General features: G+C 38.6%; 47 protein-coding genes and 3 pseudogenes (1 of these 50 running past the window's edge). 28 read left to right on the top strand and 22 right to left on the bottom strand.

Going from position 1 to position 57671, the window contains the following annotated elements; translation table 11 throughout:
• Positions 1–276 (top strand): annotated as a pseudogene (locus NST16_RS00005) (spore coat protein CotH); the annotation flags it as partial.
• Positions 277–339: 63 nt separating this feature from the next.
• Positions 340–1014 carry a DUF2642 domain-containing protein gene (locus tag NST16_RS00010; RefSeq protein WP_326196840.1) on the top strand — a complete coding sequence of 225 codons (675 nt, stop codon included), beginning with the start codon at positions 340–342 and terminating at the stop codon, positions 1012–1014.
• Positions 1015–1082: 68 nt separating this feature from the next.
• On the opposite strand, the gene NST16_RS00015 is transcribed toward NST16_RS00010, so the two are convergent.
• Both NST16_RS00015 and alsR read right to left on the bottom strand, forming a co-directional pair.
• Positions 1083–2411 (bottom strand): arsenic transporter, encoded by a 1329-nt coding sequence (locus tag NST16_RS00015; RefSeq protein WP_268448198.1) that lies wholly within the window; start codon positions 2409–2411, stop codon positions 1083–1085.
• Positions 2412–2622: 211 nt separating this feature from the next.
• The gene (gene alsR / locus NST16_RS00020; RefSeq protein WP_010332129.1) at positions 2623–3531 is read right to left on the bottom strand and encodes an acetoin biosynthesis transcriptional regulator AlsR; all 909 of its coding nucleotides are present in this window, start codon (positions 3529–3531) and stop codon (positions 2623–2625) included.
• Between the two features lie 158 nt (positions 3532–3689).
• Here alsR and alsS point away from each other — a divergent pair, with 158 nt between their 5' ends.
• From alsS to NST16_RS00035, 3 genes are all read left to right on the top strand, one after another.
• A complete protein-coding gene (gene alsS / locus NST16_RS00025) occupies positions 3690–5402 on the top strand; it encodes an acetolactate synthase AlsS (RefSeq protein ID WP_340883335.1) in 1713 nt (570 codons plus the stop codon).
• Between the two features lie 62 nt (positions 5403–5464).
• Positions 5465–6232 (top strand): acetolactate decarboxylase, encoded by a 768-nt coding sequence (budA, locus tag NST16_RS00030; RefSeq protein ID WP_010332127.1) that lies wholly within the window; start codon positions 5465–5467, stop codon positions 6230–6232.
• Positions 6233–6330: 98 nt separating this feature from the next.
• Positions 6331–6858, top strand: coding sequence for an NAD(P)H-dependent oxidoreductase (locus NST16_RS00035; protein WP_168748912.1), 528 nt, complete (start codon positions 6331–6333; stop codon positions 6856–6858).
• A 40-nt stretch (positions 6859–6898) separates the two neighbouring features.
• Here the strand turns inward: NST16_RS00035 and NST16_RS00040 are convergent, their stop codons facing one another.
• The 8 genes from NST16_RS00040 to NST16_RS00075 form a co-directional block, all read right to left on the bottom strand.
• Entirely contained in the window at positions 6899–7195 is a 297-nt protein-coding gene (locus tag NST16_RS00040; protein ID WP_010332125.1) for a DUF3892 domain-containing protein, read from the bottom strand.
• 165 nt (positions 7196–7360) lie between these two features.
• On the bottom strand, positions 7361–7897 hold the full coding sequence (locus NST16_RS00045) for an SH3 domain-containing protein (RefSeq protein ID WP_010332124.1): 537 nt from the start codon (positions 7895–7897) through the stop codon (positions 7361–7363).
• Between the two features lie 107 nt (positions 7898–8004).
• Positions 8005–8922 carry a ribose ABC transporter substrate-binding protein RbsB gene (rbsB, locus tag NST16_RS00050; RefSeq protein WP_340883339.1) on the bottom strand — a complete coding sequence of 306 codons (918 nt, stop codon included), beginning with the start codon at positions 8920–8922 and terminating at the stop codon, positions 8005–8007.
• An 11-nt stretch (positions 8923–8933) separates the two neighbouring features.
• Positions 8934–9905 (bottom strand): ribose ABC transporter permease RbsC, encoded by a 972-nt coding sequence (rbsC, locus tag NST16_RS00055; RefSeq protein WP_010332122.1) that lies wholly within the window; start codon positions 9903–9905, stop codon positions 8934–8936.
• Between the two features lies 1 nt (position 9906).
• On the bottom strand, positions 9907–11388 hold the full coding sequence (locus tag NST16_RS00060; protein ID WP_326218485.1) for a sugar ABC transporter ATP-binding protein: 1482 nt from the start codon (positions 11386–11388) through the stop codon (positions 9907–9909).
• Positions 11389–11402: 14 nt separating this feature from the next.
• Complete coding sequence (gene rbsD / locus NST16_RS00065; RefSeq protein WP_010332120.1) at positions 11403–11798, bottom strand: D-ribose pyranase; 396 nt, start codon at positions 11796–11798, stop codon at positions 11403–11405.
• Complete coding sequence (gene rbsK / locus NST16_RS00070) at positions 11795–12676, bottom strand: ribokinase (protein ID WP_286059550.1); 882 nt, start codon at positions 12674–12676, stop codon at positions 11795–11797. Before rbsK ends, rbsD begins: the two co-directional genes overlap by 4 nt.
• On the bottom strand, positions 12669–13658 hold the full coding sequence (locus NST16_RS00075; protein WP_340883349.1) for a LacI family DNA-binding transcriptional regulator: 990 nt from the start codon (positions 13656–13658) through the stop codon (positions 12669–12671). Before NST16_RS00075 ends, rbsK begins: the two co-directional genes overlap by 8 nt.
• Before the next feature lie 798 nt (positions 13659–14456).
• Here NST16_RS00075 and pgsB point away from each other — a divergent pair.
• The 5 genes from pgsB to NST16_RS00100 all read left to right on the top strand — a co-directional run bounded on the left by pgsB (position 14457) and on the right by NST16_RS00100 (position 18842).
• Positions 14457–15638, top strand: a complete 1182-nt coding sequence (gene pgsB / locus NST16_RS00080; protein WP_010332117.1) for a poly-gamma-glutamate synthase PgsB — start codon at positions 14457–14459, stop codon at positions 15636–15638.
• 14 nt (positions 15639–15652) lie between these two features.
• The gene (gene pgsC / locus NST16_RS00085; RefSeq protein WP_010332116.1) at positions 15653–16102 is read left to right on the top strand and encodes a poly-gamma-glutamate biosynthesis protein PgsC; all 450 of its coding nucleotides are present in this window, start codon (positions 15653–15655) and stop codon (positions 16100–16102) included.
• Positions 16103–16120: 18 nt separating this feature from the next.
• Positions 16121–17263, top strand: a complete 1143-nt coding sequence (pgsA, locus tag NST16_RS00090; protein ID WP_168748903.1) for a capsular polyglutamate synthetase PgsA — start codon at positions 16121–16123, stop codon at positions 17261–17263.
• Positions 17264–17277: 14 nt separating this feature from the next.
• Positions 17278–17445 carry an extrachromosomal elements maintenance protein EdmS gene (gene edmS / locus NST16_RS00095; protein WP_010332114.1) on the top strand — a complete coding sequence of 56 codons (168 nt, stop codon included), beginning with the start codon at positions 17278–17280 and terminating at the stop codon, positions 17443–17445.
• Positions 17446–17600: 155 nt separating this feature from the next.
• The gene (locus tag NST16_RS00100; RefSeq protein ID WP_268471638.1) at positions 17601–18842 is read left to right on the top strand and encodes a C40 family peptidase; all 1242 of its coding nucleotides are present in this window, start codon (positions 17601–17603) and stop codon (positions 18840–18842) included.
• Between the two features lie 31 nt (positions 18843–18873).
• Here the strand turns inward: NST16_RS00100 and NST16_RS00105 are convergent, their stop codons facing one another.
• Together NST16_RS00105 and NST16_RS00110 are read right to left on the bottom strand one after the other, a co-directional pair.
• Entirely contained in the window at positions 18874–19734 is an 861-nt protein-coding gene (locus NST16_RS00105) for a Cof-type HAD-IIB family hydrolase (RefSeq protein ID WP_340883356.1), read from the bottom strand.
• A gap of 157 nt (positions 19735–19891) precedes the next feature.
• Positions 19892–20878, bottom strand: coding sequence for an LCP family protein (locus tag NST16_RS00110; protein WP_339178499.1), 987 nt, complete (start codon positions 20876–20878; stop codon positions 19892–19894).
• 324 nt (positions 20879–21202) lie between these two features.
• On the opposite strand from NST16_RS00110, the gene NST16_RS00115 reads away from it, so the two are divergent.
• The gene (locus NST16_RS00115) at positions 21203–22582 is read left to right on the top strand and encodes a sugar porter family MFS transporter (protein ID WP_256203214.1); all 1380 of its coding nucleotides are present in this window, start codon (positions 21203–21205) and stop codon (positions 22580–22582) included.
• A 36-nt stretch (positions 22583–22618) separates the two neighbouring features.
• On the opposite strand, the gene NST16_RS00120 is transcribed toward NST16_RS00115, so the two are convergent.
• The 3 genes from NST16_RS00120 to NST16_RS00130 are packed head-to-tail and all read right to left on the bottom strand — an operon-like array spanning position 22619 to position 26303.
• Positions 22619–23743: a Ger(x)C family spore germination protein gene (locus tag NST16_RS00120; RefSeq protein WP_268448214.1), complete on the bottom strand. Its 1125-nt coding sequence runs from the start codon at positions 23741–23743 to the stop codon at positions 22619–22621.
• Entirely contained in the window at positions 23740–24846 is a 1107-nt protein-coding gene (locus tag NST16_RS00125) for a spore germination protein (RefSeq protein WP_268448215.1), read from the bottom strand. The genes NST16_RS00120 and NST16_RS00125 overlap by 4 nt, the downstream gene beginning before the upstream one ends.
• Positions 24847–24851: 5 nt before the next feature.
• Positions 24852–26303 (bottom strand): spore germination protein, encoded by a 1452-nt coding sequence (locus NST16_RS00130; RefSeq protein ID WP_010332107.1) that lies wholly within the window; start codon positions 26301–26303, stop codon positions 24852–24854.
• Positions 26304–26568: 265 nt separating this feature from the next.
• On the opposite strand from NST16_RS00130, the gene manA reads away from it, so the two are divergent.
• Both manA and NST16_RS00140 read left to right on the top strand, forming a co-directional pair.
• Entirely contained in the window at positions 26569–27519 is a 951-nt protein-coding gene (gene manA, locus NST16_RS00135) for a mannose-6-phosphate isomerase, class I (protein ID WP_326329944.1), read from the top strand.
• Positions 27520–27650: 131 nt separating this feature from the next.
• The gene (locus NST16_RS00140; RefSeq protein ID WP_340883365.1) at positions 27651–30293 is read left to right on the top strand and encodes an N-acetylglucosaminidase; all 2643 of its coding nucleotides are present in this window, start codon (positions 27651–27653) and stop codon (positions 30291–30293) included.
• Between the two features lie 105 nt (positions 30294–30398).
• Here NST16_RS00140 and NST16_RS00145 read toward each other — a convergent pair whose 3' ends face one another.
• The 3 genes from NST16_RS00145 to NST16_RS00155 all read right to left on the bottom strand — a co-directional run bounded on the left by NST16_RS00145 (position 30399) and on the right by NST16_RS00155 (position 33792).
• Positions 30399–31721: a phage baseplate protein gene (locus NST16_RS00145; RefSeq protein WP_340883367.1), complete on the bottom strand. Its 1323-nt coding sequence runs from the start codon at positions 31719–31721 to the stop codon at positions 30399–30401.
• A gap of 126 nt (positions 31722–31847) precedes the next feature.
• On the bottom strand, positions 31848–32990 hold the full coding sequence (locus NST16_RS00150; RefSeq protein ID WP_340883369.1) for a CDP-glycerol glycerophosphotransferase family protein: 1143 nt from the start codon (positions 32988–32990) through the stop codon (positions 31848–31850).
• Positions 32991–33021: 31 nt separating this feature from the next.
• Entirely contained in the window at positions 33022–33792 is a 771-nt protein-coding gene (locus NST16_RS00155) for a WecB/TagA/CpsF family glycosyltransferase (protein ID WP_340883371.1), read from the bottom strand.
• Positions 33793–34206: 414 nt separating this feature from the next.
• Here NST16_RS00155 and tagD (NST16_RS00160) point away from each other — a divergent pair, with 414 nt between their 5' ends.
• The 5 genes from tagD (NST16_RS00160) to tagH all read left to right on the top strand — a co-directional run bounded on the left by tagD (NST16_RS00160) (position 34207) and on the right by tagH (position 41635).
• Positions 34207–34596 (top strand): glycerol-3-phosphate cytidylyltransferase, encoded by a 390-nt coding sequence (gene tagD, locus NST16_RS00160; protein WP_010332101.1) that lies wholly within the window; start codon positions 34207–34209, stop codon positions 34594–34596.
• Positions 34597–34753: 157 nt separating this feature from the next.
• Positions 34754–36781 (top strand): alpha-glucosyltransferase N-terminal domain-containing protein, encoded by a 2028-nt coding sequence (locus NST16_RS00165; protein ID WP_340883374.1) that lies wholly within the window; start codon positions 34754–34756, stop codon positions 36779–36781.
• Between the two features lie 88 nt (positions 36782–36869).
• Positions 36870–39038 carry a CDP-glycerol glycerophosphotransferase family protein gene (locus NST16_RS00170; protein WP_268504514.1) on the top strand — a complete coding sequence of 723 codons (2169 nt, stop codon included), beginning with the start codon at positions 36870–36872 and terminating at the stop codon, positions 39036–39038.
• Between the two features lie 166 nt (positions 39039–39204).
• Positions 39205–40032 (top strand): teichoic acids export ABC transporter permease subunit TagG, encoded by an 828-nt coding sequence (gene tagG, locus NST16_RS00175; protein ID WP_283912637.1) that lies wholly within the window; start codon positions 39205–39207, stop codon positions 40030–40032.
• A gap of 19 nt (positions 40033–40051) precedes the next feature.
• On the top strand, positions 40052–41635 hold the full coding sequence (tagH, locus tag NST16_RS00180; RefSeq protein ID WP_340883382.1) for a teichoic acids export ABC transporter ATP-binding subunit TagH: 1584 nt from the start codon (positions 40052–40054) through the stop codon (positions 41633–41635).
• Between the two features lie 60 nt (positions 41636–41695).
• Here the strand turns inward: tagH and NST16_RS00185 are convergent.
• Positions 41696–42264: pseudogene (locus NST16_RS00185) on the bottom strand (UTP--glucose-1-phosphate uridylyltransferase); the annotation flags it as partial.
• Positions 42265–42744: 480 nt separating this feature from the next.
• Here NST16_RS00185 and tagD (NST16_RS00190) point away from each other — a divergent pair.
• From tagD (NST16_RS00190) to NST16_RS00220, 7 genes and pseudogenes are all read left to right on the top strand, one after another.
• A pseudogene (gene tagD, locus NST16_RS00190) lies at positions 42745–43134 on the top strand (glycerol-3-phosphate cytidylyltransferase).
• A gap of 974 nt (positions 43135–44108) precedes the next feature.
• On the top strand, positions 44109–44990 hold the full coding sequence (rfbA, locus tag NST16_RS00195; RefSeq protein WP_340883384.1) for a glucose-1-phosphate thymidylyltransferase RfbA: 882 nt from the start codon (positions 44109–44111) through the stop codon (positions 44988–44990).
• 11 nt (positions 44991–45001) lie between these two features.
• The gene (gene rfbB / locus NST16_RS00200) at positions 45002–46036 is read left to right on the top strand and encodes a dTDP-glucose 4,6-dehydratase (protein WP_340883385.1); all 1035 of its coding nucleotides are present in this window, start codon (positions 45002–45004) and stop codon (positions 46034–46036) included.
• Between the two features lie 83 nt (positions 46037–46119).
• On the top strand, positions 46120–48123 hold the full coding sequence (locus tag NST16_RS00205) for a CDP-glycerol glycerophosphotransferase family protein (protein WP_340883387.1): 2004 nt from the start codon (positions 46120–46122) through the stop codon (positions 48121–48123).
• 18 nt (positions 48124–48141) lie between these two features.
• Positions 48142–49425: an ATP-grasp domain-containing protein gene (locus tag NST16_RS00210; RefSeq protein WP_340883389.1), complete on the top strand. Its 1284-nt coding sequence runs from the start codon at positions 48142–48144 to the stop codon at positions 49423–49425.
• 2 nt (positions 49426–49427) lie between these two features.
• Positions 49428–50576: a DegT/DnrJ/EryC1/StrS family aminotransferase gene (locus NST16_RS00215; protein ID WP_340883392.1), complete on the top strand. Its 1149-nt coding sequence runs from the start codon at positions 49428–49430 to the stop codon at positions 50574–50576.
• A 36-nt stretch (positions 50577–50612) separates the two neighbouring features.
• The gene (locus NST16_RS00220) at positions 50613–52466 is read left to right on the top strand and encodes a glycosyltransferase (RefSeq protein WP_340883394.1); all 1854 of its coding nucleotides are present in this window, start codon (positions 50613–50615) and stop codon (positions 52464–52466) included.
• A 184-nt stretch (positions 52467–52650) separates the two neighbouring features.
• On the opposite strand, the gene NST16_RS00225 is transcribed toward NST16_RS00220, so the two are convergent.
• Positions 52651–52806, bottom strand: coding sequence for a hypothetical protein (locus NST16_RS00225; protein WP_340888234.1), 156 nt, complete (start codon positions 52804–52806; stop codon positions 52651–52653).
• Between the two features lie 398 nt (positions 52807–53204).
• Positions 53205–54083 (bottom strand): UTP--glucose-1-phosphate uridylyltransferase GalU, encoded by an 879-nt coding sequence (gene galU, locus NST16_RS00230; RefSeq protein ID WP_010332089.1) that lies wholly within the window; start codon positions 54081–54083, stop codon positions 53205–53207.
• Between the two features lie 238 nt (positions 54084–54321).
• Between galU and wecB the strand changes: the two genes are divergently transcribed.
• A complete protein-coding gene (wecB, locus tag NST16_RS00235) occupies positions 54322–55464 on the top strand; it encodes a non-hydrolyzing UDP-N-acetylglucosamine 2-epimerase (RefSeq protein WP_010332088.1) in 1143 nt (380 codons plus the stop codon).
• 40 nt (positions 55465–55504) lie between these two features.
• On the opposite strand, the gene tagU is transcribed toward wecB, so the two are convergent.
• The gene (gene tagU, locus NST16_RS00240) at positions 55505–56425 is read right to left on the bottom strand and encodes a polyisoprenyl-teichoic acid--peptidoglycan teichoic acid transferase TagU (RefSeq protein ID WP_010332087.1); all 921 of its coding nucleotides are present in this window, start codon (positions 56423–56425) and stop codon (positions 55505–55507) included.
• Between the two features lie 183 nt (positions 56426–56608).
• Between tagU and NST16_RS00245 the strand changes: the two genes are divergently transcribed.
• Together NST16_RS00245 and NST16_RS00250 are read left to right on the top strand one after the other, a co-directional pair.
• On the top strand, positions 56609–56917 hold the full coding sequence (locus tag NST16_RS00245; protein WP_010332086.1) for a membrane protein: 309 nt from the start codon (positions 56609–56611) through the stop codon (positions 56915–56917).
• A gap of 23 nt (positions 56918–56940) precedes the next feature.
• Positions 56941–57671: the 5' end (the start) of a SpoIID/LytB domain-containing protein gene (locus NST16_RS00250; protein ID WP_340883400.1), read on the top strand. Its footprint extends 1387 nt past the window's final position; only the first 731 of its 2118 coding nucleotides appear in the window; it begins with the start codon at positions 56941–56943; its stop codon lies off the right edge, out of view.

Here is a 57671-nt window from a genome sequence, read left to right on the forward strand (position 1 = left end):
TCCAAATCATATCGGTCACCAAGATCTTCAGATTATCAATCGTCAACATATGATCGTTCATCAGATTCCAAAAGTTCGTCCAAATCATATCGATCACCAAGATCTTCAGATTATCAATCGTCAACATATGATCGTTCATCAGACACCAAAAGTTCGTCCAAATCATATCGGTCATCAAGATCTTCTGATTTTCATCGTACCGGAAGCCAAAAGGAAGATTATAGCTATGAAACGATTGTTAAAACAATAGACTATCATTGGAAGCGCAAATTTTAATAGATAATGAAGGTGCATCAGATAAAGTGATGCCCTTTTTCATTCAATTAAAGGGGGAGAATGGTGAAAGGTTTGAATCAATTTCTTGACACAGATGTTGAGGTTGTCATTTCAGGAGATACAAGATTTGTTGGCACACTTATAGATATTGGACAGGATATTTTTGTTATATTTGATGGCTGTAATTATCTTTATATTCCCTTGCTGCATCTTCATCAAATGAACAAAGCAATAAATACGAATACTGAGAAACCAATTTTAATAGATCCGGAAGATACAATGATGCAGGCGGAAAATAATAGTTTTTCTTATAGAAACACATTAAACAAGGTGAAAGGTAAATTTATTGAAATTTATGTAACGGGGGATCGGTCAATACATGGATATGTTACTAGTGTTTTAAATGATTATATTGTATTTTTTTCACCTGTATTTAAAACACTTTTCATATCTATGCATCACTTAAAATGGTTTACCCCTTATTCAACAGAACAAACGCCGTACACTCTTGATAACTCTCAATTGCCCGTCGTTCCTTCCAGTGTTTCACTTGTGCGTAATTTCGAGGAGCAGATCAAAAAATATGTTGGCCAATTGGTTATATTTGATATGGGGGAAGTGCCAGAAAAAGTCGGTCTATTAAAAGATGTGTCTAATAATATCATTGAGCTTATTAACGCAAGCGGAGAGTCAATCATTTGGAAGTTAAATCACCTAAAGACAATGCATCTCCCCTAGCGCAGCCTATACTGAAAATAAACTGCCCTCGAATAGCAGAAGGCAGTTTTTTGTTTCATCATACTCTGCTAAAGAAATAACCAACTGATCCAAAAATATAAACATGTCAGCGTAAAAAGAACAGTCAGCGGAATGATTAATATGGTCGTTTTTAAATATTCACCCCAGGAAATACTTTCATCATGCTGTTTTAATATATGCATCCAAATAAGTGTTGCTAATGTTCCTATAGGTAATAATAAGGAACCAATATCACTCCCAATAATATTTGCCAAGTAGATGATTTTTGCTGTTGAAGGATTCAGGCTCATTTCCGTTAAAGTAAAAGTACTGATCATTAAAGCCGGATGGTTGTTGAATAGATTCGAAAAAACAGAGGTAGAGATACCTGATACGAAAGTAGCGTAGGAGAGGCTTCCAGAAACCATTGGTTCAAAATAATTGACAAGTAATTCAGTAAATCCAATATTGTGCAGCCCATAAATGAGGACATACATAGTAAAAGCGAAAATAAAAATGTGCCAAGGTGATTTGTATAACAAGTCTTTAGGAGAGGTTTTGAAATAAACCCATCTCCATGCCAAAAGGATAATCGATCCGATGACAGCGACAAGAGGAACGGAGATACCGGTATATGACGCGGCAAATAAGCTGATTCTGACGAGAAAAACAAATGCGAGTACAAATAACATTATTTTTGTTTGATTTCGTTTTGGTAATGGAGCTGATGGCGAATAAAGGGGATGGTACCTTCTATGTTGCAGAGACTGAAAATGGTTCGGTATATCCGGCAGGCTTTTAGGAAGACGTTTATAAAAGAAAATAAACAGTAGACAAGCCATAAAAAGGAGTCCCATCATACTAGGGACAAACATCATGGCAGTGTGCAGATATAGATCCATGCCAATCATTTTGAGAGAAATTAAATTTACAATATTACTTACGCCAATCGGTGCGCTGGAGGCTGTAGCTATTAAAACGCCGCTTATTAAATAAGGGGTTTTTTGATGTTTTTTCAAACCTAAATATTTTAAAACCAGCAAAAGGATGGGGGTTGTGATCAAAACGCTCCCATCATTATTTAGGAAAATGGTCATTAAAAAGCAAAGTGAATTGGTTAACCAAAAAAGCTTGATGCCTGATCCCCTGGATTGTTGGAGCAGCTTGGCGGCCACCCAATAAAAGAACCCGAAACTTTCCAATGCAATGGCCATGATCATAGTGGCAAGAATTGTGACCGATGCACCTGTGACTTTTGATCCTATTTCTCCTAAGTCTGTCAATGACACACTTCCGCATAATATCACCATGAAAGCGCCTATTGTTGCGGGGATAGCTTCATTTAACCCTTTCGGTCTCCAGAAAATAAAAAGCATTGTTATGAAAAAAGCGAGCAATGTTAATATACTCGTGAACTGTGTAATATATGTCACCTCTCTATCTATCATTCTTAACATCAAACGATTGTCATGCGCTTACTAGTATCCTTGCCAACTATTTGTACTGTATGTATACGTATACCGATAAGAAGTTGTACTAAGCGATTATATTATATTAATTAAAATTCCATGAGAATCCCAAAAGAAAAAAGAGTTCGCAAGTATCATTTCAGGTACTTGCATCACTCTCTTTAGTTCTTAACTGCTGACAATTTGAAATATTAATAAATTGCTTTAAAAGCGGATTTTGATTGTCTTTGCGATAGGCGATAACCCATTCGGCATTCAGCTGTATTTTATCTATTGTTCGATAAGTCACATCCAAGTTAAATAACTTTTTAGCTGAGGAAGGTACAAATGTAATCCCGATGCCGGCGCTGACTAACCCAATGACCATTTGATATTCAGTCGCTTCCTGTACAATGTTTGGTTTAAAGCCAGCCTGCTCACAAAATTGGATGAAATCAATGTATAAAGTAGGCCATGCTTCCTTGGCTACAGTAATAATCGGTTCATCTCTCAAATCTTCAATTGTAATGGCTTCCTTAGATGTTAACGGGTGTTGTTTAGGCAAAGCTAAAACACAAGGACTGCTTTGGGCGATTTCAGTATGTAATGCTGTATGCTGCAACGGAGGATGAAGTATACCAATATCAATGTTTCCCTTTAGTAGCTCATCCTGCTGCCTAAATGAGGATATTTCCCGTAATTCAATTTTTACTGATGGGAATTTTTTACGGTATTCCCGGACAATCGGCGGCAGAAATTCATATGTAGCTGATCCGACAAAACCGATAACGAGATGGCCGTGCTCGCCGCGAGCCGTACGCTGTGCCAGTTCAATCGCTTGATCAATTTGCATCAAAGCCGTACGGCAGTGAGTTAAAAATATTTCTCCGGCTGCGGTTAGCTCCACAAATCGTTTTGTCCTCTTCAGTAGCGTCACCCCGACTTCTTTTTCCAGCTGTTTAATCTGCTGGCTGAGGGGAGGCTGTGTCATGTTCAGCCGAAGCGCAGCTTTTCCGAAATGAAGCTCTTCGGCAACTGCGATAAAGTATTGAAGGTGGCGAAGCTCCATCAATCATGCATTCCTTTCGTAGGTTAATAATTCGTAATACATATTAATCATAAGTCGAATTGATATTGGAGGTCAATTTCCAAAGAGTGTATAGTGAAACGTATCACAAGATTTATTTAAATTTTTATGTTTAAAATGCATAATAAGGAGTGAGGGTGTTGACAAAAGCAACAAAAGAACAAAAATCCCTTGTGAAAAACAGAGGGGCGGAGCTTGTTGTTGATTGCTTAGCGGAGCAAGGTGTCACACATGTATTTGGCATTCCAGGTGCAAAAATTGATGCGGTATTTGACGCTTTACAAGATAAAGGGCCAGAGATCATTGTTGCACGGCATGAACAAAATGCAGCATTTATGGCGCAGGCTGTAGGCCGTTTAACTGGAAAACCGGGAGTCGTTTTAGTCACATCAGGACCGGGTGCTTCTAACCTGGCAACGGGACTGCTGACTGCAAACACTGAAGGTGACCCTGTCGTTGCGCTTGCTGGGAACGTTATCCGTGCCGATCGTTTAAAACGAACTCATCAATCATTGGATAATGCGGCGTTATTTCAGCCGATTACAAAATACAGTGTAGAGGTTCAAGACGTAAAAAACATACCGGAAGCTGTTACAAATGCATTTAGAGCAGCGTCAGCAGGTCAGGCTGGGGCCGCTTTTGTGAGCTTTCCGCAAGATGTTGTGAATGAAGTCACAAACACCAAAAGCGTACGTGCAGTGGCAGCGCCAAAACTTGGTCCTGCACCTGATGATGCAATCAGTGCTGCTATCGCGAAAATCCAAACAGCAAAACTTCCTGTGGTTCTAGTCGGAATGAAAGGCGGAAGACCTAAAGCGATCAAAGCGGTTCGCAAGCTTTTGAAAAAGGTTCAGCTTCCATTCGTAGAAACATTTCAGGCTGCCGGCACTCTTACGAGAGATTTAGAGGATCAATATTTCGGCCGTATCGGTTTATTCCGCAACCAGCCGGGCGATCTGCTGCTTGAGCAGGCTGATGTTGTTTTGACAATCGGCTATGACCCAATTGAATACGATCCGAAATTCTGGAATGTCAATGGAGACCGGACGATTATCCATCTGGATGAGATTCTGGCTGACATTGATCATGCTTACCAGCCTGAGCTTGAATTGATCGGGGATATCCCATCTACTTTGGATCATATCGAACATGATGCTGTAAAAGTGGATTTTGCGGAACGTGAGCAAAAAATCCTTTCTGATCTAAAAGAATATATGCATGAGGGAGAGCAGGTGCCTGCAGATTGGAAATCAGACAGACTGCATCCTCTTGAAATCGTTAAAGCATTACGAAATGCAGTCGATGATAACGTCACAGTGACATGCGATATCGGTTCACACGCGATTTGGATGTCCCGTTATTTCCGCAGCTATGAGCCGTTAACATTAATGATCAGTAACGGTATGCAAACACTTGGTGTTGCGCTTCCGTGGGCAATCGGTGCTTCATTAGTGAAACCGGGTGAAAAAGTCGTTTCTGTCTCTGGTGACGGCGGTTTCTTATTCTCAGCAATGGAGTTAGAGACAGCGGTGCGCTTAAAAGCTCCAATTGTACACATTGTATGGAACGACAGCACATATGACATGGTTGCATTCCAGCAATTGAAAAAATACAATCGTACATCTGCAGTCGAGTTTGGAAACATTGATATCGTGAAATATGCGGAAAGCTTCGGGGCAACCGGTTTGCGTGTCGAATCACCAGACCAGCTGGAAGGTGTTCTGCGTCAAGCCATGAATGCTGAAGGCCCTGTTATCATTGATGTCCCAGTTGACTACAGTGATAACGTTAATTTAGCGAGTGACAAGCTCCCAAAAGAATTTGGAGAACTGATGAAAACAAAAGCTCTCTAGCACTCTGCGCACCAAGACACTGTTTTCGAAGAACAGCACATTACTAAAGGAGTGAAGGGAATATGAAACACGAAAGCAATATTCAAATGCTGAGCCGCGGCAAAAAAGAACAGCCCGTGAGCCAAATTTATCAAGTATCAACAATGACTTCTCTTTTAGACGGAGTATATGACGGCGATTTTGAACTGTCAGATATTCCGAAATACGGTGACTTCGGTATCGGAACCTTTAACAAGCTTGATGGAGAGCTGATTGGGTTTGACGGCGAATTTTATCGTCTTCGTTCCGACGGCACTGCGACACCGGTGCAAAGCGGAGACCGCTCTCCGTTCTGCTCATTTACGTTCTTTACACCGGACATGACGCATAAAATTGATGCGAAAATGACACGTGAAGAATTTGAAAAAGAAATCAATAGCATTCTGCCAAGTAAAAACCTATTTTATGCCATCCGTATTGATGGATTGTTTAAAAAAGTGCAGACAAGAACGGTAGAACTGCAAGAAAAACCTTATGTGCCAATGGTTGAAGCGGTCAAAACACAACCGATTTTCAACTTTGACAACATCAGAGGGACAATCGTTGGTTTCTTGACTCCTGCTTATGCGAACGGAATCGCTGTTTCTGGCTATCACCTGCACTTCATTGACGAAGGACGAAATACAGGCGGACACGTCTTTGATTATGTGCTTGAGGATTGCACGGTGACGATCTCTCAAAAAATGAACATGAATCTCAGACTTCCAAATACAGCAGATTTCTTTAATGCGAATCTGGATAACCCGGATTTCGCCAAAGATATCGAAACCACTGAAGGAAGCCCGGAATAAAAAAAGAAAGCCCGCACATGTGCAGGGCTTTCTTTTCATTTGGCACTTTACCTGATTTTAGTTAAAATAACATTAAAACGATAAAGGTGTGGGTCTCCTTGAAAGTACTGGTTTTGGCTGTTCATCCGCAAATGGATACCTCAGTCGTCAATAAGGCGTGGGTAGAGGAATTAAGTAAACATGACAATATCACTGTACGGGAGCTTTATAAGGAATATCCGGATGAAGCCATCGATGTTGCCAAAGAGCAGCAGCTGTGCGAGCAATACGATCGGATTGTTTTCCAATTTCCGCTTTATTGGTACAGCTCTCCACCGCTTCTTAAAAAATGGCAGGATCTTGTGCTGACATACGGCTGGGCCTTCGGGTCAGAAGGGAAAGCTCTGCATGGCAAAGAGCTGATGCTGGCTGTTTCCACAGGTAGCGAAGCAGAAAAGTATCAGGCAGGCGGAGGGAACCATTATTCGATCAGTGAGCTCCTGAAGCCGTTTCAGGCGACAAGCAATCTGATTGGCATGACATATCTTCCGCCATATGTGTTTTATGGTGTGAAATACGCAAATGCTGAGGATATTGCAATCAGTGCAAAACGGTTAGCAGATTATATCCAGCAGCCTTTTTCTTAAAAAGAAAAGCCCTGTCCGGTGTGGGACAGGGCTTTCTCTATTAAAAATCGGGTAATTCAGATAGGTTGTTATCCTTAATGCCGTCTGGCTCACTTCGTAAAATGTCACGTCCGTATTTATGAAATACATCAACGTGAGCGAGCTTCCCCGCTTTTGCTTCTGATAGCGCAGTGGGATAGTCCAGTTCTCTTCCTGCGTTCGTTTTCACCGCGATAATATTGTCTTCCTCATTTCTTCTGACCGCGATAATTTCTTCTTTTCCGGACGTATCAACTGGCTGATCGATATTTGTTTGTTTGGATTTATACGAGTCATATGCAGCTTCAAATTGATCCATTTTTCCACCTCCATCCCTTAACGTAAACAAAAATGCTGTTGATCATGTATAGGTTTCGACATAGCAGACGACAATATTTCCTGAGAAATATTTTGAATGCGACAATTCAATCCATAATTAGCGAAGAAAAAAGGGATTCCGTTCTGTAAACGGAATCCCTTTTGGTTATTTTGTCATTTGCAGGTCCTTTGTTTTGATATAACCTGTCTTACCGCCGTAATCTACATAGACCCAATCAAAGTCAAAGCCGCCTTTTTTTGTTTTACTCCAGCCTAAAAAAGATACGCTTGTGTTAGCGGGGAGTGTCTTGATGCTTTTTCCTTCAGCAGATGTATATGCTTTCGTTTTTGTTTTGGTTTTTACCGTTGTTGCTGCCTTTACAATGTAATGAGTGGAGACAAAGCCTGTCTTTCCGTTTTTGTAATGAACCTTTGCCCAATCAGCGTTTGAAAACGAAATGAGCTTTAAGCTGTCGCCCAGGTGAAGTGTATCGGCTTTAGAGCTTGTAGCGGAGGCCTTTGTTCTGACATTCAGAGCCTCTGCTGAAACCAAGTATGAATCAATCGGGTAGCTGTATAAATCATCAATGCTTACGTTTGTTACTGGCTGTTGTGCATGAATTGTGTTTGCACCGCCAGCAGAAGCGGCAGTTATTCCAGCTGCAAGTGCAAGTGTAGACAATATTTTCGTGGATTTGTACATTGCGTTCCTCTCCTCACATAAGAGAAATAATCATTTCTATTATCCCTTTCACGTTTTGGCCGGTTGCTAAACATAAAAAAGGATCAGATAAGATCTGATCCTTTGCATTATTTTTTCGTTTCCAGCTTAAGCGGCGCTGATATTGTTTTCTTTACTTTCTTTCCATGTAAAATCTGATCTGCTGCTTCCGTTGCCAGTTTACCGATTAATTCAGGCTGCTGAGCGACAGTGGCAGAGAGCTTACCGTCTTTAATAGAAGAAATCGCATCCTTATTTCCGTCAAAACCGACGACTAAAATGTCTTTACCGGAGCTGTTAATCGCTTCGAGAGCTCCAAGCGCCATTTCATCATTATGAGCGAAAACCGCTTGGATATCCGGGTGTCCTTGAAGTAAGTTTTCCATGACGGTCAGCCCTTTAGTGCGGTCAAAGTCAGCTGATTGTTTTGTGATAACGTCCAGCTTTTGATCCGCGATTTTGTGAAAGCCTGAACCGCGTTCCCGTGTAGCGGATGCACCTGGGACGCCTTCAAGCTCCGCCACCTTAGCTCCATTTCCAAGCTTGTCTGCGATGAACTCTGCGGCCATTTCTCCGCCTTTTACATTGTCTGAAGCCACGAGGGTTTCCACTTTGCCTTGTTCAGCGGAACGGTCAATTGAGACGACAGGCACACCAATCGAATTTGCAGACTCTACTGCCGTTGAAATAGCTGATGAATCAGTCGGATTAATTAACAGCGCATCGACGCCCTGCTGAATTAAGTCCTCCACATCACTTGTTTGCTTGGAGGAATCATTTTGTGCATCGACGATGATGACCTTCATTCCGCGCTTTTTCGCTTCTTTTTCAATTCCCTTTTTTAAAGAGACAAAAAAGGGATTGTTAAGCGTTGAGATCGACAAGCCGATGGTAAATTCCTTTTTATTATCTGAGTTTGACGGCTTCGCCCATTGGGGAGGCTCAAGCGAACAGGCGCTCAATACAAACAGTGACAGTGCCAAAATGACGGATACAGCCTTTTTCATGTAAAACCCTCCTATGCTGACTTTTTGCGGTCTAATAATACCGCGATTAAAATGACAATCCCTTTAACAACCAGCTGATAAAATGATGAGACGCCAAGCAAGTTGAGACCATTATTGAGTGTGCCGATGATCAGCACCCCAATTAACGTTCCGATAATGCGCCCGCGGCCCCCGGATAGACTCGTTCCGCCTAAGACAACCGCCGCAATGGCATCCAGTTCATATGATTCTCCAGCTGTCGGCTGTGCTGAGTGGAGGCGGGAAGTCAAAATCGCGCCGGCAAGGGCGGATAATAGACCGGCTAAAGCGTAAATCATGACTTTTACACGTGTGACTTTTATGCCTGAAATGAGCGCCGCTTTTTCATTGCCGCCAATTGCGTATGTCCGGCGCCCGAACGGCGTTTTGTGAAGCATCACCCAAAGGATAACAAAGGCGAGAACCATTGTAATCGCCGGTACAGGAATTCCTAAGAAATAACCGCGGCCGAACAGCTGAAAGGCATAATGAGTGCCAAGCCCTGTGATCGGGTTTCCGTCTGTATACACAAGAGTAAGTCCGCGGAACACAGTCATGGTCGCAAGTGTCGCAATGAAAGGGGCCATTTTCCCTTTTGTGATTAACAATCCGTTGATCATCCCGAGCAGAGCGCCAATCAGGCAGCCTATGATGACGGCGAGTATCGGGTCGACACCAGATACAATCATCCCCGCGACTAAGGCACTGGACAGGGCGAGAATAGCCCCGACAGAAAGATCAATGCCCCCAGTTAAAATAACGAAGGTCATGCCGAATGCGATCAAGCCGTTAATCGCCACCTGCCGAAGCAGGTTTAAAATATTTAGAGGCTCTAGGAAGCTCGGGTTTAAAATTGATACGATCATAACGAGAATAAATAAACCGAGAAACGGGCCGAGCTTCTGCATGACGCCATCAAAGTGAATCTGTTTTTTTTCTGATTGCTTCAGTTGTTCCGTTTTCATGTTACCGCCCTCCCGTGGCAAGTGTCATAATTCGTTCTTGTGTCGCTTCACGCGCTTCAATGTTTCCGCTGATTCTGCCTTCATGGACAACGATGATTCTGTCACTCATTCCGAGTATTTCCGGCAGCTCTGATGACACCATAATGATGCCGACACCGCGGTCAGTGAGCTCATTCATCAGCGTATAAATTTCCCGTTTGGCGCCTACATCCACGCCTCTTGTCGGCTCATCCAATATGAGCACTTTTGGGCCGATGCCGATCCATTTTGCAATCACGACCTTTTGCTGGTTGCCGCCGGACAATTGTCGCGCGTGCGTTTCCGGTGAAGCCGTTTTGATGGTCAGGCGTTTTATGAGAAGGTCTACAAACTCTGCTTCCCGCTTGTAATCAATGATGCCCTTTGGAGAAAAACTGGCCAAATTGGGCAGCGCAATATTTTCACGAATGGATGTGTCGAGCAGCAATCCTTCATCTTTGCGGTTTTCCGTAATGAAGCCGAGCCCTTTTTTCACAGCATCATACGGATTCTTAATAGCAGTCTTTTTTCCTGCAATCCAAATTTCTCCCGAATCGAGCCGGTCAATGCCGAACAGCCCTCTCATCATTTCTGTACGTCCGGCTCCCATTAAACCGGAAACGCCGACAATTTCACCGGAACGGACATAAAAGCTGATATCTTCAAAGCGCCCTTTTGAGGAGGCGTTTTTCACCTCGAATATTTTGTCTCCGAGTGAAGGGACGCGTTTAGGGTATCGTTCCGTCAGCTCACGTCCGACCATTTTTTTCACGACCTCGTCAAAATTGGTTTCTGAAATGTTTGTTGTATCGACCGTTTTACCGTCACGCATGATGGTGATCCTGTCGCAAATCGTGAAAATTTCTTCCATTCGATGTGAAATGTATACAATGGAAACACCGTTCTTTTTTAAAGCCGTAATGACGTCAAACAGCTTGCTGATTTCCCGTTCAGTCAAAGCCGCGGTAGGTTCATCCATTATGATTACCTCCGCATTTGTCATGAGCGCTTTTGCAATTTCAATCATCTGCTGCTGTCCGACGGAGCATTCACCTGCTTCTTGATCAAGAGAAAGAGAGACGGATAGTTTATCAAATTGCTCTTTTGCTAGCGCTTTCATTTTTCTTGTTTGTAAAATACCAAATTTCGTTGACATTTCTTTTCCGATAAATAGATTCTCAAGAACGGACATGTCCGGCCAAATATTCAGTTCCTGATGGATGAAGGCGATTCCGTGCTGCTCGGCTTCCTTTGGGTTGGAGAAATACGTCTCGTTGCCATTTATGGTGATCCGACCTTTGTCCAGTTTGTGCAGACCAGTCAGGATGTTCATCAGGGTGGACTTGCCGGCACCGTTTTCTCCCATCAATGCATGAACTTCGCCAGGCTTGAGCTGGAAGGATACACCTGAAAGCACCTGGTTTTTCGCGAATGCTTTATGAATGTCATTCATTTCGATTTGCATATCGATCCTCCTTTCTAGAAAAGCACACCCGCCTGCAGGATGCAGTTGGCGTATGGTGTGAATTCTCCTGTTCGTATGACAGCTTTAGCTTCTTTGGTCAGCTCCTTAAATTCCTCGTGGGGAAGGCAGTCGACTGCCTCTTCAGAAAAAAGGGTTTCTATAAAACTCGCATTCTCTGGATTGGACACCTTTATTTCGGATGCGACAATCACCTTTTCAACGGCCATTTCATCTGCCAGCACTGCGGCTACATCCCGGAAAGCCGGGAAACCCGGCTTCAGTGAGAGATCAATTTTCAGAACGCTGTCAGGAACGGGCAGCCCTGCATCAGCGATAACAATTTTGTCAGTATGGCCAAGGTCAGCCAATAGCTTGGCAAGATGACTGTTCAAAATACCGTGTTTTTTCATGACAGCAGCTCCTCTACTTCTTTTCTGGATGGCATTCCGCCTTGAGCGCCGAAGGAACATACAGATAGGGAAGCGGCGCGGTTTGCGAACCGTAATGAAGCTTCAATATCTTTACCCTCCGCCAGAGCCACTGCAAGAGCCGCGTTAAACGTATCACCTGCTCCGGTCGTATCGACAGGCTCAACAGGGAAGGAAGGGATGATCCGCTCTTTGCTGCCGGCTGAATAGCGCACGCCTTGTTTGCCTTCAGTGATAAAGAGCTTCGCCGGATAAAGCGCCAATGCTTCAGAAACCGTCAGCTCCGGGAATAAGATCTCCGCCTCGTGTTCATTCGGCGTAAGATAGGTGGCATGGTCAATGGTTTCCTGCTTCAGCGGGCGGGCCGGTGCCGGGTTAAGCATGATCGGGATGTCGTGAGAATGGCAGTATCTGCACACCTCATCAACTGTTTCTTCCGGGATTTCCTGCTGAATCAGGACCATATCGATATTTTCAAGCTTTTCGAGAGCGTCTATCGCATAAGATGGGGTGATCTCATCATTTGCGCCTTTAACGACGACGATGCTGTTATCACCTTCGGCAAGCACGATGTGGGCGGTGCCGCTTTCTTTATGTGTAACCGGTTCCATATAGTCGGTGTGAACACCGTTTGCTTTTAAATTATTCATGATGGCTGTTCCATAATGATCGTCACCGACCTTGCCAATCATAAAAACATTTGCGCCAAGTCTGGCAGCGGCAACAGCCTGATTCGCCCCTTTACCGCCCGGCACAGTTTGAAATGAAGTACCCAGTACAGTTTCGCCCGCGTTTGGGCGTTTGTCTGAGGTGACCACTAAATCCATAGAACAGCTTCCAATCACACAAATATTACGCATCCTTTTCTTCCTTTCTTGTCGTATTTCTTCTTATATACATGACGGGCATTTGAATCGCCGTTTCTGCGAGCGGCTGTTTTTTTATGATGCTCAAAAGCAGTTTCGCCGCTTCTTTACCCATGTCATATGCCGGCTGTTTAATTGTTGACAGCGGCGGAAACAGCAGCTCGCTTTGGGGAATGTCATCGTAGCCGATAATTTGAATATCCTCAGGCACTTTTTTTTCGCGCCGCAAAGCTTCATGCAAAACAGCCGCTGCTTGAATATCATTACTGGCAATTATTCCGTCTGTCTCAGGATATATGGCAAACAGCTCCTTTGCCAGTGCTTGTGCATCCTTAAAAGAAAAGGACGCCGTCTCGATGATTTGAAAATCAACACCAGCCTGCTGTAATACCTCTAAAGCGCCGTGAAAGCGGTCTTGGGCAGTCGGCAAGTGAGCAGGACCCTTCAGGAGCGTAATGTGTTTGCTTTTTCCATGAACGATTGCTTCTGCTGCTAATTTTCCCCCGGTATGTCCGTCACTGGATACAGAAGGAGCGCCTTCAGGTGTTCTGTCCAGGAAAACGACTGGCTGATCAATCCCGCTGTATTCTTCAAGATGAGGATAATTTGTTGCAGCAATAATACCTGCGACATGATTTTGTTTAAAGGTTTGAAGGTATTCAAGTTCTTTATTTAATTCCTCGTCACTGTTGCCAAAAATAAGCCGATAGCCTTCCCGGTTCAATTCATCCTCCGCGCCGCGGGCAAGCTGGGGGAAGAAAGGGTTCGTAATATCCGGAAGCAAAAGCCCGATCAGCCTGGATTCTCTTTTATAAAGAGACCTGGCGACTTCATTCGGATAATAGTTCAGCTTCTCCATGGCGGCCATCACACGTGTCCTCGTTTCTTCATGTACATAGCCGTTGTCATTCAGGACGCGGGAGACCGTTGCAACCGAGACGCCCGCTGCTCCCGCGACATCTTTAATTGTAGCCAACACAGCTCCTCCTCGCTTGTGTAACCGTTTACATAGATAGATTATCATGACATTTCGTTATTGGCAATAAGAAAAAAATAAACCATGGCGATATAGCAAACCAAACTGTAAATGGTGTATAAATACGAGAATGTAAAGGTAATCACGGTTTTTTTTGACAAAGTCTTCACAAATCTGGATGAACTTTTCATGAACGAATATTAAGTTTTATTAAAATTGTTTCAAAGTCATGCGTTTAGACCTGTAAATAGGATAAAACAGAAAAGACTATCCGCCCAGAAAATGTTTAATTATGTTAGAGAACCTGGACCTGTTTGTTTGCCGTTTTTATTGCCGGGGCCAGTAGTCAATTTGGTATGGGCCTAATATTGTCTATTCCGTGCAGAAAGGATGACATTATGACCTTATCCTTAAGAAACAGGCAAATATAATTTTGTGTTCATAAGAACTGGAAACATGCATTGTATCAGCAAAAGCCTGATATACCGGGCTGGAAAAAAGATTGATTTGAAATGCATATTAAACTGAACATTCAAGGTGTGACTAAACGTCTAGAAGGAAATCATTTGGTAAATGAAAGCGCATTCCTTTTTGGTGTTAAAAAAATCGATAAGATGTAAGTCCTGTCAATTTCCAAAAAAAGAAAACGGCTTGTGGGTATAAAATCTCTTTCAAAAGAGAAGTTTGGCTCAGTAGATTAGGGGAGATTATGTTACATAATGCCGATTGAGAATTCATAGTGATTCTATATACTGATGAATGAATTTACAACAATATAGAAGGAGATGTCGATAAGCAATGTGGTTACTCATTATAGCCTGTGCTGTCATACTGGTCATCGGAATATTAGAAAAACGGCGACATCAGAAAAACATTGATGCCCTCCCTGTTCGAGTGAATATTAACGGCATCCGAGGAAAGTCCACTGTGACAAGGCTGACAACCGGAATATTAATAGAAGCCGGTTACAAAACTGTCGGAAAAACGACAGGAACGGACGCAAGAATGATCTATTGGGATACACCGGAGGAAAAGCCAATTAAACGGAAACCCCAAGGACCCAATATCGGCGAACAAAAAGAAGTCATGAGAGAAACGGTAGATAGAGGAGCCAACGCCCTCGTCAGTGAATGTATGGCCGTTAATCCGGACTATCAAATTATCTTTCAGGAAGAACTTCTTCAAGCCAATATCGGCGTCATCGTAAACGTGCTGGAAGATCATATGGATGTTATGGGGCCAACACTTGATGAAATTGCAGAAGCGTTTACGGCTACTATTCCTTATAATGGCCATCTTGTCATTACAGATAGTGAATATACCGAGTTCTTTAAACAAAAAGCCAAAGAGCGTAACACAAAAGTCATCATTGCTGATAACTCGAAAATTACTGATGAATATCTTCGTAAATTTGAATATATGGTATTCCCTGATAATGCTTCTCTCGCACTGGGTGTGGCTCAAGCACTCGGCATTGATGAAGAAACAGCGTTTAAAGGAATGCTGAATGCGCCGCCAGATCCGGGAGCAATGAGAATTCTTCCGCTGATCAGTCCGAGCGAGCCTGGGCACTTTGTTAATGGGTTTGCCGCAAACGACGCTTCTTCTACTTTGAATATATGGAAACGTGTAAAAGAAATCGGTTACCCGACCGATGATCCGATCATCATTATGAACTGCCGCGCAGACCGTGTGGATCGGACACAGCAATTCGCAAATGACGTATTGCCTTATATTGAAGCAAGTGAACTGATCTTAATCGGTGAAACAACAGAACCAATTGTAAAAGCATATGAAGAAGGTAAAATTCCTGCAGACAAACTGCATGATTTAGAGTACAAATCAACGGAAGAAATTATGGAACTGTTAAAGAAAAGAATGCACAACCGTGTCATATATGGCGTCGGCAACATTCATGGTGCCGCAGAGCCATTAATTGAAAAAATCCACGAATACAAGGTTAAGCAGCTCGTAAGCTAGGAGGAAATGCAGACATGTTCGGATCAGATTTATACATTGCACTAATTTTAGGTGTACTACTCAGTTTAATTTTTGCGGAAAAAACAGGGATTGTGCCGGCAGGGCTTGTTGTACCGGGATATTTAGGACTTGTGTTTAATCAGCCGGTCTTCATCTTACTCGTATTGTTAGTCAGCTTGCTCACCTATGTCATTGTGAAATTCGGTTTATCCAAGTTTATGATTTTGTATGGACGCAGAAAATTCGCTGCCATGCTGATTACAGGGATCGTCCTGAAAATTGCCTTTGATTTTCTATACCCGATTGTGCCATTTGAAATCGCAGAATTTCGAGGAATCGGCATTATCGTACCGGGTTTAATTGCCAATACCATTCAAAAACAAGGATTAACGATTACGTTCGGAAGCACGCTGCTATTGAGCGGAGCGACCTTTGCTATCATGTTTGTTTACTACTTAATTTAATGTAAGGTGTGTCAAACGATGAAAAAAGAACTGAGCTTTCATGAAAAGCTACTGAAGCTGACAAAACAGCAAAAAAAGAAAACCAATAAGCACGTATTTATCGCGATTCCGATCGTTTTTGTCCTCATGTTTGCTTTTATGTGGGCAGGCAAAGCAGAGACGCCAAAGGTTAAAACCTATTCAGATGACGTTCTTTCAGCCTCATTTGTAGGCGATATTATGATGGGGCGCTATGTTGAAAGAGTAACGGAACAAAAAGGGGTAAGCAGTATTTTCCAATACGTTGAGCCTATCTTTAAAGCATCAGACTACGTAGCCGGAAACTTTGAGAACCCGGTAACCTATAAAAAGAACTATAAGCAAGCAGAAAAAGAAATTCATCTGCAGACAAACAAGGAATCAGTAAAAGTCCTGAAGGATATGAACTTCACGGTCCTTAACAGCGCGAATAACCACGCCATGGATTACGGCGCACAGGGTATGAAAGATACACTTGAAGAATTTTCAAAACATAACCTCGATATCGTTGGGGCTGGATACAGCTTGAGCGATGCGAAAAAGAATATCTCATACCAAGAAGTAAATGGGGTAACAATCGCAACCCTTGGATTCACGGATGTATCCGGCAAAGGTTTTGCGGCTAAAAAGAATACACCGGGCGTACTTCCCGCAGATCCGGAAATCTTTATCCCAATGATTTCAGAAGCGAAAAAACATGCGGATGTCGTAGTTGTACAGTCACACTGGGGTCAAGAGTATGATAATGATCCGAATGACCGCCAGCGCCAATTGGCAAGAGCTATGTCTGATGCAGGTGCTGATATTATCGTCGGCCATCACCCACACGTCCTTGAACCGATCGAAGTCTATAACGGCACCGTCATTTTCTACAGTCTGGGGAACTTTGTGTTTGACCAAGGCTGGACAAGAACTAGAGACAGTGCGCTGGTGCAGTATCATTTAAAGAAAAATGGAACGGGACACTTTGAGGTAACGCCGATTGATATCCATGAAGCGACACCAGCCCCTGTTAAAAAAGGCAGTCTGAAACAGAAAACAATTATTCGCGAACTGACGAAAGATTCTAATTTCGCATGGGAAGTAGAAGACGGAAAACTGACTTTTGATGTCGATCACAGTGACAAACTAAATTCTAAATAATGGAGTGATATAAGATGAAATTTGTCAAAGCCATCTGGCCGTTTGTTGCCGTTGCAGTCGTGTTTATGTTTATGTCAGCTTTCAAATTCAACGATCAGCTGACTGATCAGGAAAAGCAGAAGATCGATACGGAAATTCATAAAATTCAACAGCAGGAAGAAACGGCAAACGCCGCTAAATAACACACAAAAAAGAGAATGTCTTTCGAGACATTCTCTTTTTTTATTTGCCATTTCGAAAGCCAGCATATTCATTCTGTGAAAATATGAAAAAGTCTCTTAACATATCTAGAAAAATACCGATGTTAAAACTGCAAATAGAGGAGGAGATAGTAAAAGTGAACACACTGGCAAACTGGAAGAAGTTTTTGCTTGTGGCCGTTATGATTTGTTTTTTGGTTCCTATTATGACAAAAGCGGATATTGCGGAGGCTGATACAAAATTTGATCTGGTCATCAGTGAAGCAAAGAAATGGCTTGGGTATAAGTATAAATACGGCGGTGAAACACCGAAAGAAGGCTTCGATTCGTCTGGATTGATTCAATATGTTTTCGGTCAGGCTGATATTCATCTGCCGAGATCGGTGAACGACCAGTCAAAAGTCGGGACAGCAGTAAAACCGGCAGATCTAAAGCCAGGTGATATTTTATTTTTCAAAAAAGCGGGAAGCAGCGGGACTGCACCGACACACGCCGCTCTTTACATTGGAGACGGGCAAATGATTCACAGCACGCTATCAAAAGGTGTTATTGTCACAAATTACGAAAAAAGCAGCTATTGGAGCGGCTCTTACATTGGGGCGAAACGAATTGCTGCCGATCCGGCAACTGCTGATGTCTCTGTTGTGCAGGAGGCCGAAAAATACCTCGGCATTCCGTACGTCTTTGGCGGAAGCACACCGTCAGAGGGCTTTGATTGCTCAGGGCTTGTGCAATATGTCTTTAAACAGGCGCTTGGCATATATCTGCCGAGATCAGCAGAGCAGCAGTGGGCAGTGGGCGAGAAGGTGGCGCCACAGAACATAAAGCCCGGCGATGTCGTCTATTTCAGCAACACGTACAAAAAAGGAATCTCACATGCCGGGATTTATGCTGGCGGAGGAAGATTTATTCAGGCGAGCAGGTCAGAAAAAGTAACCATTTCCTACTTATCAGAGGATTATTGGAAATCTAAGATGACAGGCATCCGCCGCTTTAACAACCTGACGATTCCGAAAGAAAATCCGATTGTGTCGAAGGCGACGCTTTATATCGGGGAAGTTCCTTACAAAAAGGGCGGGGTTTCTCCGGAAACAGGATTTGATACTGCTGGCTTTGTCCAATATGTTTACCAGAAAGCGGCGGGCATTTCACTGCCCCGATACGCGACTGGCCAATATAAAGCGGGAACAAAGGTTGATAAGGCTGATCTGAAACCTGGCGACATTGTCTTTTTCCAATCAACAAGCTTAAACCCGGCCATCTATATCGGAAATGGGCAAGTCGTTCATGTCACATTCACAAATGGTGTAACCATTACGAATATGAATACGAGCACGTATTGGAAAGATAAATACGCGGGAGGTATTCGGGTGCAATAAAAAAAGACTCCAGAGAAACTGGAGTCTTTTTTTATGCATATTGGCCGGATAGAAGCTGGTCTATAAAATAGGCCACGCCATTTTCATCATTGCTTTTCGTCACGTAAGTGCTTTTTTCTTTCAGTTCATCAATCGCATTTTCCATGGCGATTCGGTGTCCTGCCACTTCGAACATGGATAAATCATTCGGGCTGTCACCAATCGCATAGATATCTTGCGTCTCAATTCCGTATTTGCCGGCAAGCTCAGTCAACGCGCGCCCTTTGCCGGAAGAGGCTGGGAGAATTTCGATAATGTGCTTTCCGGAAGAGGTTTGCGCCAGTTTTTTATGATGCTTCAGTTCTTCCTTCGCATGTCTCAGTTTTTCCATATCAAAAGAGAAGCAAAGGAGCTTGTAAATGTTTTCGCTGCCGTCAAAAATTGATTCGATATGCGGGATTGGTTTGATGCCAAACTGCTTGAACTGAGTCATGGCCCCTTGCCACAATTCATTTGTGTTTTCGTTTGGGTTTGCGCTCTTTAAAATATCAAGCTCTGCTTGAAGCTTAGATTCGCCGTCAAAAGGAGAAAGCAGATGGTCGTCAGTATATACTTCAAAGTAAATATTTTTTGAGAGCAGGTAATCAGCGATCGCTTTGCCGGCCTCTTGATCCATTAATGTCCGGCTGATCAGGCGGTAGCCTTTGTCATGAACCGTTCCGCCATTTGCCGCGATGATAGGGATATCCAAGTCTTCCAGCAGCGCTTTAACATCAAACGTTGCTCTCCCTGTGCAAATGGTAACGAGGATGCCTGCATCAAGCGCCCGCTTGATAGCCGCTCTGTTTTCCTCAGAAATAATGCTTTCTTTATTCAGCAATGTACCGTCTAAATCAATGGCTATTAATTTCATATGTAGGGGAAACCTCCTTAAAAATGAAACTGCTTCGTGTAGTATGTTCAGCTTTCATACGAAACATAAATCGTATAGGTCAAGGCTAAACCTTACGATCCTATTTTTCAACAATAAGAACAAAAAAAACGGAATGGTAAAGACCATTCCGTTAAAATCAATTACTTATGTCATTCTTTAATTCGTTTTTTATTTCTTCCAACTTTTCATTATCAAGTTTTAAATAATAAAGTTTTTTCCGCTCACGAGAGCTATAGAGATAAATATCAGAACCAGTAAGCTGTTCAGTATCAACTGTTTTTAAAGAGGTTATAAAAGGAAATAAACCGATTGCATCATTTAAAGATAAATTCATCTTAAGGTTTTTCCCTAAACTATCAACAATATCATCATATGCTGGAATAGAGCTTAATGATTTAGATTTTTTTATTATAGCATCTAAGACTTCCATCTGTCTTTGTCCTCGTTGGAAATCTGTATCAGCTTTACGTGTCCTTACATATGCAAGCGCTTCTTCACCATTTAGAGTTTGAACGCCAGGTTTTAAGACGACTTTTCCTTTTGTATCTTTTTTAATTTGATTAGCGATTTTTTCGCTCTTCACATCTATACTGACTCCATGTAATTCATCAACGACGTCTTTAAAGGCATCAAAATTACCTTCTATAACATAGTCGACTGGTATATCTAGAAGGTTTTCAATGGTTTTTGCTGAGAGTTTTACCCCTCCATATGCGTGTGCATGTGTAAATTTATCATAACCATAACCGGGAATGTTGACATAAGAATCCCTGGGAATACTTAACATTGTTGCTGTTTTATTTTTTCGATTAAAAGTAACTAAGACATTAGCATCACTTCGAGCATCATCAACCGTCTCACCTTTTGCAACTCTTGAATCAATACCTAAGAGTAATACAGTAAATGAGTCTTTCTTTGGGTCAAATTCTTTGATGCGTTTAACTGATTGACCATTATCATTTAAATCAATATGTGCATGTTTTGTTGCATTGTTTAACTTTACATAAGCGTAGGTACCAATAGAACCAGCTGCAATTATTAAAATAACAATAAAACCAATTAATAATTTAACCCATTTTCTCAGACGTCTCTTTTTCTTCTTGTGCTGTGATCGTTCTTCCATATCCATACCTCACGTTTCATTAATAGTTGAAGCGTACCATTCATTTTGCCATACGGCAACTCCTGATAAGACAATATTCGATAAAAATTCCTATATTTATATGTTTTTGTTTTTTAAGATGAATGATAATGTGCTGAATCACCTTATATTGGACGCCGCTGGGGAAAAAAATGTTTCGGTAAAGTTGAAAAAAACGCCAGTAAATTAATGGATATGTGATGTTTGTACGTCTGCATAGGTTTACTTGTCAGAAAAATAGGCTAATAGATTTCTAAAAAACTCCGTGGACAGTACCATTGGATCACTGATAGGAGAAAGGGAGTCATTTCTATGAAGAAGCAGTCAAATATATGGCTTTATTTTTTCGGCGCTCTTGGTGGCGCTTTATACGGCTATGATACCGGCGTCATTTCGGGAGCCATTTTATTTATGAAAAAGGATTTAGGCCTCAATGCCTTTACAGAGGGACTTGTTGTCAGCTCCTTATTAATCGGAGCGATACTCGGTTCCGGAGCGGCTGGCAAGTTGACGGACCGCTTTGGCAGAAGAAAAGCGATTATGGCTGCCGCGCTGCTGTTCTGTATAGGCGGCTTGGGTGTTGCGCTTGCACCAAATACAGGAGTGATGGTGCTGTTTAGAATCCTTCTGGGACTGGCAGTCGGAACATCGACAACGATCGTGCCGCTGTATTTGTCTGAACTTGCGCCAAAAGAGAAACGGGGTGCGTTATCGTCCCTCAACCAGCTGATGATTACGGTCGGCATCCTGCTTTCCTATATCGTCAATTACATATTTGCCGATGCGGAAGCGTGGCGCTGGATGCTTGGACTTGCTGCCGTGCCATCATTGCTATTGCTGATTGGTATTTTGTTTATGCCGGAGAGCCCGCGCTGGCTGTTTACGAATGGCGAAGAGAATAAAGCGAAAAAGGTTCTCGAAAAATTGCGTGGCACAAAGGATATTGATCAGGAAATTCATGATATTCAAGAAGCGGAAAAAGAGGACGAAGGCGGTCTGAAGGAGCTGTTCGATCCATGGGTGCGTCCCGCTCTGATTGCTGGTCTGGGACTGGCGTTTCTGCAGCAATTTATCGGAACAAATACAATCATTTATTATGCGCCGAAGACCTTTACAAACGTTGGGTTCGGAAACTCCGCCTCTATTTTAGGAACGGTCGGAATCGGAACAGTGAATGTTCTGATGACTCTTCTCGCCATTAAAATCATTGATAAAGTCGGCAGAAAACCGCTGCTGTTATTCGGGAATGCCGGCATGGTGATCAGCTTGATCATCCTGGCTATGGTGAATCTCTTTTTCGATAACACCCCGGCCGCATCTTGGACGACAGTCATTTGCTTAGGCGTGTTTATCGTTGTATTTGCCGTCAGCTGGGGCCCGGTTGTCTGGGTGATGCTTCCTGAATTGTTCCCGCTCCATGTCAGAGGAATTGGTACCGGTGTATCGACTTTGATGCTGCACGTTGGGACACTGATTGTTTCACTCACCTATCCAATATTAATGGAAGCGATCGGCATTAGTTATTTATTCCTGATTTATGCCGCGATCGGTATCATGGCGTTCTTATTTGTCCGGTTTAAAGTGACAGAGACGAAGGGAAAAAGCCTTGAAGAAATTGAGCAAGATTTAAGGGACAAAAACGGACAGGGAGGATCTGCCGGAAAACAGCAGACTGTCGGAACATAAAAAAGGGTGCGCGAGCATGCGCACCCTTTTGATTTCTCACTGTCCTACTGTGCCGAAGTTAACGATTTTGAAAGAAATATCGTATTTAAAATCAGCATCAGAAAATATGTCATCCCAATGTCCTTTTACTTTATGCCAGTATTCAGGGTGTTGAATCCGGATGTAGTCCGATAAAAAGATCGGATCGCTTTTATACTCATGCTGCAGTTTATCCATAACCTTCTTTATATCGCGTTCAAGCTTTTTCTCAAAAATGTTCTCAATCCTGTGCAAATAGCTTTTACGAAAGGAATTTTCATTCGGATTTTGATCTTCTGTCAGAATACCCTTTGTTTTGACAGAGATCTGAAAGACAGGCTTTCCGTTTTCAATCACCGGTTTGATTTTAGATTTTGACTTTTTAATCTCAAATGTAATCGGATGCCCTTTATCTGTCGTCGGCATGACGCCTCCTTGGATCGTCCCTAAGACCCATGTCAGTGTCTGGATTTCATCAGCTGAAAGAAACCCAACGAGTTTATTACTGCCGCTTTTGATAATGCCTGCCCCGTCATACTTTGCTTTTCCCTTTTGGTTATTAACGGCTTGAATGAGAAAACTGTAGCCATTTTGGCAATAGATTGAGGCTCTCCCAATGCGAAGCGGCAACATAATCTTCCCGTTATAACCGCTGTTATTGGTCAGATCTATCAGCTTTTCGGAAGGCATCGGCATCTGCTGCTTCGGACTTCCTTTCGTAAAAACATCTCCGGCTTTCCCTTTGGCAGCCATCAAATAGCTGCTGCGCCGCAGCTCATCATCCCGGATGAAATGGTTGAAGACCTGATCAATGTTTTGATTCCTCATTAGCTTTTCTCCCAAAAGAATGACTTTTAAATGATCGCTATAGATAGGAGGGTCCTTGATGGATACATCACTGACTGCTTCTAAAATGGTTTTCCCGTAGGACGTCACATTGACAAATTCGGGTTTTCCGGCTGCTTGGCTGTCTTCACTTTGGGGAAGAAGGTTTTGATACGTTAACTGATACTGATGGTCATCGGTCTCATCGATGGCAAGTCCTCTGGCAAAAGACAGTTTTTCAATATCTTTGACATCCCAGCATCCGCAAAGCATCTGCAGCATCAGAACCATTGCTGCAAGCTTCATCGTTGTCTTCATTGCAGCTGATCCCTCCCCAGTTTTTTCTGTACCCAGCTTAAAAACCAGATAAGAAATGGTATTGCAATGACACCTAGAAATACATAACCGAGAAGTGTACCGTAATAAAACACGGCATTCAGATCTTCAGGAAACATTGATAGAAAAAAGGTAACAGCCAACAATGCAGTAAGCAGCCATGGATTGTTTTTATTTTTTAAGTGAAAGATATCTGTTAATCCGATATGCGCCCCTTTAAAGGAGCCAAGCATACATGCAAATTGCTGGGCTGTCCAAGTTAACTGTAAAAACAGGTCAAACCGTTCAATAAAAATCCCTGGGATTTCTAATGCATGGATGAGTGAAATGGTCGGCCACGTCACTGTTTTTGCCTCAGCTACACTCATACAGCCAATGACCATAAACAAAGTAATGCTATAGAAAACAGTCGAGGTTGCAATGCCTAAAGCGACAGCTTTTTTTACCTGCTTGGGATCTTTCATAAAGGGAATGAGATAAAAAATGACTTCAAATCCTGAAAAATATAAAAGAGTTTTAGGAAATAAAGAGAAAAAACTTTGATAGCCGCCTTCAAATACAGGTCGGATAAAATCCAGTTGAAATAACCGAGAGCTAAACATCAGAAGCATAAGGAAAATAATAATAGTGATAGGAAAGATATACGCATATACCTTCGCAATGGGGTAAACGCCCCCAGCCACATGATAGATGGCAACCGCCAGAAAAATAAACACGACAACTGCCATCGGTGTGTTTTTTAAAAGAAAAAATCCGACAACCTCACCCAAAACTCGCGCTTGAAAGCATACGATACCGATAAAATAAATGGAAATAAATACATTCAAAAAGAAACCGATGAATTTTCCGGTTGCAATACTGTTTAGCTCAAAAATCGTTTTCTCCTTGTTTCGTTGAAGAAAAGGCAAAAAAAGCAGTGCAAAAATAATAAAGATAACGCCCTGTAGCAGGATCATGATCCATCCGATTGGACTGTCCGTTTCAGCTGCTGAGCGGGGAAGGGTTAAGACGCCGGCACCGATCATTGTACTGCTTACCATAATAAGCGTCTGCATAAATGTAAGCTTGTCCTCTGATTGCATCATAGCTATCACCTTTGTCTGATTTTATCTTTTGTGTCTTTGCGGGTCGGCCTTCTTTTTAAAAATAGGGTAGGGACGCGAATCACAGTGTCCTTTAAATCTTGTCCGGGCTGTGCCATTATCGGAATAATATAATCCTGGCCAAAGCTTTTCAAACGCATTAAATGGCCGATCACTAACAGAAAGACCATGATGACGCCATACATGCCCAATACTGCCGCGCTTAACATTGCCGCGATACGAATAATCCGCAACGGGAAGTTAAAGGCGTATGACGGAACGGTAAAGGATGCCAATGCGGTAATTGATACAACAATGACCATTAATGCGCTGACGATTTGGCCTTGTACGGCTACTTGTCCGATAACAACCCCTCCAACAAACCCAATCGTCTGTCCGATCGGCTTTGGCAGCCTTAAACCGGCTTCTCTGATCAGTTCTATCGTAAATATCATATTAAAGGCTTCGACAAAAGGCGGGAAAGGTACATTCAGCCTGCTGCCTGCAATCGAAATGGCCATTCTCGTTGGCAAAAGCCCGGTATGGTAGGTAACGAGAGAAATATATAAGCCAGGCAAATAAATGGTAATCAGAATGCTCGTATAGCGAATCAAACGAATAAGAGACATTGGAATCCAGCGCTGGTTGTAATCATCCGGTGAATGAATAAATTCATCAACCGTTGCCGGTACAATCAATGCAAATGGCGTACCATCTACTAAAATCGAAACCCTTCCTTCTAACAACGAGCTTTCTACACGATCAGGACGTTCTGTGCTTAATATTGTGGGAAAGACGGAAAAAGGTTCATCCTCAATGAGCTGTTCAAGTGAGCCTGATTCGGGCAAATCATCTGTCATGATGGACTTTAGCCGTTTAAACACTTCTTTTACGACATAATCAGGAGCAATATCCTTAATATAAGCGACAGCTACCTTTTTTTTCGTCCTTTTGCCTATTGTCATTTCTTTTATGACGAGATTAGGGTCACTCGTCCGCTCCCGCAAAAGCGCCGTGTTTATTCGCAGCTTTTCAATAAAGCCAATCTTTGGCCCGCGTTCCAAGACTTCAGATGTAGGCTCTTCAAGGTTGCGCGACTTTAATGTTTTTGTGTCAAATGCCAGCCCCGCGCTGTAACCATCAGCCAGCAGAATGGTATGTCCGGAAAAAACGAGCTGCTGAATTTCGTTTATTGAAGAAACAACGCTGTGATGATAGCCGAAAAAGAAAGCGGATAAATCCTCAATTAAGCCATCTTTTTGAGCTAACGATTCTTTTTGTAAAGGAGAAATGACGTATTGCGCCAGAAGCTTATTTTCTGTCAAACCGTCAATATACAGCAGGCAAGCCTTCTGTCTGCTGTCTCCGAAAGAAAACGTATAAAACATAATATCGTCGTTTTGCCCCAATTTTTTTTTCAATGTTTCTACATTACGCTGGAGATCAGAGTCGATTTGCATAGTTTCTCCCCTTTATAAAACATATTGACGGTTCTTCTTAATTTGTATCAAAAAAGGAGAATTATTCTTCATAAGGAAAAGGCTGAAACAAACCTTCTTTTCAAAGTGATATAATAAAAAGGAAGCGTTTTCTCAAAAGGGGTCATGGATACATCATGCTTTGTACATATGTTGTCATTGAAAAGCAGACAGACATACGGGCGTTTGTAAGGGCCACGCATCGGGAAAATAATGATCAGCCATTTAAAGGGGAGGGGTACGGATCATGACGCAATCACCGATTTTTTTCAAGCCAGTGTTTAAAGAAAAGATCTGGGGCGGCACCGCTTTACGCGATGCATTCGGGTATGACATTCCATCAGAAACAACAGGGGAGTGCTGGGCCATTTCCGCTCATCCAAAAGGACCGAGCACTGTTGCGAATGGCCCGTATAAAGGAAAGACATTGACCGAGCTTTGGGATGAGCACCGGGAATTGTTCGGAGGCGTGGAGGGAGACCGGTTCCCGTTACTGACGAAGCTGCTGGACGTAAAAGAAGATATGTCGATCAAAGTCCATCCCGATGATTATTATGCTGGAGAGAATGAACAGGGGGAGCTCGGCAAGACGGAGTGCTGGTATATTATTGACTGCAAAGAAAACGCAGAAATCATTTACGGACATACGGCCCGCTCAAAAACTGAGCTTGTCACAATGATTAACAGCGGCGACTGGGAAGGGCTGCTGCGAAGAATCAAGATTAAGCCAGGTGATTTCTATTATGTGCCGAGCGGTACGATACACGCTTTATGTAAAGGGACACTTGTGTTAGAGACCCAGCAAAATTCAGATGCCACATATCGGGTCTACGACTATGACCGTCTCGAAACAAGCGGCAAGCCAAGGGAGCTTCATTTTGCAAAAGCCATTAACGCGGCGACCGTTCCCCATGTGGACGGATATATAGACGAATCAACCGAAACAAGAAAAGGAATAACAATTAAAACGTTTGTCCAAGGGGAATACTTTTCCGTCTATAAATGGGACATTAATGGGGAGGCTGAGCTTTCGCAGGATGAGAGCTTCTTGATATGCAGTGTAATAGAAGGAAGCGGTTCGCTTACCTATGGAAAAGAAACATGCCCGCTTCAAAAGGGCAATCATTTTATTTTGCCTTACAATATGTCCGACTTCACAATTAAAGGCGCATGCACACTGATTGTGTCTCACATGTAAACTTAATCTCACTTTGAGATTAAGTTTTTTTATTTTTCAAAAATGGAATGGATTGACCTATAAATAGAGCATACGTGTGCCGATAAATAAACTAGTTTTATATACTCATTGAATAAGAAAGAGGAGAAGGAATGAAAAAGAGATTAATTGCACCGATGCTTCTGTCCGCCGCGTCCCTTGCCTTTTTTACCATAACCGGCTCAGCACAGGCTGCAGCGTATACGGACTACTCGATTTATAAGGTGGAGCCGGCAAAAACATTCAGTACAGAAACCCAAGCCTCTCAGGCTGCCGCCAAACTCGAAAAAGACACAGGTTGGGATGCATCCTATCAGGCTTCAGGCACAACAGCAACTTACCAGATTACCGCTACAGGCATACATAGCGAAGCAGAAGCTAAAACTTTGCTGAGCGGACTGACAAAGCAGACAGCCATTACAGGCACATCCAGTCCAGTCGGCAGCAAACAGCCGTATATGACCATCACGTCCGGCGCAATATCAAGTGAAAAACAGGCAAACACCCTGCTGGCCAAGCTTAAGCAGGAAACAGGTGTCACCGGCGCTGTGAAGATGTCCGGCACAGCCCAGTTTTACATGAACGTGGTTACCTCGGAAATAGCGGATGAGAAAAAGGTCAAGGAGCTTATCCAAGGCCTGTCAAAGAAAACGGGGATAAAAAGCACGTACCAGCCTGTCACACATGAAGTATCTGTGACAAGCATTCAATCTGGCGCTATGATCGGAGACAGCAAGGCTGCGCAAGTTAAAAATGCATTCCAAAAAGAATCGGGACTGAAGGCATCGTTAAAAGAAACAGTGAAAGGCCAAGCCTATTACACGTTTACAACAGCCCCTATATCAGGCGAAGCAAATGCCAAGACTTTGTTACAGCAGCTGAAACAAAGCACCGGAATTACGGGAAGCTACAAGTCAATCAATCAAAAAACAACAGCGGACGTATACAATGTCCAATCGGCTTATTTCAAAGGGCTGAATACAGTGAAGGACGCCGTCAGCCAGATCAAGAAAAACACTGGGGTGTCCGCATATTATCAAAAGGTTGGCAAAAGCACATCATATACTGTAAACATGAAGAATTTGACGAAGCAGCAGCTTCAAAAGGTCAATGCATTCTTCAAAAAGAAAAAATGGCATTACACATCATCTGCCGTGAAAAAAACGACAACGTCATCTGCCTATCAAATTACAACTGCACAGATTTTAGGTGAGCAGCAGGCCAACAAAGCTGCGGCCTTCTTTACACAGAAAAAAGTAAAGGCAACGAAAAAAGCGACTGGAAAAACAACCGAAAACCAATATCAGCTCATTTCTGAAGAAACAACAGACCAAGCAAAAGTTACAAAAGGTTTGAACGTTTTAAAGAAAAATAAGCTGAGTGCTACAGCAAAAACAGTAAAAAAACAAACTGCCAACACGTTTAAAATTACAACTGAATCTTTGCTGGATAAGGCAAAAGTCAATGAAGCCATAACGTTTTTTAAATCGAATCAGATTTCAGCCGCAAGCAAAAAAACGGGTCAAACAACAGGAAGTAAATATCAAATCACCACTGAGGCGATCATCAACAAAGAGGACATCGATCGTGTACTTGCTTTTCTCAAAAAAAATAACGCCTCTGGCACGGCCGCGAAAACAGGCGCGACAGCATATACACAATACAAAATCCTGACATCTCAGCTTAGCAGCAAAACAGCATTGAACAATGGACTGAACTATTTTAAAGCTCAACAGTTAAGCGCGAACTACACAACCAAAAGCAACACGCTTTATAAAATTAGCCTTAATGAGCAATTCACAGGCAATAGTGCAGCCTTAGCGGCATCAGCGAAGCTGAAGCAATTATATGGATGGACATCATCCACTGTAAAAATCAAAAACGGTCCGCAAATCATGAAAACGAATTATAATCTATCGCTTCGTGATATGGTTCAAAAACAAATGAAAGTCAGCCCGCAAACCGACGGTGCAGCTTACGTATCACTCACATATATCAATACTGCAACCTCAACGGTCACAGCTGATGTCCTCAACATCCGGTCAACACCGGCAGTCAGTCCGACGAACGTCATTGGCCAATTAAGAAAAGGTGATAAAGTGAGAATCATCGGCCAGACAAACGGCTGGGCTAAAATCAATATGGGGTGGAGAAACGCTAGCAGTGATGAAGTAGGACAATACGTTGACCCAAACAACTTTTCCATGGACAGCAAATACTACTTCCAATTTCTTAAGCTGTCACAGACAGCCGGCCTCAGCGTTGCCGAAGTCAATCAGAAAGTGCTTGCGGGCAAAGGCATCCTGACAGGGAAAGCAAAGGCATTTATCGATGCCGCAAATAAGTACAGCATCAACGAGCTATATTTAATCTCACACGCTCTCCTTGAAACAGGCAACGGAACGTCCGTACTGGCCAATGGTTTAACCTATAACGGAAAAACCGTTTATAACATGTACGGAATCGGCGCATACGATAGCAACCCGAACTACTACGGCGCCAAATACGCATACGAGCAAGGCTGGTTCACTCCAGAAGCCGCCATTATCGGGGGCGCCAAATTCATAGGCACATCCTACATTCATAACACAGCCTACAATCAAGATACGCTATACAAGATGAGATGGTCAGCCACAGCTGCGCACCAATATGCAACAGACATCGGCTGGGCATACAAACAAGTAAACCGCATGTACAGCCTGTATTCATTGCTGGATGGATACACGCTGTATTATGATGTTCCGGAGTATCAATAATAGCAACTGAAAAACTTATGATTCGTTATGCAATCTCTATTTGTTATCTTTTTACTTTTTAAAAAAATAGGCTGAAGCTCTGTATGCTTCAGCCTATTTTTAATTTCATACTTCAATCTTATCAGCAACAATCATAAATACGCTCATTCTTGAACCATTTGGAATGGCAGCATCATCAGGTCTGATTTTTGTGTTTCCTTTGATAAAACCTATCTCAAGAACATTTGATTTTTCACCGCCGGCAAAATACCAAGATCCCATGCGGATATCCTTCTGTTTTAAACGAAAATCTCCCTCTATTGATTGATGGAGTAAACTGATATAGCGGTCATTTAAACTAACTTGGAGGTTTCCCTCTGAGTTGATAGTTAAGTTTTTGACTAAATTTGATGTGTATGATGGTAAATAACCTGAAGCTGGAACCGCCCATTTTTTATTTTGGGCATTATATTCTAATATGAATGTTTGAATAAAAGGTTGGAATCTCTCTGGTGATTTCTCTTGATGACCGACAGTTTTTAATAAAGGAGTCCGAATGATAGGCACATGATTCATGAAATTTTCATATGAGTGGTACGCATAAATTCTGCTTATTCTATTGCCTTCTTTACCGCTGGTGATTCCTACCATCAGAGATTTTGCTCCAGTTTCGGGATTAGTGTACATGCAAATCCCTTCAGGTTCACGGAAATTATTTTCATATCGATAAGAAAGGTCACTGCCAACAGAAATTTCTTTCTGTAACAAAATCTTACCGGAAGTATCGAACACAGTAATGAGGTTGGGATACGTTTTGCTGTTAGTATCTCCTGTATACCAATATAAATAGCCGTCATCTAAAAAGAACCCTTGTAAGTAATGAAGTTCTTCAGGAATGTTTATCGTATATAGAGGGTTATTTTTATTTGCAATTGCATCATCCAGGTTAAAGACTGTAACCCATTGTTTATTTTTGAGTGTATCATATTGTCTGAGTGCCAGCTGTCTATTCTTCATATCAAGTGAAGGTGTAACTCTATGATTTAAAGGGAGATTAGAGAAGCGCTGAAGTTCCTTGGATTTTTCGTCTAAAGTAGCGCCAGCTTTATATGGAAAACAAACTAAATCACTTTTATCTGTTTCATTTGGTCTATCGTATAGTGACCAGATATAAACGGTGCCGTTTCGGTTTTCAATCCCGATATTTGAGCCGTGTCCTCCATGTTTCAATAGCATGCTGTCCAATTGCAATCCTTCAAAAGAAAGACGGGTTATCCGATAACTTTGAGGGCTACCGCCTCCCATCCCGGTTGCCACTTGTGTTGTATAAATTTGGTGGTTTTTTTCGTCGAAATTAAATGATTGAAGGACTGTTTTGTCAGCAACACGAAGTTCAGTAAATAATTTTGGAGTTATTTTTGTGAAATTAAACAGGTCTTTTTGGGCCATATGTTCATCACCTCTATCAATTTTTGCTGCCAGAAGCAACTATGTATATTAAAGCAAACATATGTTCTGTAGTCAAGAGAAAAAAGAACACTTGTTCTGCTTTTGAACAAGTGTTAAACAAATGTATTATATTTGATCTTTTATAAATTGTAATAGATTCTTACTGGAATTACCTCTAGAATACATATTCCACTTTGCTGAAAAATCTTTAATTGCGGGAATATTAAAGGAAGCTCTGAGGATTTCATGCATCAATGACTGACTGTCATAACAGGCTCTTCCCGGTATGACTGAAAGAAAATTATCAATCAACCCACGTTCTTCATTATATTTCTTAAGATCATATGTGTAGAAAAGAATCGGCTTATTTAAAATAGAATATTCAAATGGAACCGAAGAGTAGTCAGTGATTAATATGTCTGCCGTTATGAGTAAATCATACAGAGAGTAGTCTGAAACATTTTTAATATAATGACTAGAAGAGGTAAAGGCTATATTGTTTTGAACTGCGGGATGCAGTTTAACGAATAAAACATATTCTCCGTTTAACTCATGAATGAGTTGCTCTTCGGTTAAAGGCAATTGTATTGTATTCATATCATAATCCCTAAAAGTCGGTGCGTAGAGAATAATTTTCTTTTTGTTTTTTTGGAAATCAGCAGCCTTGTTTTTGCTATCAGTGTAATATGGATCAGTTAAAGGCACGCCTGTTCTTAATAATTGATGATCCTTTACCCCAAAAGATTTCTTAAAGATATCTGCCATTTCTTCAGAGCCAACGGTTATATAATCAAAAGACCTGTATACCTTTTTGAACCTTTTCAAATCAGTTTGTGTTCGTTGCAGGTTTGTTATATCCTCTAAACCAAATTTTTTTAAAGAGCCGTTTGCGTGCCAGACTTGGATACACTTCGTTTGAGGCCGTTTATTTAGCACACTTGTTAACAAGAAATAATTATCTGTAAGAACGACTTTACTGCTAAACATGAGATAAACGGCTCTAAAAAGATGAATAGGACTTTTTTCTTTTAAAGAATATGTTTGGATATGAGAAAATCTCTCAGCTATAGAGGATGCCTGCTGTGTATACAAAATGTTTAACGTAAATGGGTACTGTTTTCGTTCATATTCCTCCAATATCGCTTTTGCGTTTGCTTCAAACGAGATAAGAAGTGTTACAGTATTCCTAGGTTTAACCCATTGCAGAAAAAAGGCGATTGCTGATAACAAATACAAATAGCAATTCGCCAATAATGATCTTATTTTCATTTTTATCAATCCACTTGTTTATATATTTTCATTATAACTGTTTTGTATGATCTTTTTCAGGTTTCGGATAAAAAGGCTTTCCGGTTTTTTCTTCCTTTAACACAGCTAAAGCGTATTTTGGAATGCTGAGCATTCTTTTCCAGCGCCATGGATTTGTCACTAAACGATAAAACCATTCCAAATTCAAACGAATCATCCAGGAAGGAGCCCGTTTGACATTGCCACTAAACACATCAAAACTTCCGCCGAGTCCTATTGAAACAGCCTGAGGGAATAAATGTCTGTAGTTATGAATGAACTTTTCCTGGTGAGGGTATCCTAATGCTACGAATACCATATCTGGCTTTGCACTTGCAATTTGTTTTGCTACTTTGCTTCTATCTTGGACATATCCATCTGAATAGCCCGTGATTTGTATATTTGAATATTCAGCAGAAATTTTGGATACGACATTCTCTATAACATCTTTCTTCGCACCGTATAGAAATATACGTTTTTTCTTTTTGTTAGCAATGCCGAGCAACTCTTTAAACACGTCGAATCCTGCGATTCGGGATTGAAGTCTGCTGTTAGTCAATCGGGACATCATGACTACTCCAATGCCATCAGGCAAAATAAAGTTTGAAGAGGACAATACATTAAAGTAATCTCTATCTTTAATAGCCGCATATCCTATTTCAGGATTAACCGTAGAAATAAAAGCGCCGATTTCTTGATCAATATAATGTTGTTCAAGGTAATTCATAAAGGATGTAAGGTCGCTGTTTACATAAGGAATATGATGAATAGTTTCAGTTTGCATGTCCGGATCCTCCTTCCCTTAATAAATTTACTTATATAGTTAAAATCCGAAGAGATAAAAAAACAAAATAACCTACCGTATATTTTAACATAAAACCCGAACAAGGGCTTAACATTATCTTTACATTAAATTTAAATATGTTTCCATTTTTACAATTGGATGAACGGATGAACGATAATCCTTGCTAGCAAAGCAGTTTTAGTTTGTTTACATATTTTGGATCTTTTTTCTCTGCATGAGTACTTAACCTTTTGTGGGCTGTATGCTATAATTAGTGATCAGTGAAGACATACGAGAAATATGTCGATATAAGGAATGTAAACAAAAGTGTTGCAGGGTATTTAGAATTCAATCGCTAACGACGGTAGTGTTTTTAATAGTGTTCTTTAACATTAGGAAGGAGAGTTTCTCTAAATGAAGAAAGTCATCACTTACGGAACTTTTGATTTATTGCATTGGGGTCATATTAAATTGCTTGAGCGTGCAAAGCAACTTGGTGATTATTTGGTTGTTGCTATTTCAACGGATGAATTTAACTTACAAAAGCAAAAAAAGGCTTATCATAGCTACGAGCACCGTAAATTAATTTTAGAAACTATTCGGTATGTTGATGAAGTGATTCCTGAAAAAAGCTGGGAACAAAAAAAGCAGGATATTATTGATCATAATATAGATGTTTTTGTTATGGGGGATGACTGGGAAGGTAAATTCGACTTCCTTAAAGATCAGTGTGAGGTTATCTACCTTCCTCGAACTGAAGGCATCTCTACAACAAAGATTAAAGAGGAAATTGCTGGTATATAATTTGGGATCCTGATATCATTGGCTTAATATCTAAAAAAGTACTTCTTATTGAAATAAGAAGTACTTTTTGATGCTTACATTGATTTTTATACAAATGTATCCGGAAAAGATATCAATTCCAATGAACATACATTCTAGGAGCCGAAGGGAGTAAGAAATGTCTTTACATGCGGTGAGTGAATTTAATATAAAACAAAAAATACCTGACATGAATTATTATTTTATCTCTGGTGGCCTGCCGAGTAATTATGGCGGTCTGACAAAGTCACTGTTATTGCGTTCAAAATTATTTGGAGAAGAATGTAACAGAAAAACATTTTTTTTAACATTTCGCTTTGATCTTGAATTGGCTTCTAAAAAGCAGGAATTGTATAAAAACGGTAAGATCGATGAAGAATATACTAGTGTTATTAATTTATATGATGATTTTTTAAGTGTGAAAACAAATGTGAAAAGGTCCTATGATGAAAAATTAGGGCTTGAACAGATAAAAAAGCAAGTTGGTATGGGGAAATTCGCCAAAACTGTATCAAAGCTATTTGGCAAAAGAAACAGTGAAATTTCCGTAACTTATTTTGCTGACGGAAAGACAATCCGTTATGTTGATTATTGGAATGATAAAAGTCAGCTTTTAAAGCGAGAAGAATATACAAAAAACGGCGGTCTAGCACTTGTAACTCATTATGATGTGCAATTAAATAAGATGTTTTTGCAGGAATATATTAATGATAAAAATCAAGTTTATTTAGACAAGCACTATGTATGGAACAGTGAAGAGAAGGATATTCAATTCTCACATTTCACTTGGTATTCTTTAGAGGGCGAAAAAAAAGTTAAAGACGAATCGGAACTGCGTCAATTTTGGATAGATTATTTACAAAATGAAAACGATGTACCGAAGCTATTCCTAGTTGATAGCCGGCCTCAGGATAAACATGTTTTCAAAGTGAAGAAATCACCTTCTACCTATTATGGAGCTATTATTCATAATAAACATTATGGTGATAATAAATACCAAATCAAAGGCCGTTACAAAGAAGTATTCAGTCAAATGTATAATCTGGATGCTATCTTTTTTATAACGGAAGAACAAATAGACGATTTCAGATTAATCTCAGGAGATCAAGAGACGTTTTTCTTTACTCCGCATACAATCGATAAGCCGCTTAATCCTAATGTATTGAATGTGCCGAGTGAAAAATACAAAGCTGTCATTATTTCAAGACTCGCATCAATGAAGAATCTAACACATGCAGTAAAAGCTTTTGGCTTAGTAGTGAAAGAAATTCCCGAAGCTAAACTAGATATATTCGGATCTGGTGAAGATTTCGAAAAAATAAAAAAAGAGATTGAAGAGCATAAACTTCAGAATAACGTCTTTTTGAAAGGTTATACAAATAATCCGGATTTGGAGTTTCAGAAAGCGTGGCTTACGATATCAACCTCCCACTTTGAAGGATTCGGCCTCTCAAATATGGAGGCACTAAGCAATGGGTGTCCTGTTGTAACGTATGATTATGATTATGGAGCAAGGAGTCTTGTAAGTGACGGGGTTAATGGATATGTCATTGAGCAGTATAATATAGAAAAACTGGCTGAGGGCATCATCTCTTTAATGAGAGAAGAAAAAACTCATCAAAAATTCTCAGAACAAGCTTTTAAAATGGCTGAGAAATATTCTAGATCCAACTATATTGGAAATTGGGGTTATGCATTGACCCGAATGATTGAGGTTCGTGAAGAAAAAGCAATGCTCTCTAAAAAGATAGGGAAAAAAGAGCTGCAAATCAGTTCATATACTAAGGATCAGGATGAGGTTGAACTTGAACTTAAACTTGACCCTTACGTCCAGGAAGATTTAGTTAAACAAATAAGCTTAGTGGGCTTGGACAGAAAGAACAAGGCTGAGTTGATTAATATTCCCTTACTAAATGACAGTCATTTTAAAATTGACCTGAAAAAAGATATTAATATTGAAAAAATAGCAGCTAATAAAACTCAGGTCATTGATTTTTATATTCGTTTTATTGGGACTAATCATATAAAAATCATGCGCAGGGTCTCGAGTGAAGAAATAAAGTTTGACAGGAATCATGTTATGACGGATCTTGGTTATTGCATAGAACCCTATACAACAGTAAAAGGTAATTTCTCTTGGAAATTAACGGAGCTGAAAGAAGGTTAATACCTTAACGATGCAGTGCTGTTATTGTGAACCTTATATAAGGAAGCAGTAAGGTAAGAGCTTTTATACAGAGGAGCAGACAATAGTAATGAGTGAAAATACTGTGATTAAATGTATTTTGAAAAGCTTGAAAAACAGATTAGGTAAACTGGAATTGTCGATTGTTATTGATACTGACCAACAACTTTTAGAGAACCAAGAGTTATTTTTAAAGTTAAAAGAGAGACGTTCAGGTGCAGAAGCTGAATTTTTGCTTCAAAATACTGATTTATTAGAGTACAAAACAGATATTGATGTTCATCTTTTGCCTATGCCGCTTGAAATGGGCCAAACGTATGACTTTTATGTAATATTTGGCGAAAAAAACGAAGATACAGAACCGCAACAGCCGCAAGAAAAGCGTCTTTCTGCTGAAGTAGATACGGTTGAGCTTGCATTTCATATTGATCAAACAACCGGACTTTTGGTTTTACCATATAAAACTGATAAAGGCAATTTTTCAGTAAAGGTAAAAAGGGAAGCCAAAATTGTAAGGTTTGACGACATAGGGATTAATTCTGAAGAAATTACCCTAAAGGGTTATGCGGGATATCTGAGTTCTGAAAATCAATATCAAATAAATGACATGAATCTTATCATGAAAAAGGGCGGAGAAACGCCGGTTGAGGAAAAGTTTCCATTGCAGCTTGAAAGAAAAATGCAAGGGATTGACCAAACCAGAGAAGACGGTTTTATGCCGCAATTATATCATTTTGAAGTGAAAATTCCTTTAAAAGAGATTCCTTTCTCCATTGAAAAACGGTTTGTTTACCGTTTATTTATGGAGTATATATGTACTGATGAAGAAAAAACAGAAATTGTGTTTAACAGCACTGCTTTGGTTTTAGGGGACCGGAAAAATAAACTAAAAGGTTTAGTGAGCGTTGTGAAATCGGAAAACGGGCTGATTCGTTATGAGATTTTCAAGAAGAAAAAGAAACAAACTGTATGCATCAGAGTCAACGACTATAGCATGAACACAAGGATTAAGTACTTTGTTAAAGGCAAAAAGAAACGGTTTGTATCAAAAATCAAAAAACTAACAAAAGTGAGAAACCGGTTCATCACTAAAACTTACAAATCACTATTTATGATGGCCAGCAAGATGCCCGTTAAACGAAAAACAATCATTTTTGAAAGTTTCAACGGAAAACAATACAGTTGTAATCCGAGAGCAATTTATGAATATATGCGGGAAAACCATCCTGAGTACAAAATGTACTGGAGTGTAAACAAACAATATTCAGCTCCATTTGATGAAAAGAAAATTCCTTATATCAACCGACTTTCGATAAAATGGCTTTTTGCTATGGCGAGGGCGGAGTACTGGATTGTTAACAGCAGGCTTCCATTATGGATTCCAAAACCTGAACACACAACATATGTACAAACATGGCATGGAACGCCGTTGAAAAGACTGGCAATGGATATGGAAGAAGTGCATATGCCTGGAACAAATACAAAGAAATATAAGAGGAATTTTATAAGAGAAGCTTCTAATTGGGACTATTTAGTTTCTCCTAATGCATATTCATCTGAAATTTTTGCCCGGGCGTTTCAGTTTAACAAAACGATGATTGAGTCTGGTTATCCAAGAAATGATTTTCTTCATAATGATAACAATGAAGAAACAATATCTGCGATTAAAGGCAGATTGGACATTCCAAGTGATAAAAAAGTAATTTTATATGCCCCTACATGGAGAGATGATCAATTCTATGCAAAAGGACGCTATAAATTTGACCTTGATTTAGATTTGAATCAGCTAAGACAAGAACTTGGAAATGAATATATCGTTATTTTAAGAATGCATTATCTTGTAGCTGAGAATTTTGATTTGGGGCCTTATGAAGGTTTTGCGTTTGATTTTTCTGCTTATGAGGATATTCGTGAATTGTATATGATTTCTGATTTGCTAATTACTGATTATTCTTCTGTATTCTTTGATTATGCAAATTTAAAACGGCCAATGCTTTTCTTTGTACCTGATATTGAAACTTACCGTGATAAGCTGAGAGGTTTCTACTTTGATTTTGAAAAGGATGCACCGGGTCCATTAGTGAAAACAACTGAAGAAACCATTGAGGCTATTAAGGAAATTGCATCACCTAATTACGAATTACCAATTTCATTCGAACCTTTCTATGATAAGTTCTGTTACTTAGAATCAGGACGTTCATCTGAAAAAGTAGTAAATACTGTATTTAGAGCACAATAAATTCTGGCATTTTTTAAGATCTGAAAGCTGTCGAAGTCTCGGCAGCTTTTTGACACTTATTGAGAAGTGAAAAAAAATGCAGGATCTGTTACAATTATCAGCGGTGCTTTCAATTTCTTAAACAGAAAGATTTCCAAAAATCAACTAAGTCTAAGGAAGATAAAAAATGAATGATTTATTGCGAATACTGAGAGAGCAAATAACGTCATTTCCTTTAATTTTAAGATTGGCGGCTTATGAAACGAAATCTAAATATCAAATGAATTACTTGGGTGTTCTTTGGCAGTTTTTAAACCCGCTTATCCAAATGCTTGCCTACTGGTTTGTATTTGGCATGGGAATTAGAAAAGGTGGGCCTGTCGCGACCGGAGCCGGTGAAGTGCCTTTTATTGTTTGGATGCTGGCAGGGTTAATTCCCTGGTTTTTTATCAGTCCAACTATACTTGATGGTTCAAACAGTGTATTTAAGCGGATTAAGATGGTAGCTAAAATGAATTTTCCGATTAGTTCTCTGCCTTCAGTGGCCATTGCTTCTAACTTATTTAGCTATTTTATTATGATGGTGATTTATATCATTGTACTGTTAGTTAACGGAATATATCCAAGTTTGCATTGGTTACAATATATTTACTACTTTATTTGCTTGATTGCCTTTATGTTTTCTTTTAGTTTGTTTAATTCAACAATCAGCGTGCTGGTAAGGGATTATCAGTTTTTACTTCAAGCTGTAACAAGGCTTTTGTTTTTCTTGTTACCAATTTTTTGGGATATCAATTCAAAACTCGGTCAGAATCATCCAGAATTATTACCTGTTTTGAAGCTGAATCCGCTATTCTATATTATTGAGGGTTTCCGGAACAGCTTCTTAGACGGCCAGTGGTTCTTCCAAGACATAAAATACACGCTGTATTTCTGGCTATTCACTTTTCTTTTACTAACAGTAGGTTCTATCCTGCATATGAAATTCAGAGACAAGTTTGTTGACTTTCTTTAATACGTAAGGAGATTGTACGATGAAACTAAAAGTTTCGTTTCGAAATGTTTCAAAGCAGTATCATTTGTATAAAAAACAATCGGACAAGATTAAAGGATTGTTTTTTCCAGCTAAGGATAATGGTTTTTTTGCTGTGCGGAATGTCTCCTTTGACGTGTATGAGGGAGAAACAATTGGCTTTGTAGGGATAAACGGGTCGGGGAAATCGACCATGTCTAACCTGCTGGCTAAAATCATTCCGCCGACCAGCGGTGAGATAGAAATGAACGGCCAGCCGTCGCTGATTGCGATAGCAGCCGGTTTAAATAATCAATTGACGGGCCGGGACAACGTTCGGCTCAAGTGTTTGATGATGGGGTTAACCAATAAAGAAATTGATGACATGTATGAGAGTATCGTTGAATTTGCAGAGATTGGCGATTTTATTAATCAGCCGGTTAAAAACTATTCCAGCGGTATGAAATCTCGTCTCGGTTTCGCGATTTCCGTTCATATTGACCCTGACATTTTAATTATTGACGAAGCGCTCTCCGTAGGGGACCAAACATTTTATCAGAAGTGTGTAGACAGAATAAATGAGTTTAAAAAGCAAGGAAAAACCATTTTCTTTGTCAGCCACTCCATCGGCCAGATTGAAAAGATGTGTGACCGCGTCGCTTGGATGCACTACGGCGAGCTTCGTATGTTTGATGAGACAAAAACTGTTGTCAAAGAGTACAAAGCGTTTATTGACTGGTTTAATAAGCTGTCGAAAAAAGAAAAAGAAACATATAAAAAAGAGCAAACGGAAGAGCGGAAGAAAGAAGATCCTGAAGCGTTTGCCCGTTTCCGCAATAAGAAGAAAAAGCCGAAATCACTGGCTAATGCTATTCAAATTGCTATTTTGTCTATTCTGACAGTCTTCATGGCGGGAACGATGTTTTTTAATGCCCCGCTTCGTACAATTGCTTCGTTTGGCGCGATTCCGCAAAATGAAGTGAAGAAGCATCATGGCGATGCAAAGGGCAAGACAGAGGAACAATTAACCGCAGTCAATAAGCAAGGCTTTATAGCAGATGAAAAAGCGTCTGCTTATAAGGATCAAGATCTGAGAAAGAAGGCTGACGTTACACTGCCATTCGGTACGAAAGTGACGGTAGCTGCAAAAGGCAAACAAGCAGCGAAAATAAAGTTCGACGGGCACTCTTATTATGTGAAACAGAGCGCTGTTGCAACAAACGTGAAACATGCTGAATTGCGGTCTGCTTCCTTTACGCCTTATGTCCCGCAAGCCGCAGCAGCTTCCTATGAATACTTTCTCAAATTCCTGGGAGACAGCAGAATCAGCATTCAATCGAAATTGAATGGCTATACTGAAGGAGATACGGCTGACGGGAGAAAGTCGCTTGATTTTGATTATGAAAAAATCAGCTATGTGCTGGAGAATGATAAAGCATCAGAGCTTATCTTTCACAACATTTCTCCCGTTACTCCGGCGTCACTATCTTTAAGTGACAGCGATGTATTGTATGACAGCAGCAAGAATCGTTTTCTTGTAAATACAGCTAATCTGGTTTTTGCAGTTGATAATGAAGAGCATACACTGACCTTGATGTCGAAATAAAAAAAGGCTATTGGATAAATGTCCAATAGCCTTTTTGTTTACCATAAATGGAACGAGCTGCTAGCGAAGCTCTTTATCCTGCATCGCAAACTCAAGAGTTGTTGTGATAAAGCCGAGCTTTTCCCAACATCATAACGCTAGCCTTCAAATCGATTTCATTCAGTTTTTGTCTGGCGTCTGACAGCTGAATTTCACCGCCGGCGCCAACCTACTGATCCTCTAAGCTCATGAAGATCTCAGGTGTATACGTAACGGCCTAAGATGGCAAGGTTAGAAGGTGCAGTGCCTTTAGGCGGCTTCTCAACGAAGTTTTTCACCTGGTAACGGTGGCCCTCACTTGTCAGCGGGTCAATAATGCCGTAACGGTGTGTTTCTTCTTCAGGCACTTGCTGAACACCGATAATAGAAGAAAGTGTTTTTCCGTAGTCATCCATTAATTGGCGCAGCCCTGGTGTTTCTGCTTGGACAATATCGTCTCCAAGCAGAACAGCAAACGGCTCATCGCCGATAAAGTTCCGCGCGCACCAGACAGCGTGTCCGAGTCCTTTAGGCTCCTTTTGGCGGATATAGTGAATGTCAGCCAGATTAGAAGCTTTTTTCACTTTCTCAAGAAGTTCGGTTTTCCTTTTTCTAATTGATTAATGGGTTTCGTTTGTATCGTATCAACCTTTCTTTCATCTATATGTCTATAAAAACACGTGTCATTCGTATAGTTTGATTAAAGCCTCTTAGCCTGAAAAAAATTTCACTCTATCTTACCACAAAAATTTTTAGGATTTTTAACTTTCGTATTACAATTCCTTCACTTTTTGACGATGAATTAATATGAGGAGGGTGTACAGAATAAATGACGTAATAGAAAAGAAATTGTTTCACTGGCTGCGAAAAATAATTCAGTTAATTTGGTTTCGAGCATTGATTTAAAATAATAAAATAGAACTATTGACAACAGGTCTTTAATACCGTTTTTGTTTTTTAAAAAACCTTAACTTTTATAGGTGATTATGCTATTATTGTTAAATATTAATGATATGTGAAATTTATGTCGGAGTTATTAAGACATTGTAAAAAAATGGCCTTTTCTTTCAACATTGAAAGGAGTTTACAGAGTGAAAAAGGTTAGTACTTACGGCACGTTTGACTTGCTTCATTGGGGGCATATTAAATTGCTTGAACGTGCAAAAAAACTTGGTGACTATTTAGTGGTTGCCATTAGCACTGATGAATTTAATTTGCAGAAACAAAAAAAGCCTATCATAGTTATGAACATAGAAAATTTATTTTAGAAACAATACGATATGTAGATGAAGTAATTCCTGAAAAAAATTGGGCTCAGAAAATACAAGACATAAAAGACCATGAGATTGATGTGCTTTGTGATGGGCGATGATTAGGAAGGTAAATTTGATTACTTAAAAGATCATTGTGAAGTGGTTTACCTGCCAAGAACTGAAGGAATTTCTACAACTAAGATAAAAAAAGAAATTGCAAATTTGTAAATGAATTTTTTTATAGAAGTAATTCAAAGTTGCTTCTTTTTTTCTTGTGTACACACTATTTATTGAAGTTGTATGTTTGAAGACTAAAGTTCTCATTATTGAAATGGAAGGCATATTTTTTAAAATGAAAAAGAAAAAATTACTTATTATAATTTTTTCTGTTCTTTGTACATTCAAACATGTCACGGTACTCCACTAAAAAACTGGCTAACGATATGGAAGAAGTTCATATGCCAGGAGCAAATACAGAAAATACAAATGGGATTTCACAAAAAGAGTCAAGTAAGTAGTATATTTTAATTTCTCCAAATAAGTATTCTACAAAAATTTTCCGAATTGCTTTAAATATAGACAATCAATTTTAGAGACTGGTTATCTGAGAAATGACATTTTGTCCTCTGAAAATACAGAAACATTAAAAATAAAATAAAAAATAGTTTAACATACTAAAAGAGAAAAAAATTTTATTTTACTAAAAGGCAGTTGTAAGTTTAAATTAAAAACTGGACTTTAAATTATTAAAAGAATAGTTAGGTTATAAAGCAGTTATTCTACTTAGAATGCACTATTTAATTACAAAAAAATTTTAATTTGAAAGAATATGAAGGGTTTGTATCAACATACTAACAATTCTGATATATAAGAGAAATGTACCTTGTTAGCGATATTAATAACGGATTATTCTACTGTTTTTTTGATTTTGAAAAAATCAATAGTATTTTTTGTCTGCGATTTTGAAAATTTAGAGACAAGTTAAGAGGCTTTTATTTTAATATAGAAAAATTCGCACCAGGACCTATAGTAAACCTAATAAAGAGTTGAAGGAAATGAAACAATCATTGCAATATCCTATATTGAAAAATAATTATGATAACTTTTCATAATGGGTATTGCGATTTAGAGAATGGTAACGTAACAAAAGAGTAGTATAAAGCATGTTTTCAAAGAAAAAGTAGTTTTCTTGGAGGTTTAAAATGAAAGGTATTATTTTAGCTGGAGGAACAGGGTCGAGGCTTTATCCTATAACAAGAGGGATTTCGAAACAACTAGTTCCTATATATGATAAACCTATGATTTATTACCCGTTATCCGTATTAATGTTAAGCGGGATAAAGGAGATATTAATTATCTCCACTGAAAGGGATCTGCCGTTATTTAAACAACTGCTGGGGAATGGTGAAAACTTAGGTTTAAGTTTAACTTATGAGGTTCAGAAAAAACCTCGTGGACTTGCCGATGCATTTCTTATAGGCGAGAAATTTATTGGTGATGATAATGTAGCTCTGGTGCTTGGAGATAATATTTTTTATGGACAAGGATTCACCAATTTGTTAGATAAGGCTGTTTCGCTAAAAGAAGGTGCAATCGTTTTTGGATATTATGTTAAAAATCCAGAAGATTACGGTGTAGTTGATTTTGACAGTGAAGGTAGAGTCGTAGGTATTGAAGAAAAACCTAAAGTTCCAAAATCAAACTATGCTGTTCCAGGTTTATATTTTTATGATAATAATGTAATAAATATTGCGAAAGAAATTGTGCCTTCTGAACGGGGAGAATTAGAGATTAGTTCTATTAATGAATACTATTTAAAACAGGGCAATTTAAAGGTCGAAATCATGGGCAGGGGAATGGCATGGTTGGACACGGGGACCCATAAAAGTTTATTAGAAGCGAGTAATTATGTAGAAGCTGTACAAAATAGACAAGGGCTTTACATTGCATCATTGGAAGAAATTGCCTTTCGTAAAGGATATATTAGTGCGGAAAAGTTGTCTAAGTTAGCATTACCATTAAATAAAACAGAATACGGAAAGTATTTAATCAAATTAGTTGAAAACAATGAAATTAAGTCGTAGGAGAGAAACAGATGAAAACTTATTTAGTAACAGGCGGAGCAGGGTTTATTGGTTCGAACTTTATACTATATATGATGGATAAGTATGAAGATATTACTATTATTAATATAGATGATTTAACATATGCGGGAAACCTGGATAATCTTAAAAAAGTTGAAAATAAGAAAAATTATCACTTTGTTAAAGGTAATATTGCAGATAAAGAGATAGTTGAAAAGATATTTGAGGATTTTGAAATAGATTATGTTGTGAATTTTGCTGCAGAATCTCATGTAGATAGAAGTATAGAAGACCCAGAAATCTTTGTTAAAACAAATGTATTGGGGACAATTAATTTATTAAATATATCTAAACAAAATTGGTTAAACGAAGATGATTCTTTTATAAAAGGTAAGAAGTTTATTCATATTTCTACTGATGAGGTATATGGATCTTTAGGAACTGATGGATTGTTCTCTGAATCAACTCCTTTAGACCCTCATAGTCCATATTCTGCCAGCAAAGCATCAAGTGACCTCATTGTGAAATCGTATTTTGATACATATGGTTTTCCAATAAATATAACAAGATGCTCAAATAACTATGGCCCATTGCAATTTCCTGAAAAAATGATTCCTGTTATCATCAGTAATTGCTTAGATTTCAAAGAAGTGCCTCTCTATGGAGATGGACTTAACATAAGAGATTGGTTATATGTGGAAGATCATTGTGTAGCTATTGATTTAGTAATTCATAAAGGAAGCATCGGTGAAGTGTACAATATAGGTGGAAATAATGAAAAAACAAATATTGATCTTGTAAAAACAGTTATAAAATTACTACAAGAAAAAGTAGACTTAAAAATTGATGAATCACTTATTAAATATGTACAAGATAGAAAAGGTCACGACCGTAGATATGCTATTGATGCATCAAAAATAAAAAGAGACTTGGGTTGGGAGCCTTCTACTCAATGGGAAAAAGGTATAGAGAAAACTGTTAATTGGTATCTGAATAATAAGGAATGGCTTGCTAATATTTTGAATGGGAATTACAGAAATATATAAAGATTAAACGATAAATTCCCCAAACCTAACATTAAAGGTCCGGGGATTTTTTCATGGAAAGAATACATTGGAGGTGTGAGTAATTGGTTAACTTTATAAAAAGATTTTTGAAATTAAGTGTTAAAAGAAATATCCAAAATCATAAAGTGCAAATAATTAAAAATGAAAATAATGTAAGTTTTAAAGTCACTAATGTCAAAAATGTAGGCAGTAATTATCTAGTTTTAAAGGACAGAAGTTCAGGAAGAAGAATTAAGAAAAAAATCAAAGGAAGCAATGTGAATTTTAGTTGCACTGAAATTTTTAATATTGGTGAAAAGGCTATTTTAGATATATATGTTGTTTGTAGGATTTATAACAAACATATAAAAAAAAGAACTCCTTTTTCTAATGATAATTTAGGAATAAATATTTTTGATAAAGAAAGCAATATAAAATTACGTCCCTTTAAAACAAAAAATAATTACTTATCTATTATTGTAGAAAAATCTTACTTCTCACAAAAAGTCAATACATTGAAAGCAATTGGGCATAATTTATACATTGAGGGAGCTTTAGATTCTCAAGTCACTCCAAAAGAAGTAAATAAAGTTGAAGTTATTCTTACAAGAAGGGACAATAAAAAATCTTATGGCTTTGAAATTCAATCCTCTTCAGTAGATAAACAGAGGTATGAATTTAAAGGGTTATTAACGATGGACAAAATTAGAAATGACCTAGCAGTAAATAGTCGCTGGGATCTAATTTTACAAGTCAGAAATTTAAAAAATTCCGTCATATTTAAAGAATTGATAAATATGAGCGAGTTCTCTAACTTTGAAAATGAAGAAAATCGGTATTTACTTGTGAACAAAGATATAGATGAAGATATGCAATTTGTCTTCTATGCAACGATGGGAAAAGAAAGCTTGGCAATGTGGTATACAGATAAACATCAGTTTGAAAAGACATATAACATTGCAAAGGGAAAAAGTATTTTTAATAAAGTTTGTGAATCAAATCCAATTAATAAAAAAATGATTTTCTTTGAAAGTTTTCTAGGGAAAAGTTATTCTGGTAATCCTAAATATATATATGAAAAATTGCTTGAAATGGGTTATTCTAATCAGTTTATATTTATTTGGTCTTATTCCGGAAATTCTAGTATTCCCGGCAACCCAATAGTAGTTGAAAGAGAAAGTGAAGAGTATTTCAAATATCTGGCAGAATCTAAATACTGGGTTAATAATATTATTTTCCCTGTTCATAGAAAAAGAGAAGGGAATATTTACTTGCAAACATGGCACGGAACACCATTGAAGAAATTAGGTTTTGATATAGAAGTAGACGGGCCAGAAAAATTGGCAAGAGAAAATTTTTATTTAGAGTCAAGGAATTGGGACTATTTAATATCAGCAAATAGATACTCAAGTAATATATTTAAAAGAGCATTTAAATTCAATAAAAGAGTACTTGAATTAGGATATCCTGCAAATGATATATTTTTCAAAAAAGATATTTCAGAGTTAAGGTATGAATTGAAGGAAAATATAGGAATTCCAAAAGATAAAAAGGTTATATTGTATGCCCCAACATGGCGCGACAATGAATCATCAGCGTCTTGGCAGCATTCTTTTGAAATAAAAATCAACCTAAATGATTTCATGGAAAAATTATCTGATGAGTACATCTTGCTATTAAGAATGCATCATTTGATTTCTGATTCAATTGTTATTTCTAACGAATATAAAGATCATATATTTAATGTATCATCCTATGATGATATACAAGAATTATATGTCATTTCTGATATTCTTATCACTGATTATTCTTCAGTCTTTTTCGAATTTGCTAATACAAAAAAACCTATACTGTTTTTTGCTTATGACTTCAATTTGTACAAAGAAGAGATTAGGGGTTTCTACTTAGACATGAAAAAGGATTTGCCCGGCCCAATATTAGAATCGAGTGAAGAGCTATTGAATTCTATTAAGAATATAAAACAAGTAGAACTAGAATACAAAAGTTCCTACGCTCAATTTGTAAAAAAGTATTGTGAAATAGAGGATGGAAATTCAGCTAGAAAAATCATTGAAAAGGTTTTTTAATTAAGGAGGATACTAAACTTGAATAAAAACGTTCTAATTTTTCCATGTGGTTCTGAGATCGGTTTGGAAGTTCATAACGCGTTAAAGTATGTAAAAGAATTGACATTATATGGAGGTTCGAGCATAAAAGATCACGGCACTCATGTTTACAAAAATTATATGGAGGGCTTTCCCAATATAGATGCAGAAGAATTTATTGATTTCTTAAACGAGATGGTATCAAAGTTCGACATTGATTTTATAATTCCTGCTCATGACAGTGCAGTCTTAAAATTAGCCCAACATCAAGACAGTATTAACGCAATTGTTGTAACCTCTTCTAAGCAAACATGTGAAATAGCTCGATCTAAAAAGCTAACTTATCAGTTTTTTGAAAATGAAGACTTTGTACCGAAAATGTATAATCAAGTAAACGAAATTAATACTTATCCTGTTTTTCTTAAACCTGATGTTGGACAAGGCTCTAAGGGAGTAGCAAAAGCAAATAATAAAGAGGAACTGTTATTTTATAAAAAACAAAATAAAGATCTAATTGTATTAGAATATCTTCCAGGTGAGGAGTATACTATTGATTGTTTTACTGATAAACATGGTTCTTTAAAGTTTGCAGGAAAAAGAGCTAGAAAAAGGATTAAAAGTGGAATTAGTGTAAATTCAGTAACCTTACCTTTAGATGAGGAAGTTAAAAGGATAGCAAGGATTATTAATGATAAAATTGAATTTAGAGGAGCTTGGTTCTTCCAACTAAAAAAAGATAAGAATAACAAATATAAACTTTTGGAAATAGCTCCCCGCATCGCTGGAACTATGGGTCTTCACAGAAACAAAGGGATTAATTTTCCTTTGCTGAGTTTGTATGACAGAATGGATTATGATGTTGAAATTACAAATAACAACTTTGAAGTTGAGGTAGATAGAGCATTAATTAATAGATTTGAATTGAATATTTCATATAAAAGAGTCTACGTGGATTTTGATGATACTATAACATATAGAGAAAAGGTTAATCCAATGCTTATGCTATTTTTGTATCAATGCTCAAGCAAGGGTATCAAGTTAATATTAATTACAAAACATGCATATAATATCAGAGAGACTTTAGAAGCTTTAAAAATAAGTCCTACACTTTTTGATGAGATTATACATTTAAATAAGCAAGATAAAAAATCTGAAAGCATTAATAATGATTTACCTGCTATCTTTATAGATGACTCATTTGCAGAGCGCAGCGAAATATACAATTTAAATATCCCTGTTTTTGATATAGATGCAGTTGAGTCTTTAATTGATTGGAGACAATGATGATGGATAACGAATTGAGATTTGAAAAACAAGTCAATGTAACAAAACCTAAATTGCCTCCTTTTCAAAGTTATGTTGAAAAAATTGAAAGTGTTTGGGAAAATAACTGGCTAACAAATAATGGACCCCTTCATGAAGAATTTAAACAAAATCTGAAAGCTCATTTAAACTCTGAAAACATTGAGCTATTTGTAAATGGACACCTGGCTTTAGAGACGGCATTAAAGACTCTCGGTGGTGAGGGAGAGGTCATCACTACTCCTTTTACATTTGCATCAACTATTCATGCTATCACAAATGCCGGTTTGAAGCCTATTTTTTGTGATATAGAACCAGATAACTTTAATATAGACAGCTCTCAGCTTGAGCAGCACATCACAGAGCAAACAAAAGCAATAGTGGCTGTTCATGTTTTTGGATATCCTTGCGATGTTTATAAAATAGAGGAGATTTCAAAAAAATTTAATTTAAAGGTTATTTACGATGCCGCACATGCTTTTGGTGTAACTATAAACGGAAATAGTATTACAGATTTTGGCGATATATCAATGTTCAGTATGCATGCTACAAAAGTTTTTCATTCTATAGAGGGCGGTATATTGAGTTTTAAAAATTCGGAGGTTGCTGACACTTTAAAAGCTATGAAAAATTTTGGTATTAATTCGCATAATGATGATATAGAAATAATTGGAACTAACGCAAAGCTGAATGAATTTCAAGCTGCTATGGGATTAATTAATTTAAAGAGTATAGATGAAGAAATATTAAAAAGAAAAAAAATATATTCCATATATGCAAGTTATTTAAAAGGTATAAAAGGGATTACTTATTTAGAAGAGCTTGAAAACATTAGACATAATTATTCTTATTTCCCTATTTTAGTAGCGAATAAAGAACTTAGAGATTATTTATTTAATGAAGTTAAAAAGTATAATTTGAACTTAAGAAAATATTTTTATCCATTGTGTAATGATTTTTCTTGTTATAATTTTAATTCTAACCTGACACCCGTTGCAAAAGATATTAGTGATAGAATACTAGCTTTACCAATGTATTCTGATTTAAATGAGGAAACAATAAGAAAAGTAATTAAAATCATAGAGCATGAAACAAATATTTTTAATAAAAAAATGCTGAGTGTTCAATATTGATATTCCATACTAAATATATTAAAGCAGGTGACAGTTATGGAAAATAAAAATTATAAATTAAGTGTTGTAGTTTTAGTCTATAACACAGAGAATTATTTGAGAGAATGTTTAGATTCATTGATCAATCAGACGTTAAAGGATATTCAGATTATCATTGTGAATGATGAAAGCCCAGACAATAGTCTAGAAATTATAAAGGAATATCAAAAGAAATATAGAAATATTTTGCTGATTAATCAAAAGAATAGTGGAGGCGCTATTGCTGGGAATAATGGTTTAACAAAAGCTACAGGGGAATATGTAACGATTATTGACTCTGATGATATTGTTCCGCTTCATGCTTATGAAAAGTTATATACAGAAGCAAAGGAAAAGGATTCTGACATAGTTATTGGTAAACCTAATATTCTTATTGATGGGGTTCAAAAAGAGATTATATATAAAAAAGAAAGAGAAGTATGGCAAGAGCCGAAAGTTATTAGTAATTTACATGATTTTCTTGACATTTTTTATGATGGTTTCTATTGGAATAAGATTTTTAGAAGAAGTTTAATTGAAGATTATAACTGCTTCATGCCACCTGGAATGTTGTATGCAGATCGTCCGATGGTGCATAAAGCTTTTCTATACGCAAATAAGATTTCGATTATAACTGATATAGTCTATCTTTGGAGAAAACGAGGAAAAGAAGCTTCCCAAAAATCTATAACTCAGTTAAATGGTGATATACAGAACTTTATAGATCGGATAGAATCTTTAAAATATCAGATGAACTATTTCCAAACATACGGAGATAATACACTAACTAATGAATTCTTAAAACGAAATATTGAGCGGCTCTTTTTCCCAATAAAGAACATCGTTACGAATAAAGAATTTAGAAAGATTTTTTATAAAGAAATTACACCTATTCTTGAAAAAATAAAAGATATATACACTAACGATATTGGGATCATAAATAATTTGTATGTTTATTTCATATTAAATGATTTAAAAGAAGAGTTGATTTATTACTTATCTTCTTCCCCGCAAGGTAAAATAATTGGTGAGAATGGGAAGTTTTATTGGGCACTACCTTTTTTCAGGGATAGAGACTTAAATATTCCTGATTTTATATTCGAAATAAAAACATTAAAAGAAGAGTTTGTAAAAATTAAAGGAATAGATGTTGCTGAAGAGTATCTTAGTTTTAATGAAATAAAGGTCCCTAAGTCTTTTTCCGGTATTGAACTTAGTGTTTCATTCGAATCAAGGTTTAACCCCGACGATAAAAAAATCTTCAACGTTTCTGCCAATAATTCAAATATATTTAATGTGGAAATTCCTTTATCTAGATTTGATAATTTAGCAGTTTATGATGTATATCTTTTGTTTACTAACGGTAAAACTTTAGATAAATTGCGTATTTCAAAAAAAATGGTTCAATCAATAAGTTTTGAAAAAAATAAAACAGCTCGAAGCTATAATCTGTACTATACCGATAAAAATAAGCTCTCCCTTAATATACTTAAATTTAATATAGTTTCTTTTATGTTTACAACTGAAAAAATAATTCTTAAGTTAGATAAAGACCTTGAAGGAGAAGGAAACTTTTATCTGAAAAATCGTTCTAATAATGATAAGGTTTACTTTAAAAAAAATAAAAATGAATCCAATTCTTATGAGATATTATGGGATCACTTTTTTGATCCGTATCTTGTTTACGATTTATTCTTTAACTCTGCTGAAAAGAATATAAGAATAAAAAATGAAATGGTTCTGCAATATATAACACCCGTATTAAAGAAAGGCAGGGTTAACATCGAGCATTATATAACTAATAAAGGAAATGTCTCTTTAAAAAGTTATAGTGTATATAGCAAATTCATTTCGAAGATATTAAACCGATAATAACTTTAGTATTGATAAAGCTGCTGAGTTTCAGCAGCTTTTTATGTTTAGTCAATGAGTGAAAAAAACCTCAACATCTGTTACATCGTTTCCTTTAATTTTGCGATTTGGCTTCGTATTAGACAAAGTTTCTGTATCAGATGAATTATATTGGTATATTATAAAGTTTTTTAATTCCTCTCATTCAAATGCTGGCGTACTGGTTTGTATTTGGTACGGTGATCCGCAACAGTAAGACGGACATAACAAGTATCGGAGAAGTGCCTTTTATCGTTTGGATGCTGGATGGTTTGATTCCGTGGTTTTTTATTAGCCCGACAATTCTTGATGGATCCAACAGCGTATTTAAAGGGATTAATATGGTAGCCAAAATGAACTTTGCGATCAGTTCACTGCCGTCTGTTGCAATTGCTTGAAATTTATTTAGTTATTTTGTAATGATGAGTGTTTATGTCATTGTTGCTTTTAGCAAGCGGTGTTTACTTAGCTTGCATTGGATAATTAAACTGCATGATTGATTTATGTTTTCATTTAGTTTGTTTAACTCTAACAATCAGTGTGCTAGTCAGAGATTATCAATTTCTGCTGCAGGCCGTAACCAGATTATTTTACATCTACTTCTGATTTTTGGAATATTGCTAATCAGGTTTTTGCAGTTGATAATGAAGAGCATACGCTGACCTTGATGTTGAAATAATAAAAGGCTATTGGATGAATGTCCAATAGCCTTTTTTATGTTTAGATTTCTTCTTTGTTTAATAAGTTTTCCATGAATGGAATGAGCTGTCCGCGGAGTTCTTTATCCTGCATCGCAAACTCAAGAGTGGTTGTGATAAAGCCGAGCTTTTCGCCGACATCATAGCGCTTGCCTTCAAAATCGTAAGCAAACACTCTTTGAATTTCATTCAGCTTTTGAATGGCGTCTGTCAGCTGAATTTCTCCGCCTGCGCCAACCTGCTGCTCTTCTAAGTACATAAAGATCTCAGGCGTAAATACGTAACGGCCTAAGATAGCAAGGTTAGAAGGTGCTGTGCCTTTAGACGGCTTCTCAACAAAGTTTTTCACCTGATAACGGCGGCCTTCACTTGTCAGCGGATCGATAATACCGTAGCGGTGAGTTTCTTCTTCAGGCACTTGCTGAACACCTATAATAGAAGAAAGTGTTCTTTCATATTCATCCATTAACTGGCGCAATCCTGGTTTTTCCGCCTGAACGATATCGTCTCCAAGCAGAACCGCAAAAGGTTCATCGCCGATAAAGTTACGAGCGCACCATACAGCATGTCCAAGTCCTTTAGGCTCTTTTTGGCGGATGTAGTGGATGTCAGCTAGATTAGAAGATTTTTTCACTTTTTCGAGAAGTTCAATCTTTCCTTTTTCTTCAAGGTTTCTTTCAAGCTCAGGAGAGTAATCAAAATGATCCTCAATCGCACGCTTGCTTTTGCCTGTTACAATAATAATGTCCTCAATACCGGACTCAACAGCTTCTTCAATTATGTATTGAATGGTTGGTTTATCTACGATAGGAAGCATTTCTTTCGGCATTGCTTTCGTAGCCGGGAGAAAACGCGTTCCTAGTCCTGCTGCTGGAATTATCGCTTTACGTACTTTTTTCATTTAAAGGCACCTTCCTTATTAACGAAAATATTTATGGCTAAAACTATTTTCTAATTACCCTGTTCATTGTGTTTTGACACATTTTTTATGATATAGGATAAACCATTTTTAAACAAGTTTTATCCTTAAGTTTCTAAAGCGATAAAGTTCACTTAACCAATAGGAAATGATTTAAAATAACACAAATTCATGTAGAATAAGGATATGATTTTATTTTTGCAGAAACCAGGTGACAATTATGAAAAAACTAAAAGTCATGACCGTCTTCGGAACCAGGCCGGAAGCGATAAAGATGGCGCCGCTTGTGCTTGAATTAAAAAAATATCCTGAAATAGAGTCCTATGTAACGGTGACTGCCCAGCACAGACAAATGCTGGATCAGGTGCTTGAAGCGTTTCGGATTAAGCCTGATTTCGATTTGAACATTATGAAGGAGCGGCAGACGCTGGCAGAAATTACGTCCAATGCGCTTGTGAAATTGGATGAGCTGTTTAAAGACACCAAGCCTGATATTGTGCTTGTCCACGGTGATACGACGACGACATTTGCCGGAAGCCTCGCCGCGTTTTATCATCAAATTGCTGTCGGGCATGTTGAGGCCGGTCTTCGCACAGGTAATAAATATTCTCCGTTTCCGGAAGAGCTCAACCGTCAGATGACTGGTGCCATTGCCGATTTGCATTTTGCGCCGACAGGACAGGCAAGAGACAACTTGTTAAAAGAAAACAAAAAGGCCGATTCTATTTTTGTAACGGGCAATACAGCGATTGACGCGCTCCGCACAACAGTTAGGGAAGGTTATTCACACCCTGTCCTTGACCAGGTGGGGGAGGATAAGATGATTTTGCTGACCGCTCATCGCCGTGAAAACTTAGGTGAGCCGATGGAAAACATGTTTAAGGCCATCCGCAGAATTGTAGAGGAATATAATGATGTACAGGTTGTTTACCCTGTGCACCTTAACCCTGTTGTCCGGGAAGCGGCTCAAAAGCATTTTGGCGACTCTGACAGAGTGCATCTGATTGAGCCTTTAGAAGTGATTGATTTCCATAACTTTGCGGCAAAATCTCATTTCATTTTAACTGATTCCGGCGGAGTGCAGGAGGAAGCACCATCGCTCGGGAAACCGGTGCTTGTGCTTCGTGATACGACGGAGCGCCCTGAAGGAGTGGAAGCAGGGACGCTTAAACTTGCGGGGACAAATGAGGAGAACATTTATCAGCTTGCAAAAGGGCTCTTAACTGACGCCGATGAGTATCAGAAAATGTCCTATGCTTCAAATCCGTATGGTGATGGACAGGCCTCCCGCCGGATTGTAGAGGAATTGCTGTTTCATTACGGATATCGGAATGCACATCCGGACTCTTTTACGGGTAAATAAAAAAGAAGCTTTGCACATAGGTGCGAAGCTTCTTTTTATTTTAGCTTTCTAAGCTTTCTTTCAGTTCATTTGAGATGTCAGCTAGCTGGCTCTCATCTGCTTTATAGTAATAGACGTCATTGATTCTTGTGCCTTCACCTTTCAGTTCGTGCTGCTTGATATGTTTTCGAGCGCCTTTGTAATCGGACTGGATATCCCACATATTATCAAACGTCAAATTGGTTTTCACATTATCTTCAACGACCTTAAACATATCTCCAAACTTTGTAACGGAAGAGATATTTGCCCCTTTGTTAATAATGCCTTCGATCACTTGGCGCTGACGGTCCTGACGTCCGAAATCTCCTCTTGGATCTTCTTTTCTCATTCGTGTATACGCCAATGCTTCTTTTCCGTTCAGTGTGATTTCTCCTTTGCCGAATGAGTAACCGTCATAGCTGAACGCAAATGTGCTGTTAACTGTGATGCCGCCGAGTGTATCAACAACGTCTCTAAAGCTTTCCATGTTGACTTTTACAAAATAATCGACCGGAACATCGAGGAAGTTTTCAACAGTGTCAACTGTCATTTGTGTACCGCCATATGCGTATGAATGGTTGATTTTATCCATCGTGCCTTTTCCGATAATTTTTGTATATGTGTCACGCGGTATGCTGACCATGTCGGTTGTATTCGTTTTGGGGTTAACAGTCATATAAATGAGCGTGTCGGCACGGCCTTTATCGCCGTCACGTTCATCCACACCCATGATTAAAACGGAAAACGGGTCCTTTTTATTGATATTGACCTCTGTATCCCTCTTTTTGGATTTATCAATACTTTCATGAATACTTGCAACGGTTGAAGCGGCTTTATGCCATAAGTAGTATGCATAACCGCCTGTCCCTAACAAAAGGATTCCAATAATAGTTAATATCGTCAGCAATAAGGTTTTTTTCTTTTTTCTGCGTTTACTTCTCATTCTTTGCACCCCATCTGTTCAGTTAATTTGATTATGATTGAAATTTCCAGTAAATACAACTCTTTTTAATAGAAGAAATAAAATCCTCTAATAGTCGATTTTTATAAAAAAAAGTTTCACTGTTTCTTAATTTTTCTTTAAAATATTAAATGATTGACGATAAAACATAATGAGGTGAGAAAAATGAAAAAATTGATTGGTTTAATGTTCTTTATACTGCTCCTTGCAGGTTGCGGGGCTGATAATCAAAAGAGCCAAGGTGAAAATGTGTCAACAGACAGTAACATCAAAACGAAAGAAGGCGTATATGTAGGTCTAGCAGATACCCACACAATTGAAGTAACTGTAGATAACGAGCCAGTTGTTCTTGACATTACTGAAGAATCAACAAGTGAGCTTGAAAAATTCAATAATGGCGATAAAGTTACGGTGAAATATAAAGAAAATGGCGAGGGTCAACTTCTATTAAAAGATATTGAACGTACCAACTAGGATATGAGGAGGAACCTGAAATCTTGAATTCTTGCAAACGCTTGATCGTATGTTCACTTGCTGCAATTTTACTATTTATCCCTTCAATTACTTTTGCAGCAGACTCAAACATTTCAGTCAAATTGTCAAACTATATCGGTAATAAATCAAGTATCAGTCTAACCCCAACAGGATTTTATAAAGTAACTGGAGATAATGTTGCTGTAACAGATCGTTTTGCAGGCGCTTCACGATACGAAACTGCTACTCTTGCATCCAGCAGTCAATGGAAAAATCCTAATACAGTTATTTTGGTAAATCGGGATATATTTATTGATGCATTGCCTGTTATCCCATTAGCAAAAAAACTAGATGCACCAATCTTATTTACTCAACCTGATACATTAACGAAAACTACTGAAAAACAAATCGCTAAGTTTAACCCGGACAATATTTTAGTCATTGGGGGAGCACGCAGCATTTCAAAAGATGTAGAAAACAAGCTGAAATCATATGGCTCAGTTAAAAGGATAAGTGGAAAAAATAGATATGTATTATCTGAGAATATCGCTAAACAGATGGGCAGCTATGATAAAGCTATCGTTGTAACCGGGAAGGTATTTCAAGATGCATTAGCCATAGCTCCTTATGCCGCGGCACAGGGATATCCTATTTTACTTACTGAGAAGGATAAACTTCCAGATTATGATTTGCCAAAACAAGTGATTATAATCGGCAGTTCATTTAGTGTCAGTGACAGTGTAGAAAATGAAAT

It is taken from the genome of Bacillus sp. FSL K6-1005, from assembly GCF_038000225.1.
In the GTDB taxonomy this organism is placed as follows: domain Bacteria; phylum Bacillota; class Bacilli; order Bacillales; family Bacillaceae; genus Bacillus; species Bacillus mojavensis.

Excerpts from the sequence above, each read along its gene's own strand:
- rfbA (WP_340883384.1), top strand. The coding sequence starts at position 44,109 with ATGAAAGGTATTATTTTAGCTGGAGGAACAGGGTCGAGGCTTTATCCT.
- manA (WP_326329944.1), top strand. The coding sequence starts at position 26,569 with ATGACGCAATCACCGATTTTTTTCAAGCCAGTGTTTAAAGAAAAGATC.
- rbsC (WP_010332122.1), bottom strand. The coding sequence starts at position 9,905 with ATGAAAACGGAACAACTGAAGCAATCAGAAAAAAAACAGATTCACTTT.
- NST16_RS00170 (WP_268504514.1), top strand. The coding sequence starts at position 36,870 with ATGAGTGAAAATACTGTGATTAAATGTATTTTGAAAAGCTTGAAAAAC.
- wecB (WP_010332088.1), top strand. The coding sequence starts at position 54,322 with ATGAAAAAACTAAAAGTCATGACCGTCTTCGGAACCAGGCCGGAAGCG.
- NST16_RS00105 (WP_340883356.1), bottom strand. The coding sequence starts at position 19,734 with ATGAAATTAATAGCCATTGATTTAGACGGTACATTGCTGAATAAAGAA.
- galU (WP_010332089.1), bottom strand. The coding sequence starts at position 54,083 with ATGAAAAAAGTACGTAAAGCGATAATTCCAGCAGCAGGACTAGGAACG.
- NST16_RS00150 (WP_340883369.1), bottom strand. The coding sequence starts at position 32,990 with ATGAAAATAAGATCATTATTGGCGAATTGCTATTTGTATTTGTTATCA.
- NST16_RS00045 (WP_010332124.1), bottom strand. The coding sequence starts at position 7,897 with ATGTACAAATCCACGAAAATATTGTCTACACTTGCACTTGCAGCTGGA.
- tagU (WP_010332087.1), bottom strand. The coding sequence starts at position 56,425 with ATGAGAAGTAAACGCAGAAAAAAGAAAAAAACCTTATTGCTGACGATA.
- NST16_RS00120 (WP_268448214.1), bottom strand. The coding sequence starts at position 23,743 with ATGAAGACAACGATGAAGCTTGCAGCAATGGTTCTGATGCTGCAGATG.
- alsR (WP_010332129.1), bottom strand. The coding sequence starts at position 3,531 with ATGGAGCTTCGCCACCTTCAATACTTTATCGCAGTTGCCGAAGAGCTT.
- budA (WP_010332127.1), top strand. The coding sequence starts at position 5,465 with ATGAAACACGAAAGCAATATTCAAATGCTGAGCCGCGGCAAAAAAGAA.
- rbsK (WP_286059550.1), bottom strand. The coding sequence starts at position 12,676 with ATGCGTAATATTTGTGTGATTGGAAGCTGTTCTATGGATTTAGTGGTC.
- NST16_RS00145 (WP_340883367.1), bottom strand. The coding sequence starts at position 31,721 with ATGGCCCAAAAAGACCTGTTTAATTTCACAAAAATAACTCCAAAATTA.
- pgsA (WP_168748903.1), top strand. The coding sequence starts at position 16,121 with ATGAAAAAAGAACTGAGCTTTCATGAAAAGCTACTGAAGCTGACAAAA.
- NST16_RS00155 (WP_340883371.1), bottom strand. The coding sequence starts at position 33,792 with ATGCAAACTGAAACTATTCATCATATTCCTTATGTAAACAGCGACCTT.
- pgsC (WP_010332116.1), top strand. The coding sequence starts at position 15,653 with ATGTTCGGATCAGATTTATACATTGCACTAATTTTAGGTGTACTACTC.
- NST16_RS00165 (WP_340883374.1), top strand. The coding sequence starts at position 34,754 with ATGTCTTTACATGCGGTGAGTGAATTTAATATAAAACAAAAAATACCT.
- NST16_RS00060 (WP_326218485.1), bottom strand. The coding sequence starts at position 11,388 with ATGCAAATCGAAATGAATGACATTCATAAAGCATTCGCGAAAAACCAG.
- tagG (WP_283912637.1), top strand. The coding sequence starts at position 39,205 with ATGAATGATTTATTGCGAATACTGAGAGAGCAAATAACGTCATTTCCT.
- rfbB (WP_340883385.1), top strand. The coding sequence starts at position 45,002 with ATGAAAACTTATTTAGTAACAGGCGGAGCAGGGTTTATTGGTTCGAAC.
- pgsB (WP_010332117.1), top strand. The coding sequence starts at position 14,457 with ATGTGGTTACTCATTATAGCCTGTGCTGTCATACTGGTCATCGGAATA.
- NST16_RS00125 (WP_268448215.1), bottom strand. The coding sequence starts at position 24,846 with ATGATGCAATCAGAGGACAAGCTTACATTTATGCAGACGCTTATTATG.
- NST16_RS00130 (WP_010332107.1), bottom strand. The coding sequence starts at position 26,303 with ATGCAAATCGACTCTGATCTCCAGCGTAATGTAGAAACATTGAAAAAA.
- tagH (WP_340883382.1), top strand. The coding sequence starts at position 40,052 with ATGAAACTAAAAGTTTCGTTTCGAAATGTTTCAAAGCAGTATCATTTG.
- NST16_RS00215 (WP_340883392.1), top strand. The coding sequence starts at position 49,428 with ATGGATAACGAATTGAGATTTGAAAAACAAGTCAATGTAACAAAACCT.
- NST16_RS00245 (WP_010332086.1), top strand. The coding sequence starts at position 56,609 with ATGAAAAAATTGATTGGTTTAATGTTCTTTATACTGCTCCTTGCAGGT.
- NST16_RS00220 (WP_340883394.1), top strand. The coding sequence starts at position 50,613 with ATGGAAAATAAAAATTATAAATTAAGTGTTGTAGTTTTAGTCTATAAC.
- NST16_RS00110 (WP_339178499.1), bottom strand. The coding sequence starts at position 20,878 with ATGGAAGAACGATCACAGCACAAGAAGAAAAAGAGACGTCTGAGAAAA.
- rbsB (WP_340883339.1), bottom strand. The coding sequence starts at position 8,922 with ATGAAAAAGGCTGTATCCGTCATTTTGGCACTGTCACTGTTTGTATTG.
- tagD (WP_010332101.1), top strand. The coding sequence starts at position 34,207 with ATGAAGAAAGTCATCACTTACGGAACTTTTGATTTATTGCATTGGGGT.
- NST16_RS00040 (WP_010332125.1), bottom strand. The coding sequence starts at position 7,195 with ATGGATCAATTTGAAGCTGCATATGACTCGTATAAATCCAAACAAACA.
- edmS (WP_010332114.1), top strand. The coding sequence starts at position 17,278 with ATGAAATTTGTCAAAGCCATCTGGCCGTTTGTTGCCGTTGCAGTCGTG.
- rbsD (WP_010332120.1), bottom strand. The coding sequence starts at position 11,798 with ATGAAAAAACACGGTATTTTGAACAGTCATCTTGCCAAGCTATTGGCT.
- NST16_RS00140 (WP_340883365.1), top strand. The coding sequence starts at position 27,651 with ATGAAAAAGAGATTAATTGCACCGATGCTTCTGTCCGCCGCGTCCCTT.